A 55812-nucleotide genomic window follows, 5' to 3' on the forward strand; every position below is an offset into this window, starting at 1 on the left:
CGATAGGGCCGTCGTGCTGGGTGTAGATGAAACGGCCCTGGTGGTCGCTCAGGCAGGTCAGCAGCAGGGTGTAGTGGGTGGGGCCGGCCGGGTGGGCTTCGGTCATCTGTATTTCCGCGGTGTGCAGGGCCAGGCGCTGGTAGTGGTAGCTGCCGCCGATGCGGAGGTCGGTGCCGAGGATGTCCAGCACGTACTGGCTGCCGGCAAAGCTGACCTGCACCATGCGTCCGGCATTGGGGTTGTCCGGTGCGTAAAGCGCGTCGCTGAGGTTGGTGAACTGGCGCTGGTCCAGCGTGGTGGGCAGGGTGCAGTTGGCGGCGGTAGCCAAGGCCGGGCAGAGCAGGGCGGCGAGCAGGGTGAGGCGATGCATGGTGGGACCTCCTTGGGATGTCCTTGCAATGCACCGCACTGCGGCCCTGCTGTCTTTAGGAAAACGTGCAAATGCAGTGGGGTCGGATCCCTTTCCTGTGGAAAGGGATCCGACCCCGAGTACTGGAAACACGAACGCCCGGGCAAGCCCAGGCGTTCGTGCCCCCTTCATGCTGGTGACGCGCTTCAGCTGGCCAGTTCGGCCTGTTCACGCTCGATGCCGTACTTGCGCAGCTTTTCCACCAGGGTGGTGCGGCGCAGGCCGAGCAGCTGGGCGGCGTGGGCGACCACGCCCTGGGTGCGTTCCAGTGCTTCGTTGATCAGGCCCAGTTCGATGTTGGCCATGTGGTTGCGCAGGTCCATGCCCTCGTCGGGCAGTGCGACCGGTGCAGCCGGGCGATTGACGGCGATGCCGTGCTCCAGCGCCGGTTGGTTGCCACTGCCCGGGGTGTGGAACGAGAAGCTGCGCAGGTCCAGGCGTTCTTCGCTGGCGATGGGCTGCGCCGGTGTCGGTGCGGCCGCTGCTGCCAGGACGGCATCGCCACGGTAGCGCGCCGGCAGATCCTGCACGCGTACCGAGCCACCCGGATGCAGCACGGCGAGGCGCTCGACCAGATTGGTCAGCTCACGCACGTTGCCCGGCCACTCGTAGCCTGCCAGTGCCTGCAGCGCTTCGGCGGTAAAGCGCACTTCGCCGCGACCGGTGCGGGCCAGCTGCGTGGCGATGGTCTCCACCAGCGCCGGCAGGTCTTCGCGGCGTTCGCGCAGGGCTGGCACATCGATCGGGAACACGTTGAGGCGGTAGAACAGATCCTCGCGGAACTTGCCTTCGGCGATACGGGTTTCCAGGTCGCGGTGGGTGGCAGCGATCACCCGCACATTGCAGCGGATGGTCTGGTTGCCACCCACGCGCTCGAAGCTGCGCTCCTGCAGCACGCGCAGCAGCTTGACCTGCATCGGCAGGCTCATGTCGCCGATTTCGTCGAGCAGCAGAGTGCCGCCCTCGGCCATTTCAAAACGGCCCTTGCGTGCGGTCAGTGCACCGGTGAAGGCGCCCTTTTCGTGACCGAACAGCTCGCTTTCCAGCAGGTCCGGTGGAATGGCACCGCAGTTGATCGCCACGAACGGGCCATCGCGGCGCGGCGAGCGCTGGTGGATCGAGCGCGATACAACTTCCTTGCCGGTACCCGACTCGCCCAGCACCAGCACGGTGGTGTCGAAGGCGGCTACCTGTTCGATCATGGTGCGCAGTTCGGTAACCGCCGGGCCATGGCCGGTCGGGCCCTGTTCCTGCACGGCACCGGCCTGGTGCTCGGCATCCAGGCGCTTGAGGCTGGCGCGACGCAGCAGGGCTTCCATCTGCGTATGCCGCAGCGGGGTTTCCAGCGGCCAGATGTTGGCTTCATGCAAGCCGTGCCGCTGCGCGAACGCGGTGGCTTCGCCATCGGCCAGCAGCACCGGCGGTGGCAGGCTGCTGCCGCCGAGCCAGTTGTACAGCGCGGTGCTGGCGGCGCTGTCGTCCAGGCTGCCGACGATCACTGCCATCCAGTCGTTCTGGCGCTGGCGGCCCAGGTCGAAGTCGGCCGCGTCGGAGACCCAGCGCGGGTTGAAGTCCATGAATTCGAGCAGGGCAACGGTGCGCTCTGCGCGCACGGCGTCGTTGTCCAGCACCAGGATGCGCGATTCGCTCACGACTGATCCTCCCTGAGGCCTTCCAGGATCGGCATGACTTCCTGGATGTAGGACAGCTTGCTGACGAAGTTGTCGGCGCCGGCGCGCAGCGCGTGTTCGCGGTGCTCGACGTCGTCGAAGTGGCTGGCGATCACGATGTACGGGGCATCGTCCTGCGACTTGATCAGGCGGGTGGCCTGCAGGCCGCCCATCTCCGGCATTGCCAGATCCATCAACACCACCTGCGGGCGCAGTGTTTCCGAACGCTCGATCGCTTCCAGGCCGTTGCCGGCACTGCCGACGATCTGCAGCCAGTCGATCTTGCGGAAATGACGCATCGCCGCGTTGATGAAGCCCTCGTGGTCATCGACCAGCAGGACCGTGAGCTTGTTCATGTCCAACATCCTTTTCAGCCCACCCGGGCCAGCTGCGGTTGCCTGGCGCTGAGCCGGCGCCGTTCACGGGCCGGGGCGATATCCAGTTGTTCTCGGTATTTTGCGACGGTTCGGCGGGCAATGTTGACCCCCTGGCGTGACAGCAGGCCGGCAATGGCCTCGTCGGCCAGCGGCCGGCCGGCCGGTTCGGCGTCGATCAGACGGCGGACCATGGCCTTCACGGCCTGGCCGGAGACGCTGGCGCCCTCAAGGCGCACGGCGAAGAAGTGCTTCAGTTCGAAGGTACCGCGCGGGGTCTGCAGGAACTTGCCGGTGGTGATGCGCGAGACCGTGGACTCGTGCATGCCGATCTCTTCGGCCACTTCCTTCAGGGTCAGCGGTGCCATGGCTTCGTCGCCACGCACCAGGAATGCGGCCTGGCGTTCGACGATCACCCGTGCGGTGCGCAGCAGGGTGTCATAGCGCATCGACAGGCCGCGGCTGAACCAGCGCGCCTCCTGCAGCATTTCGCGCAGCGCCGGGGCGGCATCGCTGGTCTCGGCCAGGGCCTGCTCGTACTGGCTGTTGATCGAGACGCGGCGGCTGGTGGCCGGGTTCAGCGCGACTTTCCACTGGCCATCGGCGTGCCAGGCGACGACGTCCGGCACCACCACGGCGTTGCGCTCCGGCAGCAGGCTGTCGCCTGGGCGCGGCTGCAGCGACAGGATCAGGCGCACCGCTTCGCGCACGTCTTCGATTTCTGCGTCGTGCTGGCGGGCGAGGGCGGGGTAGTCGTGCGCAGCCAGTGCATCAAGCGCGCCCTCGAGAATGCGTGCTGCCAGGTGGCGTGCAGGTACCACGCCGTGCAGGCTGCGCAGCTGTGCCTGCAGGCCTTCGCGCAGGTCCTGTGCGGCCATGCCGGCGGGCTCGCCGTGCAGCAGCTGCTGGCGAATGGTTTCCACGCCGTTGGCGGCGATGTCGAACTGGGCGCTGGCCAGCAGCTGCAGCTGGGCCAGCGGCGCCTGCAGGTAGCCGGCCTCGTCGCAATGGTCCAACCAGAACGCAGCTACCGCGAGCTCACGGTCGTCCATGTCCAGCGACAGCCTCTGCAGCACCCGCAGCTGCGGGTCGCTGGATTCGCCTGCAGCGATGCGTGCCATGCGGTCATCGTCGCCATCCTGCCAGCTGCTGCCGGCCACATCCCACATCGAGGATTCGGGCAGCTCGTCGAAGGCAGCCGTTTCCAGGGTGGTGGCGCCGGCATCGGTGGATTCGGCAGTGGGGGCTTCAGCTTCTTCGATTTCCAGCAGCGGGTTGGAATCCAGAAGCCGCTGGATTTCCTGCTCCAGGTGCAGGCCGTCGAGCTGCAGCAGCCGGATCGACTGCAGCAACTGCGGGGTGAGGTGAAGTTGTTGGCCCAGCTGGGTCGAGAGTGCAGCCTTCATCGTGGTTCCCCGGCACCGCTCCCCGGCGCCTTGTGGAACGCATCTTGCTTTTGATCCGGCGGGGGCGGAATCGGGGGGTTCCTGAGGGCCCTGGTGGATATCCCGACAGCGTGTGGGGATATTCCCTACATTGGCGCGGAATGTTGACGATGAGTGTCGCCAAGTTGTTGATTCGTCGTGGGTGACGAAGAGTGGCGGCGGACCTGCGTGTACGGATTCCTGTCGGGGCGTGTCGGGGTGACGGGAAGTCGTCGTCAGTGAAGGGGCTGGGTGTGGGTTGGCTGCGTCGGCTGTTGATAGAGACGATTGCCGGTAGAGTCGACTGTTAGTCGACTGCTCTCTGATCAGACCAAGGAAAAGGCCCGCGCTCCGCGCGAAAGTCGACTCTACCAATTGCCCACTCTACCCAGCCATCGTTTCGCGCCGCCGAGGCTCGCGCTTATTCCAGCTCGTGCTGGTGGCGCGCGGCGAGCAGCAACAGGTCGTTGGCGCGGCGGCAGCCCAGCGACTCCATCATGCGTGCACGGTGGGTTTCCACCGTCTTGACACTGATGCCGAGGTCAGCGGCGATTTCCTTGTTGCTCTCGCCCTTGCCGATGCGGCGCAGGATCTCGCGTTGGCGCGGTGACAATGCGGCAATGCCGGTAGGCTTCTCGCGGCCGAGCATCGGCGCCAGCATCTTGGCCGAGATCTGCGGGCTCAGGAATACCTGGCCGGCGTGCGCGGCACGCAGCGCCAACTCAAGCTCCTGTGGCGCCGCATCCTTGACCACGAAACCGACCGCGCCGCGATCGAGCGCATCGCGTACGTGTGCCGCATCGTCGTGCATGGTCATCATCACCACCCGGGTGCCGGGGGCGCGCAGGCGGATGTCGCTGAGGGCTTCCAGGCCGGTGCGGCCGGGCAGTGACAGGTCCATCAGGATCACGTCCGGGGCGTGCTGCAGGGCCAGCTGCAGTGCCTGCTCGGCATTGCTGGCCTCGGCGACGAGCTGCACGTCGGCAAACCCCTGCAACAGCCGCGCCAGGCCGGCGCGGACAAGGGTGTGATCGTCGACGATGAGAACTCGCACAGGCACGTTGGAGGTCCGTGAGGGGAGTCCACCTTAACTTAGCTGAACGGGCACGCCAAGGGCCGTCCGTACTGCTTCATGCTGACAGCTTTCAGCGTGCGCGACGCGCTTCGGCCACCTGGCGACGATGCAGGCGGAACAGATGCCGCTCCATCGCCATTTCCAGGCCGTCACCGAGGCGCTGGAAGCGCAGCCAGAGATAGTGACCACCGCCGCCATCAGCGGCTTCGGCAATCACCTCCACCGGCAGGTCAATATGGTCGGGCAGCCAGTCGCTGGGCTGCAGGCGAACCACGCCGGCCTGGCCGGGACTGGCGCCGCTGCGCGGACCCAGTTGCAGGCGGATGCCGCGGCGTGACCAGCGCACCGGGCGCAGGGTCAGCTCCTGGCCCTGCTGGCGAACCAGCCGGCCGAGCAGCACCATCGCCAGGTCCAGCTTGGCCTCCAGGCGCTGCAGCTGCAGGCTGGCTTCACTGCGTTCTTCATGTTCGTCGACCCGGCTGTCCTCGACCAGCGCCAGGCTGCGCAGCAGGCCTTCGGCGCTGCTGGTACGGCCAGCGGCGCTGCCCGCTTGAAATTCGGCCGGCAGTGCCAGTTCGCAGCTGAGCGTTTCGTCGAACAGCTCGCTCTCGGCCGGGTGGTGCAGCGACGTGGTCGGCAATTGGGTCATGCCAGCGATTCTGCCTGCAGGTAGGCATGCGCCGCGCGAAGGGAGCGCTGACCGTCGTTCATCAGTGCGGCCACGGCATCACGGCGCTGGCGCAGCAGGCCGAGCAGATTCTGCTGGCGCTCGAACAGGGCCGTCAGCGGAGCGTGGTCGGCGGAGGTCAGCGGCTGGCTGAGCAGGGTATGCAGGGTGCTGTCATGGCCGTCGAGCAGGCTGTCGGCCTGGTCGAGGGATTCTTCGCCCAAGGCCTTCTCGAAGGCATCCAGCTGCGCATGCAGTTCGTGCAGGCTCATGGCGCCACCGCGGCCGGGCGGCGCTGTTCCTGCGGGATCGCATTCCAGGCGCTGTCGATCTCGCCCAGCAGCTGCAGCGACTCGTCCAGCGCGGCACGGTCGTTGTGCAGGTTGGCCTCGGTCAGACGCTGCAGCACGTAGTCGTACAGTGCGGACAGATTTCCGGCGATCTCGCCGCCGGCCTCATGGTCCAGCGAGCCGTTGAGGTGGCCGACGATCGCACAGACCTCGCCGATCGCCTTGCCCTTGCCGGCCTGGTCGCCACGCTCGAGGCTGGCCAGGGCACGCCGCACGCGCTCCAGCGCACCGGCCAGCAGCATCGCCACCAGCTTGTGCGGATCGGCATCGGCGACCGCACTGGTCACTCCCACCTGGCGGTACTGCTCGGCATATTGACGGCTGGAACCGTACATTCGTGATTCTCCTTGCGCGGGGTGCCGCCGGCAGGTCGTGGGGACCGTTGCCGGCGGTGCGGCGTTGATTGCTGTTGCGTCCGTTATCGGTGCGTTACACGCCAAACTTGAGCGTCGAACGCATTCCTTTAGCGGTTCAGCTGTGCCAGCTGTTGCTGCAATGCGGTGTTGCTCTGCTGCAGTTTGCCCATCAGGCTGTCGAGCGCCAGGAACTGCTTCTTGTAGCGTTCCTCGACGCCCTTCATGCGGACGTCCAGGTCCTTGCGTCGCTTGTCGATGTTGTCCAGCGTGGTGTTCAGGCCCTTGGTACGGGCGACGAAGGCGCCTTCCTTGCCCGTGGTCGTACTGACGTAACCGTCGACCATCGTGTAGAGCTTGCCGGCGCCGCCGGTATCACCGGTGATCGCCGAGCGGATCTTCTCCGGCTGGCTGGCAAGCGCTGCTGCGAACTTGGTCGCATCCAGCACCAGGCTGCCGTCGGCATTGGGATAGCCACGGGTCTGCAGGCCGAGCTTCTTCGGATCCAATCCATCTGCGGACAGGTCCTTCAGCACAGCGCCCATCAGCGAGCGCAGCTGACTGGATGCGCCGCGCATCTGCGCATCGCCCGTCAGCGTCGCCGCCTCCTTGGTCTTGGCGTCGTACTTGGTCTCGGTATTGATGGCGGCGATCGCATCGTTGTAGGCCTTGACGAAGTCCTGCATCACCTTGGTGGCTGCAGTGGTGTCGGTACTGATCACGACCGTGCTCTTGCCCCTGACCTTGAGGTTCAGGGTCAGGCCCGGTACGGCGTCGGTCACGGTGTTGCTGTCGCTGATCACCGTAACGCCATCGATGGTCAGCTCGGCATCCGCCGCGGCTGTGTTCTCACGGAGGCTGCCGACAAGCTCGCTCAGTTTTGGATCGCTGCCACCGTATTCAAGCTTGATCGCATTGGCGGCGCCGGTCTTCTCCTGAGCGATCGACAGGTACTGGTTGTCGCCCGAAGCGATCAGGGTCGCCTGCACGCCTTCCTTGCGGCCGGCGGCATCGATCTTATTGCGCACGGTGGTCAGCGTGTCGCCGGCCTCCACCTCGACCTTCATCGTCTTTGCCTTGTCGCCCACGCCAACGGTCAGCGTCAAGGTTCCGGCGCCGAAGGTGTCGGTCTTGGGCACCGAGGCGTTGGCAATCAGCTTGTGTGCCGTTGCGAGGGATTTCACCTCCACCTGGTGCGTGCCGTTGGCCGCTGCCGCCTTGGTCAAACCCTGGTCGTACAGTGCCACCGACGCCGACAGCACGTCGTCGGCATTGTTGGGGCCGGCCTTGCCGGTGGCGGTTACTGTGCGGGTGTCGAAGGCTGTTGTGGCCTTCAGTGCGGTCAATGCAGTCTTCAGCTTGTCAAAGGCCGAGGTGACGGTGCCGATCGACGACAGCTGCATCTTGGCCTTGGACTGCTGCAGGTTCAGCGCGTTGTCGGCGGGCTTGCGGTCGGCCGCCACCAGCTGGCTGACGATGTCCGAAATATTCAGGCCCGAGCCGATGCCGCCGTATCCAAAGCTTGCCATGTGATTCTCCTGGTATCGGGCCTGGCCGCTAGGCGCTGGCCCGTCGTCAACGAAAATAGCGGCCTGCGCCGCTGGGTCTTGAGGACTTCGTTGATGCATGCGCCGTGCCAATGCTCTGGCGCAGGTTCTGGCACGCAGGTTGCAGGAGGGTTGGGGCAGGGTGCGGGGAGATTCACCGCGGGCTGCCGGGAGTCTGCAAAAAACCCTCCCCCAATGCAGGGGAGGGCACAGGCTACTGACAATCGGGGGGAGACGAAGCCGCCCGGTACGTACAGTCAAAGGTACAGCGCTGAAAGAGAGGTCCGCAGGAGCGGGCGATGCCAAGCCGGTTCGGGAGTAATCCCGGGCCGGGCATGGCCCGCGCCTTCGTGCATCGTGGCTTCCCGGTTGCCGCTACCGTCGGGACTAACCGACGGTAGCGGCGCCTTCTTGCCGTGGATCAGCGCAGCAGGCTGAGCACGCCCTGCGGCACCTGGTTGGCCTGGGCCAGCATGGCCGTACCGGCCTGCTGCAGGATCTGGGTGCGGGTCAGCTCGGCGGTTTCCTTGGCGAAATCGGTATCCTTGATGCGGCTACGCGAGGCGGACATGTTCTCCGAGGAGGTCTGCAGATTAGCCACCACCGAGGTGAAGCGGTTCTGGATCGCACCGAGGTCGGCCCGGGTGCTGTTGATCGAGCCCAGTGCGTTGTCGACGACCTGGAGGGCCTGCTGGGCTCCAGCGAAGGTGCTGATGTCCAGGTCACCCACGCGCTTCGGCGAGGATGCCGGAGTGCTGGCAGCATAGGTTGCGCCGGTTGCCATGTTTGCCGTGATTGCTGTGGTGCCTTCCTTCCAGGCGTCCAATACCACGTCACCTGCGCTATCGACGGTTGCAGTTACACCATGATCGCCAGTCTTGGCGTTGATCGATGCTGCCAGCGCATTGCCAACTGCCAGCTTGCCAGCGGCGGCAGCGGCGCCGGTGTCTGCATAGGCATCGGTGGAGCTTGCGGCAACGGTAACGTCGGCAATATCAGTGCCATTGATCTTCAGGCCGGCCATGCTGACCGCGTTGTAGCCGAAGGTCGTGGCAGGCGCGCCGGCACCAGTCGTGGCAACGGCTGCGACCGTGATCTTGCCCGAAGCAAAGTCGGTCGCACCCAGCGCGGTAGAGCGCGCGTCGACAATCTTGTCGATCGCAATGCCCTGGCCGGCGTTGGCACCGACCTGGAACAGCTGGCTGGTGAACGAGCCATCCAGCAGCTTGGTGCCGTTGAACTCGGATTGTTTGGCAACGCGATCGATTTCTGCCTTCAGCTGGGTGACTTCCGACTGCAGTGCCTTGCGATCGCTGGCAGAGTTGGTGGCGTTTGACGACTGCACGGCCAGTTCACGGATACGCTGCAGGTTGTTACCGATCTCGGTCAGTGAGCCTTCGGCGACCTGGGCCAGCGAGATGCCGTCGTTGGCATTGCGGATGGCGACGTCGGTACCGCGGATCTGGGTGCCGAAGCGCTCGGAGATTGCCAAGCCGGCGGCATCGTCCTTGGCGCTGTTGATGCGCGAACCGGAGGACAGGCGCTGGATGGTGGTGGCAAGCGAGCTGCCGCTGGTGCTCAGGTTGCGCTGAGCGTTCAACGACATCGTATTGGTATTGATGACTTGTGCCATGATCATTTTTCCTTTGGCTAAGTACTCAGGTGCAAGGATTGGAGGCCGGTGTTGCCACGCGGCCTCATATCATCGGTTTGGGATCAGCGCAGGAGGCTGAGCACGCCCTGCGGCACCTGATTGGCCTGGGCCAGCATGGCCGTACCGGCCTGCTGCAGGATCTGGGTGCGGGTCAGCTCAGCGGTTTCCTTGGCGAAGTCCGTGTCCTTGATGCGGCTGCGTGAAGCCGACATGTTCTCCGAGGAAGTCTGCAGGTTCGCGACCACCGAGGTGAAGCGGTTCTGGATCGCACCGAGGTCAGCGCGAGTGCTGTTGATCGAACCCAGAGCATTATCGATGGTCGACAGCGCCTTCTGGGCACCGGCGAGAGTCGAAACGTCGACTTCCGAGATGTGTTCGGTCGATGCCGTTCCGGCGGCGAATGCCACTGCGGTCGCACCGATCTTGACATCAATGTCGGCGGCCGCCATCGCGACGCCATCCTTGACCTGAGTCAGATTGATCTTGCCGGCAGCCTTGTCCATGACTGCCAGAACACCGGTTTCACCGATCTTGGCATTGATTGCGGTAATGACGGCCTGATTCTGCTCGTCTGCGGTCGCATCCTTCTTCAGTGCGACGGCATCAAGCTTGATGTCTTTCCCGCCCACCTTGATTGTGCCCGTGAGGTCGCCATCAGCAGCCAGCGGAGCAGCAACGGCGGTAAGTGCTCCACCAGCGTAGCTGGAGGTACCAAGCTTCGAGACAGTCGCGTCGATCACCTTGTCGATGGCGATGGACTGACCAGCGTTGGCGCCAACCTGGAACAGCTGACTGGTGAACGAGCCGTCCAGCAGCTTGGTGCCGTTGAACTCGGACTGTTTGGCGACGCGGTCGATTTCCGACTTCAGTTGGGTCACTTCAGCCTGCAGCGCCTTGCGGTCGCTGGCAGAGTTGGTAGCGTTCGACGACTGCACAGCCAGCTCGCGGATACGCTGCAGATTGTTGCCGATCTCGGTCAGCGAGCCTTCGGCGACCTGAGCCAGCGAGATGCCGTCGTTGGCATTGCGGATGGCGACGTCGGTACCGCGGATCTGGGTGCCGAAGCGCTCGGAGATCGCCAGGCCTGCGGCGTCGTCCTTGGCGCTGTTGATGCGCGAACCGGAGGACAGGCGCTGGATGGTGGTGGCCAGCGAGCTGCCGCTGGTGCTCAGGTTACGCTGAGCATTCAACGACATCGTGTTGGTGTTGATGACTTGTGCCATGAGGAGAGGTCCTTGAGCGGTTGCACGTGAGTTGGGTTAGACGCCCCCGACGTGCCCCGGGGGCGGCTCATGTCAGCGCTGCAACAGGCTGAGCACGTTCTGCGGTACCTGGTTGGCCTGGGCCAGCATGGCCGTACCGGCCTGCTGCAGGATCTGGGTGCGGGTCAGTTCGGCGGTTTCCTTGGCGAAGTCGGTATCGCGGATGCGGCTGCGCGAGGCCGACAGATTCTCCGAGGAGGTCTGCAGGTTGGCCACCACCGAGGTGAAGCGGTTCTGGATCGCGCCGAGGTCGGCGCGCACGCTGTTGACTGATTCCAGAGCCTTGTCGACGATTGAGAGCGCCTGCTGGGCACCCGCGACGGTGTCAATCTTGATGTCGGCGACATGAACCGGGCTGGCTGCGGGGCCAACCGTGTTCATCGCAACCGGGGTCGTGGCCGGAGCCACCGGCGGCTTGGTCACAGTGATGTCAGTCGCGTTTCCATCCGCCTTGACGGCGGTGAGCGCGACCTCGCCCGGAATGACTGCGCCATTGGCTGCAGTGGCTACTGCAGCGTGCAACCCGGTTTCGCCCAGCTTGTTGTTGATGGCTGCGGCGACGGCCTTCGCCGCGCGCTCCATGTTGGCGTTGTCGACGGCCGGCTCCGGGGTACCGGCCACAGCGCGGGGGGTATAGTCGAACTTGATCTCACCCAGGGACACATTGCCGACCTTCAGGCCGCTCAGCGTACCCTTTGCATCTTCCACATCGGTTGCAGTGAAGGCGATCTTGCCGGCATCGAGGAAGCTTGCTGCCCCGAGCGATTCAGCCTTTGCATCCACCACGCTGTTGATGGCGATCGCCTGGCCAGCGTTGGCGCCGACCTGGAACAGCTGGCTGGTGAACGAGCCGTCCAGCAGCTTGGTGCCGTTGAAGTCGCTCTGCTTGGCGACGCGGTCGATTTCGCTGACCAGCTGGGTCACTTCGGCCTGCAGGGCCTTGCGGTCGCTGCTGGAGTTGGTGGCATTGGAGGCCTGCACGGCCAGTTCGCGGATGCGCTGCAGGTTGTTGCCGACTTCGCTCAGCGAGCCCTCGGCGACCTGGGCCAGCGAGATACCGTCGTTGGCATTACGGATGGCCACGTCCAGGCCGCGGATCTGGGTGCTGAAGCGCTCCGAGATCGCCAGGCCGGCGGCGTCGTCCTTCGCGCTGTTGATGCGCAGACCGGACGAGAGGCGCTGGATGGTGGTGGCCAGCGAGTTGCCGCTGGTGCTCAGGTTGCGCTGAGCGTTGAGCGACATCGTATTGGTGTTGATTACCTGTGCCATGGGGTCGTCTCCTCTTATATGGAACCCGTTGGTGAATGAAACGAAGCGCCGCCTGTTTTTTTGTGTGGCTGTGTGCTTCGTTGTTGCCAAATGAATAACGGCGCTTTGTCAACAACCTTTAGCCGTGAATTCCGTTGGAGCCGTAATTCGTTGCCGGAGGCTGTTTTTCCGGGGTTTTCCAGCCCTGGAAGGGCGTGAAGGCGACCCCGGAAGGGGCGGCTGGGCAAGCCCAGCCAGCGCTGATGAAGGTATCGGCGGGGCAGCGGCGGGCTTGATGGGCAATCACGGAAAATCCGCCGGGCCCCGCCCGGCGAGCGCAGCGGGCCATGGCTGCAGAAACGAAAAAGGCCGCGATGCAGGGCATCGCGGCCTTTCAGGGCTGAGGTGGGAGAGCTGTCAGCCGATCTTGTTGAACAACGACATCGACTGCATCTGCGAGAAGATCGTCTGTGCCGCCTGCAGGGCAGTGCTCTGCAGCTGGTACTGGCTCAGCGCATCGGCATAGTCCAGGTCGCGCATCTGCGACAGCGTGGTCTTCAGGGTCACGCTGTTGGCTTCACGCATGTCGGCAGCATTGTCCAGCGCCTTCAGCTGCGCGCCACCGGCCGCGCGTGAATCGATCATCCGTTCCGATGCGCGCGCCACGTCGCGCAGCGCGCTCTGCAGTTCGTTCTGCTGTGCGCTCATCTTCGCGGTCGTGCCTGTGTCGGCGTCCAGCGCGGTGATCAGCTTGTCCATTGTGTCGAAGATGTCGCGGCTGCTAGCCGGATTAACGTTGAAGCTGTCGCCTGCGGCAGGAGCACCGGTGATCTGCAGGCGTACGCCGTTCACTTCCAGATCATCACCGGCCTTGTAGGTGCCGGTGCCGGTCACATTGCCGGCACCATCGAGCACTTCGTACTGGTTGGCGGCGGTGAAGCGGACACTGAAGGATTGCCCGTTCCAGTTGTCGCTGCCGTCGCGGGTGATGTTGGTCAGCACGCCGTTGCCGGTGTTCCCGGCAGCTGCACCACCATCGACCTGGCCATCACCGGTTGGGATGCGCATGAAGATCTCGCTGCCGGGCAGGGAATCACGCACATAGGTATCCGGGCCGACTTCGACCTGGCGCTGGGTCTGATCACCACGGTAGACCACCTTGCCATTGATCTTGGCGAATGGCGGGTCGCCGTCATTGGTGCCGCCGAACACGTAGCGACCGGTACCATCGTCGGCGTTGGCCAGCGACAGCAGGCCGTCGCGGATCTGGTTCAGTTCGGTGATCAGCGTCTTTTTGTCGGCCGCGCTCAATGCGGGATTGCTGGCCTGGATGGTCAGGTCGTTGACCCGGCCCATCAGATCGTTGACCTGTGCCAGGGTGTTTTCCTGGACGCCAAGGCGGTTCTGCACGTTGCCGGCATTGAGCTTCATCCGGTCCAGTGCGGCCAGGCTGCGGTCCAGGCCGACCGCAGCGCCGGCGCCGACCGGATCGTCCTTGGCGCTGACGATCTTGCTGCCGGTGGCGATCTGCTGCTCCAGGTGGCTGAGCTTGGCCTGCTTGGCCATCATCAGCGACACGGACTGGTTGAACATCATGCTGGTGGAGATGCGGCTGCTCATCGGCGGACGGCTCCCAGGATGGTCTGGAACATGCTGTCGGCGGTGGAGATCAGCTGCGAGGCGGCCTGGTAGGCCTGCTGCAGGCGCAACATGTCGGCCGCTTCTTCATCCAGATTGACGCCGGATACCTCGTCGCGCGCTTCCTGCGCCTTGTCATTGATCACCAGCTGGGCATCCAGCGAGTACTCCGCCGAACGGGCCGCGGCGCCCACCTGGGTGGTCAGGCCACCCAGCGCGCCGTTCAGCGTCACCGTGCCGGCGTTGAACGCCTTGGCGCTCTCCACCTTGGCCAGCTTGGAGGCGTTGCTGTTGTCCGACGATCCGGCCGGGGTCGGGGTGATGTTGAAGGTGTCGCCGACCTTGGGTGCGCCGTCCAGTACGAAGCTCCAGCCGTTGGCACTGATGGTCTGGCCTGGGGTGTAGGTCTGTGGCGGGCCGCCATCGATGGTGTAGGTGGTGGCCGAGGTGAACACGATCGCCGCCGGATTGCGCAGGTTGGCGTTGCTCGAATCGGTGACGGTGACGCCGCTCAGCTTGCCGGTGCCGTTGTTGGCGGTGGCTGCTGCGCCCTTGACTGCCGCAGCGGCAGCGATGCGCGAAGGATCGGTGATCGCGATTTCCATGCTGCCGGCCACGCCGGCGGTCGGCTGCAGCAGGAAGCGGTCATTGGCAGCCGGAGTGCCGCCGACAACCATTTTGACGCCGTTGATCACCAGCGGATCGGCGGCGGTGCCGGTGCCGGTCAGCGGAACATTGGCGCCGGTGTCGGCACGGCTGGCCTTCCAGTTGCTGCCATCGAACTGCAGCACCACGTTCTGCGCGTCCAGCTTGCCCAGGTCGCCATAGGTGGCGGTGAGGCTGCCGGTGCCGGTGTTGCCGTTGTTGGCGGTGACGCGCGGGTTGCCGATGTTGAAGAAATCACCGCCGAGCTTGCCGTACAGGTCCACGCCCTGGTGGTGGGCCTGGTTGAAGCTCTCGGCCAGGCCCACGGCCAGCTTGCCCAGTTCGGCCTGGGCCGGGGTCAGCACGGTGTCGCGGAACTCCAGCAGGCCGCCGATCTGGCCACCGACCGCCTTCGCGTCGAGCCGGATCGTATTGCCCTGGGTTTCCAGCGCCAGCTGCAGCCGTTCCGGCTGGTACGGGTCGGCCACGGTAGTGACCTTCGTCGCCGTGGTGCCCACCACCAGCGCGTTGCCGCCGGCGGTGTAGACATTCATGATGCCGCCGTCCTGGATCACCGCCGTGCCGCCGGTGTAACCAATCAGTTGGGTGATCAGCTGGTCGCGGCGGTCGAGCAGGTCGGGGGCGGCGTTGGCGATGTTGGTGCCGATGGCACCATTGATCTGTGCGATCTCCTGCGCCAGGCGATTGACCTCGGTGGCACCGGCCAGCAGGCCGTTGTTGACCTCGCCGTTGAGGTTGTTGAGGTGCGTGTTGAGCTGCACGAAACGGTTCGCCAGGGCCTTGCCGCCATCAAGCATGTTCTGGCGGTCTGCGGTACCGGCGGCATTGGAGGACAGGCCGCTGACCGAGTCGAAGAAGTTCGACCACACACCGGAGACGTTGGTGGCCGGATCGGAGAACAGCGCATTGACCCGGTCGGCCATGCCCGAGAGCTGCTTCAGGCGCGCCAGTTCGCCACTGCTGTCGAGCAGGCGCGATATCGCCAGCTGGTCGGCCGTGCGGCGGATGTCGGTGATGCGGGTGCCGTTGCCGACCGTGCCGTAACCGTAGTTCTGCGGATCGGCGGTGGCGAAGTTGACCTTCTGCCGGCTGTAGCCGGGCGTGTTGAGGTTGGCCACGTTGTGGCTGGTGGTCGCCAACGCACGCTGGAAGGCGAGCAGGGCACCGGTACCGGTGGAAAGTACGCTGGACATGGGGTTCCTCAACGACGAGTGATACCCAGCGCCGCGGTTGCGGTGCTGGCGAAGGTCTGGCCAAGGCGCGTGCCGGCATCAGCCACGGCGCTTACCGCGCGCTCGATGGTCGGGCCGCCGGCGATCGCGGCGATCTTGGCCGCATAACGCGGATCGGTGGCATAGCCGGCGCGCTGCAGCCCGCGGGCGAAGCCCTGCACATCGGTGCCGGCCTGCAGGGCCTGCTGGTAGCGCGGGCTGGTTTTCAGGAGGCGCACATAGTCGGCGAAGCTCTCGGCCGGCGAGCTGTAGGCACGGAAGCTGGCGGTCTCGTTGCGGCGCACGCCATCGACATATTCGTGGGTGCCGGCCACGGCGCGCTGGCCGTTCCAGCCGTTGGCCTTGATGCCGAACAGATTGTGCGAGGTGCTGCCGTCGGCATGCTTGATGTGGCGCTTGCCCCAGCCGGTTTCCAGTGCGGCCTGGGCCACCAGGGCGCGGGCATCCACGCCCAGTTCCTTGGCCGCGCTCTGCGCGTGCTGCCAGATGCTGGCGACGAAGCCCTCCGGCGTGTGCTCGCCGAGCTGGGCCACGGCGGTACGTGTGGCCATCGCGTCGGCTGGGCTGATCGCGGTGCCGCGGTTGCTGGCGGTGGCCGCCCACTGGTCGCTGCTGGCCGCCCAGTCATCGCCCTGCAGGCTGCCGATATACGGATCATCGGTGCCCAACGAGCGGTGCATGCTGCTGCTTTCACGGCCAGCGATCAGGTCCAGCGCCTGTTCCATCGGCGCAACCGCGGCCTGGGCGCCGTGCTGGGCACCGGCAGCCATCTGCTGCAGCAGGCGTACGGCCTGCCCGCCGTCTTCCAGCGGCAGCGACGGTGCTGGCTTGGCCGGTGCAATGAGCTGGTAGGCACGACTGGCCTTGGCCGCATCCACGCGAGTATCCAGTGCCGGGCCGTCGGCGGCCTGCCCGGACAGCTGCCGGCTGATCATGCCCGACAGGCCCAGGCCCTTGCCGCGGGTCATCGCCTCGGCGATCTTCTGGTCATACATGTCGCGGAACATCTTGTTTTCGCCGGGGAACAGCGAATCGCCAAAGCTGGCGTCACGCATGCTCTTGACCAGCATCTGCGCGAACTGGCCTTCCAGCTGGCGCGCGACCTTGTCGATCTTGGCCGGATCGTTCTGTTGCGCCGGGTGCAGATCGAATGCGGGAGTGATGCGCATATCAGATCACCTCGAGCTCGGCACTCAATGCGCCGGCCTGCTTCAGGGCTTCCAGGATCGCGATGAGATCGCCCGGTGCCGCACCGACCGCGTTCACCGCATGCACGATCTCGTCCAGGGTGGTGCCGCCGCTGAACTTGAACATGCGGCTGCCGTCGTTGGTGGCGGTGATGGTCGACTGCGGGCTGGCCACGGTGCGGCCGCCGGACAACGCATTGGGCTGGCTGACGTTGGTGTTCTCCTGGATCGTCACCGTCAGCGAACCGTGCGAGATTGCTGCCGGGCCGACCTTCACCTGCTGGCCGATGACCACGGTGCCGGTACGCGAATTGACCACCACCTTGGCGGGGGCGCTGCCCGGCGTCAGTTCCAGGTTCTCGATGCGGGCCAGCAGGCCGATGCGCGCGCCCGGGTCAGTAGGTGCGGTGACCGCGACGGTCACGCCATCGACTGCGCGTGCCGCGCCTTCGCCGAACGCGTTGTTGAGCGCGGCGACCATGCGCGAGACCGTAGTGAAATCGTTGTTGTGCAGGTTCAGGGTGATGTCGCCGCCATTGGCCAGCGGATCGGGCAGGGCGCGTTCAACGGTGGCGCCATTGGGAATGCGGCCGACGCTCGGCACGTTCACCGAGACGCGGGAGCCGTCCTTGCCCTGTGCGCCGAAGCCGCCGACGATCAGGTTGCCCTGGGCGATGGCGTAGATCTGGCCATCGGCGCCGCGCAACGGCGCCATCAGCAGCGAGCCGCCGCGCAGCGACACCGCGTTGCCGATCGAGGACACGGTGATGTCGATCGGCTGGCCCGGCTTGGCGAACGGCGGCAGTTCGGCATGGATCGCCACGGCGGCCACGTTCTTCAGCTGCGGGTTGACGTTGGCCGGCACGTTGACACCCAGCTCGCCGAGCAGGTTCTTCAGGCTCTGCACGGTGAAGGGCGCCTGGCTGGTGCGGTCGCCGCTGCCATCCAGGCCGACCACAAGGCCGTAGCCGACCAGCGCATTGCCGCGCACGCCGCCGACCTGGGCCAGGTCCTTGATGCGCTCGGCACTGGCGGGGGCTGCCACGATCAGCAGCATCAGCGCGACGATCGACGCCGCGCGGCGCTGCCAGGAAGAAGAGAAGAAGGAATTCATGGCCATACTCAGAACGGCGTCAGGCCGGAGTTGAAGAAGCGGCTCAGCCAGCCCATCGCGTTGGACTGCGCAACCGGGCCGCGACCGCCGTAGACGATGCGGGCTTCGGCCACGCGGCTGGAAGGAATGGTGTTGTCCTGGCTGATGTCGCCGGGACGGACGATGCCCTGCACCTGCACCAGTTCATCGCCCTGGTTCAGGCGCAGGTTCTTCTGTCCCTGCACCACCAGGTTGCCGTTGGGCAGGCGCTGGATCACGGTGACCGTGACGTTGCCCTGCAGGCGGTTGCTCTGCGCGCTGTTGCCCTTGCCGGTGAAGTCACGTGCACCCTTGGCCGAGGCGCTCAGAATGTCCTTGCCGCCCAGGGTGACCGGTGCGCCGAAGATGGACGGTGTGCCCAGGCTCAGGTTCGATTCCTTGTTGGTGGCGGTGTTGGCACTGGTCTGCGCGGTGGTGTTTTCCAGCAGGCTGATCGTCAGCAGGTCACCTACGTCGCGTGCGCGACGGTCCGAGTACAGCTGCAGGGTCGGGCCAGCGGCGTAGATCGCGCCAGCAGTCGGCTGGGCCTGCGGCGGCATGATCGGCTGGATCGGCGCCATCGTCGGGTAGGGGCGCACGTCACCCGCGATCACGCAGCCACCGAGCAGGGCGGCCACGGCGCAGGCGAGGGCGGTACGGGCGAAGTTGGAAAGGGGCGACATGGCGGTTTCCCGGTTGGGCCGGTCAGAGCTTGTTGTTGAGGTAGCCGAGCATCGAATCGGTGGTGGAGATCGCCTTAGCGTTCATTTCGTAGGCGCGCTGGGTTTCGATCATCGACACCAGCTCTTCCACCACATTGACGTTGCTGCCTTCCAGCGCACCCTGCACCACGGTGCCCAGGCCATTGAGGCCGGGATTGCCGTTCTGTGCCGGACCAGAAGCGGTGGTCTCCAGGAACAGGTTCTCGCCGCGGGCCTGCAGGCCGGCCGGATTGACGAAGTCGGTCAGGGTCAGCGCGCCCACTTCCACCGAAGCGGCACCGTCGGCCATCTTCACGCTGATGGTGCCGTCGGTACCGATGGTGACTGACTGCGCGCCTTCGGGAATCTGGATGCCCGGCTGCACCGGATAGCCGCTGTTGGTGACCAGCTCGCTGTCCTGGTTGATCTTGAACGAGCCGTCACGGGTGTAGGCCGAGCTGCCATCGGGCATCTGTACTTCGAAGAAGCCGCGGCCGTTGACCATCACGTCCAGGGCGCGGCCGGTCTGCTGTTGGCCACCCTGCTCGAAGTTCTTGGCGGTGGCGACCACGCGCACGCCGGTGCCGAGCTGCAGGCCGGTCGGCAGCTGGGTCTGCGCCGAGGAGGAACCGCCGGGCTGGCGCACCTGCTGGTACAGCAGATCTTCGAAGCTGGCACGGTCCTGCTTGAAGCCGGTGGTGTTGGTGTTGGCGAGGTTGTTGGAAACCACCGACATGCGCATCTGCTGCGCATCCAGTCCGGTTTTTGCGATCCACAATGCCTGGTTCATCTTCGCTGTCCTGTCTGGTGAAGCCGGCCGCGTGGTGCGGCCCTTGGTATCGGGTGTGCAAGCGGTGTGCCAGCGCCGGCATCAACCGGCGCCGGAATCCCGTCAGCTGCCCAGGCGCAGCAGGCTGTTGGCGCTGCGTGCGTTTTCGTCGCCGTGCTTGATCACCTGCACCTGCATTTCGTACTGGCGCTGCAGCTGGATCATCTGCACCAGTGCACCGGCAGCATCGACGTTGCTGCCTTCCAGCTGGCCGCTGTGCACCGCCGTGCCCTGTGCCGGGGCGAACGGCTGCAGCGGGTCGGTGTTGCGGAACAGGCCATCCAGGCCGCGCTCGAGGCGCTCATCCGGTGCCTGCACCACTTTGATGCGACCGATCTGCGCCATGGTCTGCGGGCCTTCGCCCTGCGGAATGATCGAGATCGTGCCGTCGGCACCGATCTCCATCGCCTGGTAGGGCGGTATGGCGATCGGATTGTTGTTGTCGTCCAGCACCGGGCGGCCGCTGGAGGTCACCAGCTGCCCGTTGGGTGTCACCGACAGCGCCGCGCCGCGCGTGTACGCTTCGCTGCCATCGCTGGACTGCACGGCCAGCCAGGTGCCGGTCTGCAGGGACAGATCCAGCGGCTTGCCGGTGATGTGCTGCGAGCCGGGCGTACGGTTGAACCCGGCGTCGACATGCAGCGCATCCACCCGCGAGGCAAAGCCCGGGCCACGGATCGGGAAGGCTTCGGTATTGGCCAGCGCTTCCTTGAAGCCAGGGGTATCCGAGTTGGCGAGATTGTGGCTGAGCGTACCCTGCGCCTGCAGGGAGGCGCGGGCACCGGTCATCGCCACGTAAAGGGCTTTATCCATGCGGGGAGTTCCGTGGCAGGGTCAGCGCGTCATCAACGGATGTTGATGACGGTCTGGGTGATCTGGTCCTGGGTGGTGATCATCTGCGCGTTGGCCTGGAAGTTGCGCTGCGCGGTGATCATGTTGACCAGCTGCTCGGTGAGGTCGACGGTGGACGCTTCCAGCGAGCCGGCCTGGATCTTGCCGAGGTTGGAGGTGTCCGGCATGCCGGTGCGTGGCGTGCCCGAGCTGAAGGTATCCACCCACAGGTTGTTGCCCTTCGATTCCAGTCCCTGCGGATTGTTGAAGGTGGTCAGCGCGACCTGGCCCAGCGGCTTGTCGGCACCGTTGGAGTAACGGGCGTAGACCACGCCGGTTTCCGACACGGTGATTTCGTTGAGCTTGCCGGCGGCGTAGCCGTCCTGCTGGGTGTTGCGCAGAGCGAACTTCTCGCCGTACTGGGTCGAGCCGCTCACATCCAGCGTCATGTTCAGCACGCCTGCACCGGTGGTCGGGGTGAAGGTGCCCAGGCTGACCTTGCCGTTGGCCGGTGCGGTCAGCTTGCCGCTGTTGTCGAAGGTGACCGGGGTCGGCGCGCCAGCCGGCTGGCCATCGACGTAGTTGCGCACCGTCCATTCGTTCGGGTTGGCGCCCTTCACGAAGTAGGACACCTGGATGTGGCTTACGCCCAGCGAGTCGTACACGGTGATGCCACCGCTGGAGTGGTTGTAGCTGTTGGAATCGGTCGGGTCGAAGGTGGTGACCGTCGGCTGCTTGGCGTTGGCCGGCAGGGTGAAGCCGACCTTGACTTCGCTGGTCTGCTTCGGCGCGCTGTCGGTGGTCAGCAGCTGCAGGTCGACCATGCGGCCGGCGTCGAAGTTGGTGCCATCGGCGTTCGGCGCGAACACCTGCAGGCGTGCGCCCTGCGGGTTGATCACATAGCCGGACGGGTCGGTCTGGAAGTTGCCGGCGCGCGAGTACACGCGGGTGCCGTTCATGTTCATGGTGAAGAAGCCCTCACCGGAAATGGCCATGTCCAGGCTGCGCCCGGTCTGTTCGTTGTGGCCCTGCTTGAACTGCTGGGCGACGTTGGAGACGCGCACACCCGAACCGACCGCGTTCTTCGACAGGCCGTAGCCGGTGGCCGAGAACAGGTCGGCGAATTCCGCGCGCGATTCCTTGAAGCCGGTGGTGTTGACGTTGGCGACGTTGTTGGCGGTGACGCTCAGGTCGGAATTGGCGGCATTGATGCCGGACAGCGAGACATTGAAGCCCATGGGATGCTCCTGGTAAGTGCGGGGTGTGTGGCTCAGCTGACGCGGAGCACGTAGTCGATCGGGGCCGTGCCCAGGCCCTTGAGGTTCAGGTACAGGCCGTCGGACCCGACGGTCACGCTCTCCACCGGTGCCTGCACGAAGGTGGACAGCTTGGTGCTCTTGCCGGCGGTGTCGACGTGGTTGGCGACGATGGAATATTTGCCCGGCTCCATGCGCTTGCCGTTGGCATCCTTGCCATCCCACTTGAAGGCGGTTTCGCCGGCGGCCTTGGCTTCCACGCTCAGCGAAGTGACCTTGGCGCCATTGGCGTCGGTGATGTCCACGGTGACGATGCCAGCCGCCGGTGCTGCAACGGTGCCTTCCACCGTGCCTTCCTTTTCCAGCACCAGTTTTTCCGAAGGCACCAGCACCTGGTGGCCGACCAGCGCGGCGCCACGCAGCACCTGGTCGCTGGCCATCGATTCCTGGAAGCCCTTCACCGTCTTGTTCAGATCGGTGATGCCCTGTACGGTCGACATCTGCGCCATCTGCGCGACCATCTGCGTGTTGTCCATCGGCTTCAGCGGATCCTGGTGCTGCAGCTGCTCGGTCATCAGGCGCAGGAAATCGGCCTGGTCCAGCGTGTTCTTCTTTTTCGTGGCGTTGCTGTTGGGGGCATTCAGGCCGAGCGCGGAGTAGACGTCCTGGTTGGTCTGGTTGTTGACGGCGGTGGTCATGGCGGTATCCGGTGCTGCGGGCCTCAGCGGCCCATGGTCAGGGTGGCCAGGGCCAGTTCCTTGGCGGTGGTCAACATCTCCACGCCGGCCTGGTAATTGCGCGAGGTCGAGATCAGGTTGACCATCTGTGCCACCGGATCGACGTCGGGCTGGTAGATGTAGCCATCGCCGTCGGCCAGCGGATGGCCCGGCTCATAGCGCTTGATCGGCGCCGCCTCGCTCTGGGTGATTTCCTTGACCTTCACCGACGTGATGTTCGGATCGTTCTTGCTGGTCACGGCCTGGAAGATCGGCTCCAGCGGCTTGTACACGGCGTCGGCGGAACCGGCCACGGTGTCGGCGTTGGAGAGGTTGGAGGCGATGGTGCTCATGCGCACCGACTGCGCCTGCAGCGCGGAGCCGGCGATGTCGAAGATCGGCAGGTTGCTCATCGCTTATTGCCCCGTGATCGCGGTCAGCATGGAACGCACCTTGCTCTCGACGAAGCTGAGCGAAGCGCGGTATTCGAGTGCGGCACGGCCATAGGCGGCACGCTCGGCATCGGGATCGACGGTGTTGCCGTCCAGGCTGGGCTGCACGCCTTCGCGCGCGATCTGGAACGGGTTCAGGCCACTACTGATCTCGTAGTGCTGCTCGTTGGTGGTGGTCATCAGGCCGTTGGCATCCTGCCCCTGGGCATGGCGCAGGGCGGCATCGAAGTCCAGGTCCTGGGCCTTGTAGCCGGGAGTGTCGGCATTGCCGAGGTTGCTGGCGATCAGCTTCATCCGCTGTTCGCGCAACGGCATGGCCTGGGCGTGGACGCCCAGGTAGTCGGTAATCAGGTTGCGCACGGTGCACTCCCACGGGAACGTTGCCCGGGAAGCTGCAAGCGGTGTGCCAAAACCTGAGGGGTAGTGCCGGCCGCTGGCCGGCAACCTCAGACACAACGGGTTGCCGGCCAGCGGCCGGCACTACCGTATCGAGGCGGCCCTACGCCGCCAGCGCCACCTTGCGCAGGCGATCCAGCACGAAGTCGGCGAGCTCGTGCGGCGAGTACTTGGCGACGAAGGCATTGGCGCCGACGCGCTCGACCATCGCATTGTTGAATACGCCCGACAGCGAGGTGTGCAGCAGCACGTACAGGCCGGCCAGGCCCGGGTGGCGCCGGATTTCCGTCGTGAGCGTGTAGCCGTCCATGGCCGGCATCTCGATGTCCGAGATGACCATGGCGTAGCGCTCGGCAGGGTTCTCGCCCGAGGCGTGTATCTGCAGCAGGTGGTCGAGCGCCTGCTTGCCATCGGAGAGCAGGGTGGCGCCCACCCCCAGCTGGTCCAGTACGCTGCGGATCTGCTGGCGGGCCACGCGCGAGTCGTCCACCACCAGTACCTGCAACTGTGGGCCATCGGACGGCATCGCCATCGCCGGGTCGAGCACGGCTTCGCCACGCACCTGGGCGATGTCGGCCAGCACGCTTTCGACGTCGATCACCTGGATCAGCTCGCCCTGGAAGCGGGTCACCGCGGTCAGGTAGCTGGATTCGGCGCCCAGTTCCGGCGGCGGGTGGATGTCTTCCACCGCGATGTTGACGATGCGCTCCACGCCGCTGACCAGAAAGCCCTGGATCGAGCGGTTGAATTCGGTGACGACCAGGTAGCCGGGCGCGGTATCGGCATCCGGCTCGCGCTCGGGGTGGCCGATCGCCAGGCCCAGGTCCAGCACCGGCACCGAGCGGCCGCGCACGTCGGCCACGCCAGCGAACTGGCCGGGCAGGCCGGGCACCTGGAACAATTCCGGACGGCGCAGGACTTCCTGCACCTTGAAGACATTGACGCCAAAAAGCTGACGTCCGCCGAGGCGGAACAGCAGCAGCGCCAGGCGATTGTGGCCGGCCAGTCGGGTCCGCTGGTCGATCCGGTTGAGCAGGTCATGGGACATGGCTGCTGTATCGGCGTGGTGGCTGCAGAACTTGAGGGCGCTCTGCCGACCGCGCGCTCCGCACCGTTTTTGTAGAGTCGACTGTTGGTCGACTGCTCTTTGATCCGATCGCGGGAAACCCCGCGCTTCGCGCGAAAGTCGACCAACAGTCGACTCTACCCATCCGGCCCCATTCCCATCCCGGTCCCGATCAATACGCCCCGCCGCTCTGGCACACCCCTTGCACGCACCTGGGCCAGGTCTTACCGATAAGGAGGCGCCATGCGCCGGCTCACATCTCTATTGGCCATCGCGCTGGCGCTGGCCCCGCCGTTGGCGGCCGCTGCCGACTGGCAGCCGGTGGCCAGCATCCGCGCGGCAGCGTTGTCGACGCTGGCGGCCGGCAGCGAGGGTGAGGCCCAGGTGGCCGATGCATTGCGCCTGCCCAGGTGCGGTAGTGCGCTGCAGGTGCAGCCGACCGCCAACACCACGGTCGAGGTCAGCTGCCCCGATGCCGGTGGCTGGCGCCTGTTCGTGCCAGTAAAGGTGCGGCGCAACCAGACCGTGCTGGTGCTCAACCGTGGAATCGGCACTGGAGAAACCCTCACTGCCGCCGATATCACCACTGCCCAGCGTGATGCCGCCCGGATTGCCGGTGCGGTGCTGGCCGATCCCAATGCGGCGATCGGCCGCATTGCCCGTCGTCCGTTGCAGGCCGGGGCCTTGCTGTCGAACAACGATCTGGTGGTGCAGCGTCTCATCAAGCGTGGAGACAATGTGGCCCTGGTTTCGCGTCGCGGCTCGGTCGAGGTCCGCATTGCCGGCCGCGCGATGGGTGATGCCGGTGAGAACGAACGGGTTTCGGTAGAGAACCTGTCCTCGCGGCGGATCGTGCAGGGCACGGTCGATGCCGCAGGTGACGTAATCGTGGCGCGTTGAATTACTGCAGAATATCCCTAAAGATCACGGCCCTGCGGCCGTTATCCCTTGTGTACGGCAACTCCAGGACACCCCATGAGCCAGAAAATCGACGGCAACCTGCAGGTCCCCCAGGCACTGCGCAGCGTGACGACCCCGGCCAACAAGCCCGGCGTCAGCAGCGATGCGCCGACCCGTCCGGTCGAGGCGGCCGATAGCCTGCGCCTGACCGGCGAGGCCACCAATCTGCAGGCCATCGAGCGTGAGCTGACCACCGCACCGGCGATCGACGCCCAGCGCGTGGCGGCCGTGCGCGAATCGCTGCAGAACGGCACCTACAAGATCAATCCGGACGCGATTGCTTCGCGCATGCTCGAGCTGGACCAGCAGCTGCACGGATGACCGCGGCGATGAGCGAGCCGCTGCAGCGCCTTGCCCAGGCCCTGGACGTTGAACGCCAGGCCCTGGTCGAGCACGACGTGCACGCCCTGATCCGGGCTACCGGTGCCAAGCTGGAAGCGCTGCGTGCGCTGGAAGGCGCGCCGCCGGTCGGCGAGGGCGAACAGCTGCAGGAACTGGCCGAGCGCAACCGCGCCAACGGCGTACTGCTGTCGCGGCGACGCCGCGAGGTCAACTGGGCACTGCGCCAGCTGGGCCGCACCGAGGACGCCTCGGCCTACGATGCCAAGGGCCAGTCGCATACGGTCACTGCGCGCCGCCCACTCGCCGTCGCCTGACGCGACGGCGGTCGCACAACCCATTCCGGCGGGCTGAAGCCCGCTGCATGACCGCGTATATTGGGCGCCTGTTCGAACGTCCCGAGTCGCCGTGTCCGCTGCCAACGCCCTGGTTACCGCCCCCCTTCCGCCGCAGCCGGTGCTGCAGGCATTGCTTGAGCGCCTGCGCGAAGGCCTGCTGCTGTTCACCGAAGACGGGCAGGTGGCCCTGGCCAACCCGGCCGCCCAGAACCTGCTCGCCAGTGGTGAGGATGGCGCCTTGCCGCCGCCGCAGCGCCTGCGCGAACTGCTGCCGCCCGATGCGCTGGAGCAGGCGCGCCAGCACGGCCATTGGAATGGCAGCCTGCCGCTGGGCGAGGGCGTGGTCATTGCCCACCTCTACTATCACGGCCCAGTCGGCCAGGGGCATTTCCTGGCCCTGTTCCGCCACATTGAAGGGCAGGAAGACTACGAGCGCGAGCTGCAGCAGCGGCATGCCGAGCTGCGCCAGGCCTATCTGCGCCTGAACGGCACCCAGGAAAAACTGCTTCAGTCGGAGAAGATGGCCTCGATCGGCCAGCTCGCCGCCGGCGTTGCACACGAGATCAACAACCCGATCGGTTACGTGCACTCCAACCTGGGCAGCCTGCAGGAGTACCTGCGCAGCCTGTTCACCGTCATCGAAGCCTATGAGCGCGCATTGCGTGCGCCGGACCCGAAGGCGCTGATCCCGGAAATCGACGATATCCGTGACCGCCTGGACATCGATTTCATCAGCCGCGACCTGCCGCAGCTGATGGCCGAATCACGCGAGGGCATCGAGCGGGTCACCCGCATCGTGCGCGACCTGAAGGACTTCTCGTACTCCGGCCGCGATGAATCGTGGAAGCTGGTCGACCTGCATTCCGGCCTGGAATCGACCATCAACATCATCTGGAACGAACTCAAGTACAAGGTGCACCTGGTGCGCGAGTTCGGCCAGCTGCCGCTGGTGGAGTGCCTGCCGTCGGAGTTGAACCAGGTCTACATGAACCTGCTGCTCAACGCAGGCCATGCCATTGCCGAGCGCGGCACCATCACCGTGCGCACCGGCGTCGATGGCGATCACGTGTGGGTCGAGTTCGAGGACACTGGTGGCGGCATCTCGCCGGAACTGCGCCAGCGCATCTTCGATCCGTTCTTCACCACCAAACCCGTGGGCAGCGGTACCGGACTGGGCCTGTCGATTTCCTACAGCATCATCAACAAGCACCACGGACGCATCGACCTGGACAGTACCCCGGGCGTGGGTTCGCGTTTCCGCGTGGTGCTGCCGATCAAGCAGCCGCGCTGACCGCTTATGGTAGTGCCGGCCGCTGGCCGGCAACCTCATTGAACCCGACATCCAGAGCAGCCGGCCAGCGGCCGGCTCTACCAGAGGGGATCGTTACCGCAACGGGCGGTCCTCGCCACCATCGGCCGGTTCGGCCGGCACCGGCCCGGCATTGCTGCGGCGCTGCTCCTCGTAGGTGCGGAACGCCTGGTGGATGTGCTTGCGCAGCTCGTCGTCGTTCCACGGCTTGGTCAGGAACCGGTAGATCGCGCCGCGGTTGATCGCATCGGTCACGGTGTTCAGATCGGTGTAGCCGGACAGCACCAGGCGGATCGTGTCCGGGTACAGCATCTTCACCCGGCCGAGGAACTCGGTTCCACTCATGTCGCTCATGCGCTGGTCGGACAGGATCACCTGCACGTCGTTGATCGCCAGCAGGTCGAAGGCATCGCGCACGTTGCCGGCCGCCAGAATGCGGTAGCCATCGCGGCGGAACAGGCGCACCAGCGAGCGCAGCACGTTTTCTTCGTCGTCCAGCAGCAACAGCGTGCGGTCCGGCCGCGTTTCAGCGAACGCTTCCGGGCGCAGGTAGCGACGGCGCAGGGTCATGCCGGCGGCATCGGCCGACATCGGCTCGCCGAACAGATAGCCCTGGAACACATCGCAATCGTTGCGCCGCAGGAAGCCCAGCTGCGCCTGCGACTCCACGCCGTTGGCAATCACCGTCATGCCCAGCTGGTGACCCATCGCGATGATCGCGCGGGCGATGGCAGCCTCGCGGTTGCCGGCCGGCGCGCTCTTGATGAAGCTGCGATCGATCTTCAGCTTGTCCACCGGGTAGCGCACCAGCGCGCTCAGGCTGGAGTCGCCGGTGCCGAAGTTGTCCAGGCTCAGGCTGATGCCTTCGTTGCGCAGGTTGGCCAGCGTCTCGTGGACGAAGTTGACGTTGTTGGTCAGTGCGCTCTCGTTGATTTCCAGCGTCAGCATCTGCGCCGGCACGCCCGAGGCCTGGATCACCCCCATCACTTCGGCAAAGAAGTTGGGCCGCAGCAGCTGCAGGGTCGATACGTTCACCGCGATGGTGAAGTCGTCGAAGCCCTGGTCGCGCCACAGACGCGCCTGCTTCAGCGCACCCTCCAGTACCCAGGTGCCGATCTGCACGATGATGCCCAGCCGCTCAGCGGTGCGCATGAAGCGTTCCGGCACCAGCATGCCCAGCGTCGGCGACTGCCAGCGCAGCAGCGCTTCCATGCCCACCACGTGGCCGTCGCGGGCACTGACCAGCGGCTGGTAGCGCAGCTTCAGCTCGCCGTTGGGAATGGCATCGACGATCTGCCGCGCGATGATGCTTTCACTGTGCGCGCTCGGCGGCGTGTCCACGGCGTGGATGCGCACGGCGTTGCCCCCTTCGCGGGCAGCCTGGTACAGGGCGTCCTCGGCGTGGTCGAGCAGGCGCGAGGTGCTGCTGGCATGTTCCGGGCACAGGCTCACCCCCAGCTTGCCGGTCATGAACAGCGTGTACGGCAGTACCGACAGCGGAAGCTCCATCTGTTGGCGGATTTCCTCGGCGAAGTCCTCTGGCAGCGGCACCTCGGCGGTGCGCGGAACGGCGATCAGGAACTCGTCGCTGCCGTGGCGCCACAGCTTGCCGCGACCGCGCAGGTAGGACTGCAGCCGTTGTGCCACCAGCACCAGCGCCTGGTCACCCACCTCGGCGCTCATGTTCTCGTTGACCGATGCGAAGTGGTCGATGTCCACGTGCATCAACATCAGCGGGGTACCGCCGGAGGCCGCTTCGGCGACCATCACCTGCAGTTCGGGGTTGCCGGCGCCGAGGCGGTCGGGGGCATCATCGATGCTGACCGGCGGCTGGTTGGGATTCCACATAGGCTCAGTATTCCGGTGACTCGATGGCGGCCGTGCTGGCCGCCTGGTAGGGGAGGTGGACGTCGATCAGGGTGCCTTCACCGTGCGCGGACTCGATCCGCACATGCCCGCCGACGCTCTGTGCGCGTTCGCGCATCACGATCAGGCCGAGCCCGCGCGGACCGTCCGGGTCGAAACCCTCGCCATCATCGCGGATCTGCAGGTGCAGGCTACGCTGGCCGACGTCGCGCAATTGCAGCAGCACCTGGCTGGCGCGGGCATGGCGCAGGGCATTGGTCAGGCTTTCCTGGGCGATGCGGAAGCAGGCCTGCTCGATGCTGTTGTCGGGACGCTGTGGCAGGGGCTCGATCTCGGCCAGCAATTCCACCGGCGAGGAGCGGAACAGCACCCGTGCCTGCCAGCTCAGCGCGGCCTCCAGGCCCAGTGCGTCCAGCTGTGGCGGCCGCAGCAGGGTGGAAATGTCGCGCAGCTTGGACACGGTGGTGTCGGCGAGGCTGACGATCTGCGCCAGGTCCTCGGCGCGGCGCTGCGGATCATGCTCGTCCTGCGCAGCATGGGCGGACAGCTTGATCGCGGTGATGGCCTGGCCGATGTCATCGTGCAGGTCGCGCGAGATCGCACGGCGCTCATCCTCCTGCAGGGAGAACAGGCGCCCGGCCATCGCCTGCAGCTCGCGGTTGCTGGTTTCCAGCGCGGCGCGGGTGCGCTCCGAATCGCTCAGGTCGCGCACGATCAGCAGCTTGCAGTCGCGGCCGCCATAGCGCACTTCGCCCACCGCCAATCCGGCATGGAAGCGGCGGCCGTCCGCGCGCTGCATTGCCACCACGCTGCTGTGGCCAGGGCCCAGGTGAGGCTGGCCGGCACGCAGCTGGGCGCGCACGCGCACCAGATCGGTGGCGGCAACCAGCGCCGACAGCGGCTCGCCGAGCAGGGTGTGGCTGCCATAACCGAACAGGCCTGCTGCCCAGGCATTGGCATACAGCACATGCTCGTCGGAAAGGATCACCACGCCATCGGGCAGTACCCGCACCAGCTCGCGGAACTGCTCTTCGCGCTCACGCAGCAGGCGGCGTGACTGTTCGCGCTCGGTTACGTCCTGCAGGGTGCCGAGCACACGGTTGCGGCCGGCTTCATCGGTGCCACTGGCGGCGCGCAGGTGCACCATCAGTGCATGACCGTCCATCGCCAGCAGTGGCAGCAGCACGTCCACCTGTACCGGCTCGCCTGAGCACAGCTCGGCCAGCAGCTGCTCGGTCTGTGACGCGGTGGCCGGGTCGGCCGGCACCAGCAGTTCATCGAAACGGTGCCAGCGACGGGCTTCGGGCGGGCGTCGGCCGAGCAGGCGATAGACCTGGTTGGAATAGCGGCCCTGTCCGCTGGACGGGTCCAGCTCCCAGGCACCGATGCGGGCCAGCTCATGCGCTTCCTCGACCCGTGCCAGCGCCTGGTCGCGGCGCAGCTGCGCCAGGTCCTCGGCGGTGCGATCGATGGCGATCAACAGGCGGGCATTGTGTCCGTCGTAGCTGATCGCGTTCGAGCGCAGTTCCATCTGCCGCAGGCTGCCGTCGCGCAGCTGCAGCTGCGTACGCAGGATGCACAGCTCCTCGGGCGCCTCGCGGATCGCCTCCAGCTTGGTCTGCATCGCCTGGTCCTGGCCCGGTGGCCACAGCGCATCGATGGTCTGCTCCAGCAGTTCATCACGTTCCCAGCCGAAGGTGCTGCAGGCGGCCGGGTTGGCATCGAGGATCGCCAGCGTATCCAGGTCGTAGACCAGGATCGGGCCGGGGTTGCCTTCGAACATCTGCCGCAGGCGCAGTTCGGAAGCCTGCTGGCGGGCGTGGGTATGCAGCACGTGCTCGGCCAGCGGGCGCAGCAGCAGGTACAGCAGGCCAGCGCTGGCCAGGGCGAAGAACGAACCCTTCAGCCCTTGCCACAATGCTGCCTGGTGCGGGTCGGGCACCAGTGCCTGTACCGCGCTGTCGGTGGCGATCATCCATGCCAGCGCCATCGCCAGGTAGCTCAGAACCACCCGCCGGCGGTCACGGCTCAACGCCTGCGCCATCCTCGGGTCGGGAACAGGGGCGTTGCCGGTCGGTTCTGCGGGCATGGACGGGGTGGGTGAAAAGGGGCGCCGGTCATCTTACCGCGCAGGTGTGCCCTGGCCACTCAATTATCCGGCGCAGGCGCCGTTAACCACTGCGTGCCCCGCTGACGGGCGTGTCATCCGGAGCAAGATCGCGTGGACCAAGGGATCATCGCCAGCCTGCTGCAGCACCCGCTTGCGTCGGCGCTGGTCATTGTCGACCGCACGGGCCGCCCGCTGGCGGCCAATCCGGCTGCGCGCGAGCATGGCCTGCCGGCGACCGTGGCTGCGTACGCACCGATGCTGGAAGATCTGCGCCTGTTGGCGGCCGATGGCGGCATCGTGGCCTGCACGCTGCCTGGCGGCCCGCGTGGTCACTACGATGGCCACCTGCGCGCCGTGCACGATGGCGCAGGCAACCTGCTGGCCTTCACGCTGAGCATTCCGGAGCCGGTGCCGGTCGATGGTGGCGGGCGCTGGGAACTGGCCTTGGACAGTGCCGGCCACAGCTTGTGGGACTGGGACATTCCCAGCGACCGCGTAGTCCGCACGCCGGCGCTGAGTGATGAAACCGCCACTGAAATACTGACCCGCGTACACAGCGAAGACATCGGCCAGGTACGTGTCGCGCTGGACCAGCACCTGCGCGGCCTGAGCGAGCAGTACAGCGCCCAGTTCCGGTTCCGCCAGGCCGATGGCCAATGGCGCTGGGTACTTGATCGCGGTCGTGTGGTCGCGCGCACCGCCGACGGCCAGCCACTGCGGATGGTCGGCACCCATACCGATATCGAGCAGCAGAAGCAGCTGGAAGGCCTGCTGCAGGAGCAGCAGCTGCACCTGAGCGAGGCCCAGCGCATCGCCAGCATGGGCAGCTGGTCGTTCGACCCCAGCAGCGGCGCGTTCTGGTGGTCGCCGGAGCTGCGTTCACTGCTGGCACTGGAGCAGGGCGGCGTGCCCGGCCAGCGGCGCTGGTTGAAACAGCTGCATCCACGCTCGCGCGGTGCGCTGCGTGCTGCCTGGCGGCGTGTATGGCGCGATGGCCGCGCAGCCAACATCGAGCTGGAACTGACCCGGGGCAACGAGCCCTCGCAGCACCTGCGGCTGTGGATGCAGCCGCTGCTGGACACCGATGGCCAGCCCAAGCGCCTGCTGGGCCAGGTGCAGAACATCACCGAGCAGCACCAGACCGACGCGCTGATCCGCTGGCGTACCGAACTGCTCAACCGTGTCTCCGCACTGGGCCGCATCGGTGGTTGCGAGATCGAGGTGCAGACCCGGCACATGCAGTGGACCGAGGAGTGCTACCGCATCCACGGACTGCGCAAGGAACCGATCACGCTGGACCAGGCACTGGCGCTGTACACCGAAGATTCGCGCAGCGCCTTCGAGACTGCACTGGTCCGGATTGCCGGCGGCGGTCTCCCCGAACAGCTGGATCTGTGCTTCTACCGCCAGTCCGGTTTGCGCGTGTGGGTGCAGGTGCTGATCGAGCTGGATCGCCGCGATGGCCTGCCGCCGCGCTTCGTGGTCCTGTTCCGTGACATCACCCGCGAGCGCGAAGCCAACGAGCGCATCGAGCTGCTGGCCCACTACGATCTGCTGACCGGCCTGCCCAATCGCGTGCTGCTGGGCGAGCAGACCGCTGAAGCCATCGAGGAAGCGCGCGACCGCGGCACCTCGCTGGCGATGCTGTTCATCGATCTGGACGGCTTCAAGACCATCAACGACAGCTTTGGCCACGCTACCGGCGATGCACTGCTGAAGGCGGCGGCCACGCGGCTTCACCAGAATCTGCGCAACAACGATCTGTTCGGCCGCTTCAGTGGCGACGAGTTCATCGTGGTGCTGCGCGACCTGGCCGAGCCGGAAGACGCCGGACACGTGGCACGCAAGTTGATCGCTTCGCTGGCCGAGCCGCTTCGCCGTGGCGAGACCACGCTGAAAGTGGGTGCCAGCGTCGGTATCGCCATGCTCGGTGAGGCACAGACCGATTTCGATTCGCTGCTGCGCGCGGCTGATGCTGCGATGTATGCGGCCAAGGAAGCAGGGCGGAATACCTACCAGTACTACAGCCAGGACGCGCTGGCGCGTATCCAGCGTCGGCTCGAGCTTGAGCACGCGTTGCATGGCGCGATCGAACGCGAAGAGTTCAGCCTGGCCTACCAGCCGCTGCTGCATGCCCATCATGGCGAACCGCCGGCGATCGAGGCACTGTTGCGCTGGCATAGGCCCGGCATCGGCTACTGCAGCCCGGCCGAATTCATTCCGATTGCAGAGAAGTGCGGCGAGATCGTGCGCATCGGCGACTGGGTGCTGAACGAAGCCTGCCGGCAGGCAATCGCCTGGGACCGGGCTGGCCTGTGTTTTGACCGCATCGCAGTCAATGTGTCGGCAGTGCAGCTGCGTGATCGCGGTTTTGCTGAGCGGGTGATCGAGATCTGCCACGCCCACGGCTGGCCGCCGCAGCGGCTGGAGCTCGAGCTGACCGAGTCGGCGTTGATCCGTGACACCGACATTCTGCGCCACTGCTTCGACGTGCTGGAACGGCACGGCGTGCCACTGGCAGTGGATGACTTTGGTACCGGCTTCTCCAATCTGAACTACCTCAACCGTTTCCCGGTGGGGCGCCTGAAGATCGACCGCAGTTTCGTGCAGGGCATGCTGCATGATTCGGGTACGGCCGAGGTGACCCAGGCCATCGTGCACCTGGGCCACGCATTGGGCATGAAGGTGGTGGCCGAAGGCGTGGAAACGCACCAGGAAGAAGACATGCTGCGCCGCCAGGGCTGCGACGAGATCCAGGGCTATCTGTACTCGCGCCCGTTGAGCCCCCGTGACCTGGCGCAGTGGCTGCGGCAGCCACAGCCGGTTTCCTTGCGTACCGATGCCAGTGGGGAAGTGGCGCAGGTGCGCTGAGCGGATGATTCCTCAATTGCGCATCACTTTAGCACCGGATCGAGCAAGGATTTCAGCCTGAAGACGTTCCCTGTTCGTCTCCGGGAATGGATCGACGATCCTTCCCGAACTAGCGACATGCGCATGTTCGAGATATTCGTTGTCATCGCACTCGGCACTTGGGGTGGACTCAGTGAGCTTCAGACGCGGCTGCCGGAGGCACGTTTCATCACGGGCGATGGGAGTTTCGCTAGCGCCATTGCGTCACTGGTGATCAACTTCTGCTTGGTCTTCTACCTCTTCTGCAGAAGAAACGTACATGGCGATCATTCAAAATGTGTGTTTGGAAGCCTCCTGGTGCTCAGTGCAAGCGTGAACTATCTGAGCTTCGAGCTTCTGTCTGATCGGCTGCAAGACATTTCCAATTGGTTGCCTCCCACTGCATGGCAACTGAATTTCGTGCTGCTCGTATCGACCGTCAGAAATGTCATCGCTTTCGGCTTCGGTGCGATCGGTGCGGGAATAGTCTCAGGTGTTCTCAGTCGGCATGGCAAGGGTGCCACAGATACTCCATCGAGCACCGCATAGCGATCATCCACGCATGGCGTGGATCTAGCGTCCTGGGTCAACAAACCGCCTCGGGAACTCCAACCGCACCCGCGCGCGCACCGCTTCGACGACCTCGGCATAGCGTCGCAGCTGGATGCGATGGCCTATATGGAACACCAGCAGAGAGCCCAGCATCGGCCACGCCACCGGGCGCACCAGAATGATCGGTAGCACCAGCAAGGTCAGGGCCAGCGCAAAGCTGCTGCATCGCCCGATCACACGCACTTCGCGGCGTCGTTTGTCGACCACCAGCTGGCCGTGCATCAGCGGAAAGTAGCGGCCACCAAAGCCCGGCGCGAAGCTCTCGCGGAACGCAACGGTGCCGTCGGGCAGCACTCGGAACACGAGGCTCGGCCACTTGTCGGTCGGAAGATCGTATTCCAGTCCGATCAACGACAGCTGGGCCAGGTCGGCGGGGGAAGCGGCGATACGCTGGTTGAACAGGACAATGCCGGTGCGGAAGAAGACCGGTGCCCAGAAGAGCAGCATCAGCAGTTCCATCAGCATCAATGCGATCAGGGCGATGGCCATCTGTCTTCCATGAACGGGAACGGCGCATCATGCCACGTGTGCAGTTGCATCCACGCGGGGCGTGGATCTACTTCAGCGCCTCCCCATCCAACCCCAGGTCCCACGCCAGACCCAGCAGCGCGTCGTCCGCGCGGGACGGGGCAGGGCGGGCATCCGCCAGCTGCTGCAGTTCGCGGATCTCCTCACGTGCCACCTCTTCCAGCTGCTGCAGCTGCTCACGTGCGCTCGCGTTGCGCGGGCGGTCGTTGTTTGCAAGGGAGGGCAGGGCGCGGATAGCGGTCATGGTGCGCGTACAGGATGCATCCAACGGCGGATTACAGGCAAAGGCCCCGGACGAACCGGGGCCTTGCGGGCTGCCGGCAGCGGCAGCGGACATCAGGATCAGAACAGCTCGACGGTGCCAGCGCCCATGCTCTGCTGGGCGACCGGCTTGTGCGGCGGGCGTTCCCATTCGCTGCGCAGTTCACGCAGGCGGCTGCCGGTGCGCTGCAGGGCGGTGGCGATCTCTTCGTCGAACACGCCGCCATTGCGGTGCAGCAGTTCCTGCAGGGCCACTGCTTCGCGGTTGATCGCGGTCAGGCGGTCCAGGTGGGTGTGTACGCCGCCCAGCGCCTGGGTGGCGATGTCTTCGAACTGCAGGGCGCGCACGGCTTCGGCCACGCTGCCATCGATCGAACGGGCGCAGTCGGAGACTTCGCGCATGCCATCGCCCAGCGACGCATTGATCTGCGCCACGTTATCGAGCATCGCCGCCGCTTCCTGGCGCGCTTCACGGGAGCGGTCCATGTCACGCGAGGCCATGTGCGAGACCGTCTCGCGGACCTTGGCGATGGCGTCCTTGGAGCTGTGCGCCAGCTTGCGGATCTGCTCGTTGAACGTGGTCGAGCGCTCGGACAGGTTGCGTACTTCGTCGGCCACCACGGCGAAACCACGACCGGCTTCACCGGCACGCGCGGCTTCGATGGCGGCGTTGAGCGCAAGGAGGTTGGTCTGGTCGGCAATCGACTTGACGTCTTCCAGCAGCGCGAAGATGCCATCCAGGTGCTGCGCCATCTGATCGATGTGCTGCACGGTGGTACTGCTCTGGCCGCTTACCTGTTCCAGCGCTTCCACCAGCTGTTCCATGCGATGGCTGGCGTGCTGGGCGAAACGGGCAACGTCGAGGCCGGCATTGCCTTCATCACCGGCGCGATCGACGATGCGCGACAGGGCCTGGCTCTGCTGGCGCGACTTGCGGTTCATCGCATCGAAGCTGCCGCCCAGGCTGGAAACCGCCTGGCGGATCAGGTCACGGGCGCGTTCCACTTCGCCACGTGAACCGTCGATCTCGTTGCCAACGAAGTTGCGCAGCTCGGTCAACAGCTGGTCCTGCTCGCGCAGGACACGGGCGTGTTCCGGGGAACGGTGCGCCTGGGCGCGGGTGGTCCACCACGCAAAGCCGAGCCAGCTCAGCGTCATCGTGGTCAGGATCGCCCAGCGCAGGGCGGCCGGCCATTCGAAACCGATGGCGAAGGGGAGCAGCAGGGTCAGAGCCAGGGGGGCGGCCAGACGGATGAAAATGCGTGAGTACATGGACGTTCTCGGGAGGTGCACGGAGGATGTATCGGCCGTACCCCCTTTCTCTTTAACGTCGATATGCCTCGAAGTGCATTCTGAATGCGCCGGTTTTCCGGCGCTGCCGGGGTGTTCGGGGTCAGGGCCCTTGCCGAGCCGGAAAGGGATCCGACCCCACACCCTCACGCCAGCTGTCGGTCCACAGCCTCGATCATCGCCTTGCGGCTGAACAGGAAGTCCCAGTAGCTGCCGCCCAGCTGGCGCCAGAGCACCGCAGAGCGCACGGCGGCCAGCAGCAGGGCGCGGATCTCGGCGACCACGCCGGCCTGGCCCAGGTAGTGCGGATTGCCCTGGACCATCACCCGCGGCTTGAGGTGGCTGATGGTGTCGGCGTACAGGCCGCCCAGGTTGGCCAACACGTCCGGATGCGCGCTGTCGCCCAGTTCGGCGGCCTGGCGCTGGGCGCGCTCGATCCCCGAAGCGACCTTGTTCACGGTCTCGCCTTCCTGCACGAAGCGGCGCTCCAGCTGCAGCACCGACAAGGCCAGCTTGGGCAGGATCGGGTCCTGGCCCTGGCTGCGGAAGTAGTTGTGCAGCAGGCGCAGGCCGGCCTTCAGCGCATGACGGTCACCGAACACCTCCTGCGGCGAGGACGCATCGACGCGGAACACGCTCTCCACGGCGGTGCGAACAGCGGCGGCGTCGGAATGGCCGGTATCGGCGATACGGCGTACCTGCTGCAGGGCCTGGGCAATGCCGGCCAAAGCCAGAACGCGGTCGTCGACAGTGAAACTCATGCAGCGATTACCTCAAAAGGAGAAGGGGTGGTGCGCAGGCGCTGCTCAAGCGGCGCATCGGTGGCGGCGATCACTGCGCCACCCAAGCACACGTCGCCGTCATACAGCACCAGCGACTGGCCAGGGGTGACGGCGCGCTGCGGGCGGGCGAAGGTGACCAGCACGCTGCCATCGTCCAGCACCTCGACCGTACACGGCTCGTCGGGCTGGCGGTAGCGGGTCTGCGCGGTGCACTCGAAGCGCCGTGCCGGCGGTGCGCCGGCAATCCAGTGCGCGGCCTCCGAGCGCAGGCGGTTGGACAGCATCCACTTGCTGTCGCGGTCCTGGTCGACGTACAGCACGTTGCTGGCAACATCCTTGCCAACCACGTACCACGGCGCCGCAGGGCGGCCACGCACGCCGCCGATGTTCAGGCCCTCGCGCTGGCCCAGGGTGAAATAGAAGACGCCTGGGTGCTCGGCGATCACACTGCCGTCGGCCGGGTCCAGGATCTGCCCGGGCTTGGCCGGCAGGTAGCGCCCGAGGAACTCGCGGAAGTCGCGCTCGCCGATGAAGCAGATGCCGGTGGAGTCCTTCTTGGCGTGGGTCGGCAGGCTGACGTCACGTGCGATCCGGCGCAGGTCGGTCTTTTCCAGGTCGCCAATCGGGAACAGGGTGGCCGCCAGCTGCTGCTGGCCCAGCTGGTGCAGGAAGTAGCTCTGGTCCTTGGAGCGGTCGGCGCCACGCAGCAGCAGCCACTGGTGGCCGCGCTGGGTCACCCGCGCGTAGTGGCCAGTGGCGATGCGCTCGGCGCCCAGCTCGCGGGCGGCATCCAGGAAGTGCTTGAATTTCACCTCGCGGTTGCACAGCACGTCCGGGTTCGGGGTGCGACCGGCGGCATACTCGGCCAGGAAGTGCTCGAACACGCCCTGCCAGTACTCGTTGGAGAAATCGCGGAAGTGAAATGGGATGCCGAGCAGGCCGCAGACGGCCACCGCATCACGGCGGTCGTCCTCGGCGCGGCAATCGCCGCTGCCGTCGTCGGCCCAGTTCTGCATGAACAGGCCGGCCACCGCCTCACCCTGCTGCACCAGCCGCCAGGCAGCCACCGAGGAATCGACGCCACCGGAGACGCCGACCATTACGCGCGGAGTGCTCATGCGACCTCCCTGACCAACGAAAGCGGATGGCGCTGGCCGCCCAGGTAGTCGGCCACCACCTGCCAGACCAGCGGGCTGCGCAGGCGCTCGCCGGCGGCCTGCAGCTCGCCCGGGCTCAGCCACAGCGCGCGGTCGATGCCGGTGTCCAGTGGCTGCGCCGGGTCGTGCGAGACCGGGCGCGCCGCATAGCAGAAGCGCAGGAAGGTGGTGCCGTCGCCTGCGGTCCACTGGTAGCAGCCGATGAAGTGGGTCAGCTGTACGGTCCAGCCGGTTTCCTCGCGGGTCTCGCGCAGTGCCGCCTCGGCCAGGCTTTCGCCCGGCTCGAGGTGGCCGGCCGGCTGGTTCAGCACCGCGCGGCCGTCGATGGTTTCTTCAACCAGCAGCACGCGGCCGCCGTCGACCACCACGGTGGCGACGGTGGCGTGCGGTGCCCAGCGCGGGTCCGGCGTAGCGTTCAACTCAGAACTCGTCCTTCTTGGTCAGTTCCAGCTCCATCGCATCGGCGGTGCGGATGGCCGCATCGATGGCGTCGCTGAGCTGGTCGGCAGTGGCATCGGCGTCGATCTTGACCACGAACATGGCGGTGGTGTCCTGCTTCACCCAGCCACCCATCTTGGCGTCCTGCGAGTCTTCCAGCAGACGGTTGGCCACGGCCACCGGGAACTGCTTGGTCTTGGCGCTGTAGGCCGGCGACCAGATCTCGCGGATGTTGTGGGTGCCGAAGTCCTCCACCGACGAACGCACGTAGACCATCTGGGTACGATCGCCTTCGACGTCGAACACCATGCGGTAGTCGCCGTCTTCGTCGACCTCATAGGTGTAACCCAGCTTGTCCAGGTTGCGGGCCACGGCCTTGTCGCCCTCCGGCGCGGCGGCGGCAGAGCCGGCGGCAGCCAGGGCGATCAGCAGGGCGGGGAGAAGGGTCCTTTTCATGAAGATCCTGTGAAGCAGTATTGAGAGAGGATGCAATTGTGACGGCGGCCGTGCGTGCCGTCCAATCTGCGGCGGGCCGACGCAGGCCCGCTCGAGCCTCTATAATGAGCAGATGCCCCGCGAGTCTTCCCCCGATTCCCATCACGAGCACGGCGTTGCCGTGGAACCCGCGCGCCCGGAAGTGGCGCCGCCGCCGTTCTACCAGGTGATGCTGCTCAATGACGACTACACCCCGATGGATTTCGTGGTGGACGTGCTGCAGCAGTTCTTCACCATGGACCTGGACAAGGCCACGCAGGTGATGCTGCACGTCCATACCCGCGGCCGCGGCGTGTGCGGGGTGTTCACCCGCGAAGTGGCCGAGACCAAGGTCGCCCAGGTCAACGAGTACTCGCGCATGAACCAGCACCCGCTGCTGTGCACGATGGAAAAGGCCTGACCGGCTGCCGTCTCTGGTCCGGGCGCATCGATTCCGGACCCGGTATGCCCACCAAGGCGGGCACCTGCCAAAGCAGAAACCTGTAGAGCCGGGCCCATGCTCGGCTGCTGTTCGTCCCGGCGCAATGATCCCGGATGGAGTGTGCCCACCAAGGTGGGCACCTACCAGGCGCGGAGGTCACCCCTCCGCCAGCGCCTGCAACGCCATCTGCGCCACCGCTTCGTCGATATCGGCGGGATCGCCGTCATCGCGGAACCACACCGCTGACAGCCCTGCGCTGGATGCGATCCAGCGCAGCAGCCTGCGCCGCTCGATCCCTGTCAGCGCGGTGACCTGTTCCAGCCGCGCCGCAAACCGCTCTGGCTGTGTCGCAACGTGGATGCCCGGCCCGCACAGGTCCGGATTGCTGAACAACGTCGTGTAATCGAACGCACGGTCGCCGATCAATCGCTTCGGATCGATCGCCAACCAGCCGCGCGCACCGAAATCGAGCACGTTGTCGTGGTGCAGGTCGCCGTGCAGTGGCCGGATCTCGTGCTCCTCCTGCAACAATGCCGCCGCCAATGATCTGCACTGTTCCAGCAGTGGTGGCAGCGTCGCCCTTGGCTGCAGCAGGTCCGCGAACCATGTACGCAGGCAGACCAGTTCCGCTGGCGGTGCGCTCCGTGGCCGGTGCAGCCGTTGCAGGACCTGGCACAGGATCGTGGTGCAGGCGTCATCGTCGCCGTCGATCGAGCGTTGCCGCAACGAGTTGCCGCGGGCGCGCTCGATCAGGATTGCCGGGCCCTCGTGGGCCAGCAGCCGGGCGGCGCCGTCGCCGTTCCACCAGCGCAGCAGGCGATGGCTGTTCCGCTCCTCGGTTTCGCTGCTGACCTTGAGCATCGCTGGCTCGCCGGCGGTGGTCAGTACCGGCCAGAGCTGGGCATGGGGCGTCTGGATGGCCGCGCCATCACGCCGCAATCGCCAGCGGCTCAGGTAGGGTTCGCTCATGCTGGGTGGGCTGTCCTGGAGTGAATGAAGATCAAGCGATCCGTACTGCTAACGCCATCTGAACGCAGCAATCCGCTAGGGTGATGGAAATCGCGTAGTCAGGCCGCATATTGTCCCTATCTGCCGCCGGAGTAATCCATGTTCAGCAAAGACCTCGAACACACCATCGGCCAGTGCTACAAGCGCGCCCGTGAGGCCCGGCATGAGTTCATGACGGTCGAACACCTGCTGTTGGCACTGCTCGACAACCCGTCCGCCCAGGCCGTGCTGAAGGCCTGTGGTGCCGACGCCGAACGCCTGCGCCAGGAGCTGGAGCAGGCCATCGAGGCCTCCGTGTCCCGCCTGGCCGAAGATGACGGCCGCGATACCCAGCCGACCCTGGGCTTCCAGCGCGTGCTGCAGCGGGCCGTGTACCACGTGCAGTCTTCAGGCAAGAAGGAGGTCACCGGCGCGAACGTGCTGGTCGCCATCTTCGGCGAAAAGGACTCCCACGCCGTCTATTACCTCAACCAGCAGGACGTTACCCGGCTGGATGTGGTCAATTATTTGTCCCACGGCATCGCCAAGCTGGGCGAGGAGGGCGAGCAGCCGTCCTCTTCCTCGGAGGGCGAAAGCCGCATCGAAGGCGGGGAGGGCGAGCCGAAGGGCGATGCCCTGACCGAGTTCGCCAGCAACCTCAACGAACAGGCCCGCGCCGGTCGCATCGACCCGCTGGTCGGTCGTGCCGATGAGATCGAACGCACCATCCAGGTGCTGTGCCGCCGTCGCAAGAACAACCCGCTGTACGTGGGTGAGGCCGGCGTGGGCAAGACCGCCATCGCCGAGGGCCTGGCACGCCGCATCATCGAAGGTTCGGTGCCGGAGGTGCTGTCCGACGCGGTGATCTATTCGCTCGACCTCGGTGCGCTGGTGGCCGGGACCAAGTACCGCGGTGATTTCGAGAAGCGCCTGAAGAGCGTGCTGACCGCGCTGAAGAAGGTGCCCAACGCGGTGCTGTTCATCGACGAGATCCACACCATCATCGGTGCCGGCTCGGCCTCGGGCGGCACCATGGATGCCTCCAACCTGATCAAGCCGGCACTGGCTTCAGGTGAGCTGCGCTGCATCGGCTCGACCACCTTCCAGGAGTACCGCGGCATCTTCGAGAAGGACCGGGCGCTGGCGCGCCGCTTTCAGAAGATCGACATCGTCGAGCCGACCGTCGGCGAGACCTACGAGATCCTGCAGGGCCTCAAGTCAAAGTACGAGCTGCACCACGGCGTCACCTATTCCGACGAGGCGCTGCAGGCGGCGGTGGACCTGTCGGTCAAGCACATCGGCGACCGCCTGCTGCCTGACAAGGCCATCGACGTGATCGACGAGGCCGGTGCCCGCCAGCGCCTGCTGCCGGAAGGCCAGCGCAAGGAGCTGATCGACGTCGAGGAAGTGGAGGCCATCGTCGCCAAGATGGCGCGCATCCCGGCCAAGCAGGTCAGCGCCACGGACAAGGATGTGCTGCAGCACCTGGAGCGCAACCTGAAGATGGTGATCTTCGGGCAGGATCCGGCCATCGATACGCTGGCTTCGGCGATCAAACTTGCCCGTTCCGGGCTGGGCAATCCGGAAAAGCCGATCGGCAACTTCCTGTTCGCCGGCCCCACCGGCGTGGGCAAGACCGAGGTGACCAAGCAGCTGGCGCTGCAGCTGGGCATCGAGCTGGTCCGTTTCGACATGTCCGAGTACATGGAGCCGCACTCGATCAGCCGCCTGATCGGCGCGCCTCCGGGCTACGTCGGCTTCGACCAGGGCGGCCTGCTGACCGAGAAGATCGTCAAGACCCCGCACTGCGTGCTGTTGCTGGACGAGATAGAGAAGGCGCATCCGGACATCTTCAACATCCTGTTGCAGGTGATGGACCGCGGCGTGCTGACCGATACCAACGGTCGCGAGGCCAACTTCAAGAACGTGGTGCTGGTGATGACCACCAATGCCGGTGCGGCGCAGGCCTCGCGGCGCTCGATCGGCTTCACCAAGCAGGACCATGCCACCGACGCGATGGAAACCATCCGCCGCAGCTTCACCCCGGAATTCCGCAACCGCCTCGATGCGGTAGTGCAGTTCCAGGCGCTGGGCTTCGAGCACATCCTGAGAGTGGTCGACAAGTTCCTGATCGAGCTGGAGATGCTGTTGCAGGACAAGCACGTCAGCCTGTCAGCCACCCCGACCGCGCGCGACTGGCTGGCCCACCACGGTTTCGACCCGCTGATGGGTGCTCGCCCGATGGCCCGCGTGATCCAGGACAAGATCAAGCGTCCGCTGGCCGACGAGCTGTTGTTCGGCAAGCTGGTCAATGGCGGCAGGGTCAGCATCGACGTCCGCGACGACGAGTTGGTGGTCGAGACGCAGGCCGAGCCGGAGCGGTTGTTGCCGGTGACGGTGGAGTGAGCTGACGCCAGGCTTGGCGCGATAGACCTGAAACAACAAGGGCGGCTTCGGCCGCCCTTGTTGTTTTCGGCGGGCTTGTCGCCTGCGGCCTTGCAGGAGGGAATGGAAGTGCCAATGCTGTTTCGTGATCGCGATGGAGTGCCGCCCCTCTTGTATCGCGAAACGATACAGGATACGGTAATGATCATCGATTTCCGCCACAAGGGCCTCGAGCGGCTCTACCGCTCAGGTAGCAGCAGTGGAATCCGGCACAGCCACACCAGCAAGGTGCTGATGATCCTGTCGATCCTGGATGTGGCATCGGGCGCTGGGGATCTCGCTATGCCTGGTTTGCGCCTGCACAAGCTGCGAGGCAGCCTGAAAGGGCATTGGTCCGTTTGGGTCAATGGAAACTGGCGGATTACCTTCCGTTTCACCGGTGGCGACGTGGAGTTGCTGGATTACCTGGACTATCACTGAGACCGCGCATGATTCATCACCATCCACATCCAGGGCAGACGATCAAGGCAATGGTCTTTGATCCGATGGATCTCTCCGTGACCGAGGCGGCCGAACGATTGGCAATGTCGCGCGTAGCGCTTTCGAGGGTACTTAATGGCAAAGCAGGCATCAGTCCTGACCTGGCGATCCGCCTGGAGATGGCAGGGGTGAGTACCGCGGCTTTCTGGATGGGGCTGCAATCCAACTACGATCTCTGGCTGGCGCGGCAGCGCGAGCAGCCGACGGTGTTGCCGCTGGTTGCCGCAGCGCGTTGACATGCATCGCGACAAGGCGACAAGGGCGGCTTCGGCCGCCCTTGTCATGTCCGGCGTCAGCGGCTGCGGTGGCGTGCTTCGCGCTTGAACCGCTCGGCGTCGATCGGCTCGATGCGCGACACTTCGCAGCTGCCGCGGCCGGTATCCAGTTCGCTGCGTCCATCGCTGCACAGTTCCCCAGCCTCCTTGCCGTCGGTCTTGAAGCTCAGGCGGCGGGCCAGCACGGCCGAGGTGCAGCTGTTGCGGAAATGCACGACATAGTGGTCTGCGCCGGAGCGGAACAGGATGTTCTTGTCTGCGCCGGCGCGAACGATCTGCTGCTCGCCAGACAGTGGTGTGCATTGGGCTGGCGGGGTGTCGGCTGCATGTGCAGGCGACGCCAGCAGGGTGGCGGCGGACAGGGTCAGGGGGATGAGCAGCGAGCGAATGTTCATGGGGGAGCATGGGGTGGCGATCCGGACTGGATCGGATCCCACGATGCCGCCGCCGGCACCCGTGCGAATCTGCCGCAAGCAGGGCTGACCTACGCCACGGTGTGGTCGGTCACGATGACCTTTGGCGCCTCACGCAGCGATCGAGCGGAACCCCTTGCTGGCGCGCCTGGTCGCCGCCGTCCTCGATGACGAAGGCGACTGCCTCGTGCGGGATGTGCAGGCGCTGCTTCAGGGTGCTGCCCATGTGCGGGATCTCGCGCTGTACGGCCAGGTACAGCGGATGCGAGGCATCCATGCTGGTGCAGACCAGGCAGGGCTGGCCGAACCAAGTGCCGTCCGGGCCCTTGCTGGCATAGCAGCGGCTGGTGACGGACTGTGGATCCAGGACGATCAGGCAGGTCATGGACGCAACGCCATCTGTGAAGAATGCATTGAGCCTGGATCGCCTGTGCAGCTCTGGATCTCAGACAAGGCCGAAAAGTGAGTGATCTCGAGAATCGCCACTTTGTTACGCGCACGACAAAGGGCCAGCAGCAAGGCCGGCCCTGTCGGAGTGGCGCCAAGCGCCGACCGCTTACTTCATGCGGTAGGTGATACGACCCTTGGTCAGGTCATACGGGGTCATTTCAACCTTGACCCGGTCACCGGTGAGGATGCGGATGTAGTTCTTGCGCATGCGGCCGGAGATGTGGGCGATGATTTCGTGCCCATTTTCCAGACGAACGCGGAAAGTGGTGTTCGGCAGCGTCTCGCTGACGGTGCCCTCGAACTCGATGGAATCGTCTTTCGACATGTAGTCCTGTGCGGTTCAGAAAACGGCCACGCTGGGCCTAAGGCGCGGTATTTTACGCGTGATGGGCCCAGCTTGCAAAGTTTGTGTTAACCCCCGGCCAAACGCCGTGCCGGCAAACGTCCCACCGCCTGGGTCCAGGGGCCTTCACGGCCATCCAGATGGACGGCCTGGCGCACGTGATCGAGGAATTCTGCGCGCGGCAGGTGTTCGGCACCCATCCGCAGCAGGTGCGGATTTTCCACCTGGGCATCAATCAGTTGCCAGCCCCAGCCGCGCAGCGTGGTCGCCAATGCGGCCAGGGCGATCTTGGAGCCGCCACTGGCGCCACTGAACATGCTCTCGCCAAAAAACAGGGCGCCGATCGCGACGCCGTAGATGCCGCCGACCAGCGTCTGCCGGTCCCAGACCTCGAAGGAATGGGCGAAGCCGAGGTCGTGCAGTTGGCTGTAAGCCTCGACCATCGCCGGACTGATCCAGGTGCCGTCCTGGCCGGGGCGTGGCGCTGCGGCGCAGGCGTGCATCACCCGGCTGAAGGCGGTGTCGGCGGTGATCTCCCACGTGCTGCTGCGCAACTGGCGGCGGAAGCGGCTGGACAGATGCACGCCATCGGTACGGAATACCATGCGCGGGTCCGGTGACCACCACAGGATCGGCTCGCCCTCGCTGAACCACGGGAAGATGCCGCCGGCATAGGCATTGAGCAGGCGCATCGGGTGCAGGTCGCCGCCCACCGCCAGCAGGCCGTCGGGCTGGCGCAGTGCGGTCTCGGCCGGAGGGAAGGGGGCGTCCGGCGCATCGGCCAGGCGCCAGGGCAGCTGGCGGGTCATGCCGCCATTGTATTCGTCGTGGTGATCGCTGATGTCTGGCACCATCAGCGTCCAACGGCAAGGAGCCCACGCATGAGCGACGCGATCACCGCCATCCTCGATGTGCACGACACCCCGCGCACGCGCAACGACAGCCAGGGCATGCTGCTGATGCTGGCCACTGAGCAGCCGCGCCAGCTCGGTGCGTTGATGCTGCAGGCACTGGCGCGACGCTCGCCGAGCTCAGCCTTCCTCGACATGGCGCTGGACCTGCTACCGGATGATGCGGTGCCCGCAGTCGTGGCCGAAGCATGGCGTCGCTATCGTGATGGCGAGCGCGGCGAGCTGCTGGCCAGCGTGATGGAGTTCGCCAGCTATCAGGCGCCGCAGCTGCTGCAGGACGACTGGGAGGCATTGCTGGCGATCGTTAGTGAGGATGAGCTGCAGCTGGCTTCGCAGGTATGGCGGGGCCTGCCCTCTGCCACTGCCGCGCAGTGGGCGCAGATCCTGGCTGAAGCCGATGACGATCGCGAAATGGCGCGGGCCCGGGCGCTGCTGCTCGCCGCCCAGCCCGAGACCTACGCCATTGCTCGCGGCTACGTGGTCGACTGGGGGCGGTTGGATGCCGAGGCCTGGGCGCACTGGGCCGGCGTCGCCGACGGACCGCAGCCGCGGCGCCTGCATGGGGAGCGGCCGCTGCACATCCGCTTCGGCCGCGAGCAGCATCGCGCGCAGCAGGCGGACGAGCCGAGCTGGCGCAAGCGCATCTGGCGCCTGCATCCAACCTGGAATGGTGGCCAGGTGCATCACGCCGGGCGCATGGGAGGACCGCTGGAAGCGCTGTGCGGTGGTTGTCACGCGCCGCTGCAGCGGCTGCTGCAGACCGATGCTGCTGCGCTGCAGCCAGGCGCGTCCGGTGAGGTCACGCTCGGCTTGTGCCTGGATTGTTGTGGATGGGAGGAGCCGCCCGTGCGCTTCTATCGCCACGATGCCGCAGGCCAGCCCGGCTGCCACCCCAGCCAGTACCGCGAGGTGCCGAACACCCCCACCGACAGCGGCGACCTGATGCAGGCGGAGGTGGGCCTTGCGGCCCTGGGCAGCGAGCGTTGGCGGCAGCAGGACTGGGGCCAGTCCAACCATCGGCAGAACCTGTCGCGCGTGGGCGGCGCGCCAAGCTGGGTGCAGAGTGCGTGGTACCCGGCGTGCATCGATTGCGGCGAAGAGATGCCGTTCGTCATGCAGCTGGATTCAACGCTGCCAACCACGGGTGAGGGCGCGCTGCTGTGGGGCAGCGGCGGCATGCTCTATACGTTCTGGTGTGCGAAGTGCCGGGTGAGTGGGCACTTCTGGCAGTGCACCTGAGTACAGCGTCCTCGCCACCGCTCTGGCAGGTGCCAGATGGATGCGCGCGGCTCTCGCTATTGCCCTGGTAGGTGCCCACCTTGGTTGGCACGCTTTTTGGCGGAGCCCAGGTCGAGCAAGCGCGACTCTACGTTCCTGCGCGGAACGGCCCGTGCCCCTGCAGCTCCTGCTGGTAGCGCCGCACATCCCGCCGCTCCTGCCGGCACCAGTCCTGCAGTGCTTCTGCGAAATCCGCATCGGCCATCCAGTGCCGGCTGCGCACCAGCGTCGGCAGGAAGCCCCGCGCCAGCTTGTGCTCGCCCTGTGCGCCCGGCTCGAAACGGCTCAGCCCTTCGCGCAGGCAGTATTCGATGCCCTGGTAGTAGCAGGCTTCGAAGTGCAGGCCGGGCAGGGTGGCGCCACCCCAGTAACGGCCATACAGCGTGTCTCCACCCCGCAGGCATAGCGCACCGGCAATCGGCTCGCCGTCCTGTTCGGCCAGGAACAGCACCAGCCCCTGACCCAAAGAAATGGCCAGGTGGCGCAGGAAGGCCTCGGTCAGCGCCGGGGCATTGCCGTACTCGAGGAAGGTCTGCAGATAGAAGCGGTACATCGCCTGCAGATCGGCGCGGCTCGCTTCATCGCCGTGCACCACGCGGAAGGTGATGCCCTGGCGCGTGACCTTGGCCCGTTCCTGACGGATATTCTTGCGGTGCTTGTGGTCCATCGCACCGAGGAACTGCTCGAACGTCGCCCAGTCACCCGGGTTCTGCCACTGGAACTGCACGTCCTCGCGCAGCAGCCAGTCATCGCCGAACAGCGCCTCGTCCACTGCGGTGTGGAAGTTGATATGGGCCGAGGACACGCCCAGCGTCGGCAGTGCCTCGCGCAATGCCGACAGCAACGTGGCGCGCTCCGGATCGTGACGGGCCAGCAGCCGCGGGCCGGTGACCGGCGAGTAAGGCACCGCCCCCAGCCACTTGGGGTAGTAGTCGCGGCCGTGGCGGGCATAGGCGTTGGCCCAGGCGTGGTCGAACACGAACTCGCCGTGGGAGTTGGTCTTCAGGTAGCCCGGAATGGCGCCGACCAGAGTGTCGCCCTCCCACAGCGTGAAATGCCGGGGCTGCCAGCCCCAGTCCTCGCGCAGGCAGCCGTGCTGTTCCAGGCCTGACAGGAAGGCGTGGCTGACGAAGGGGTTGCGGCCGTCGTGCAGGGCATCCCAGTCGGTGGTGGCAATGGACTGCAGGGAGTCGAGGAAGCGGGGGGAGGGCATGGGGGAAGGATAGGGCAGGTGGAGTGCGAAAAGTGTTGCCGCTCTCGACTTGAGGATTATCCGAATTGGTCGAAATCGCGAGTCGGTTCAACGATGTAGCTGGGAGTTGGATGGGACATTCCATCTTCGCGCCCATCTGGCGCATACCCACATCGAAGGATTCGACACATGGAATGCATGCATGCTCTCCGTTGTTCTGCATTTGCGCTGATCATTGCTGGCCTGGGCGCTGGGCCGGCAGCGATTGCCCGGCCAGCACAGGCGATGATCGAGAGTGATCCGGCGCTGGATCTGCTGCTGACTCGAGAGGCGCAGCGGATACTTGACGCACACCAGGTCCGAACGTCGCGGTCACCTCATGTGGTCGTAAATGCTTCCGTAGATCTGGAGCGCCAGCGCCTGATCATTCGCTTCGGCCCCGGCATGTTGCCTGCTGAGGATGATCACTCGCTTGAGGAAATCGAGCAGTACATCCGGAGCTCGCTTGAGACTTATGCAATGAAGTCCGGTGTGGGCGAGGTCCAGTCGGAGGTCCTGTACGAAGGAAAGCCCTACTGGGAGCACTTTCCAATCATGACTTCGGCACGATCTCAGTCATCGGATGCTTCGATGGTGAACTCGGTACTGGTCTCTGCAAGTCACGGTCTGGTTCGTGTACATCCTGGGTTGGAGTGGGAGTTCCAGCGCCCCGCAATGAATGGCGTCCAGGAGGATCTGATCACCCCTGGTTATGCCGAAGAGCTGCAGCAGTTGATGGAAGAGCGCGGAGGACAGTTGGTCCACCGGGCGCGTCGCAATCAGGGCGACCTGCATCCAGAGTCCGGGAGGGCCTGGAGCGAAATGTCATCCAGGTACCATCTCCGCGATCTGCTGCCGGATCGGCCGGATATCTGGAATCACTTTGCCAACAGCACGGCGACAGACAGGGAGGTTTCCGATGATATTCGTGCCCGGCCCTACTATGCGAATCATCTTGGTGCAGCGGGGTTGCTCAGCATTCACACGAAAGCGGATGCCTCGGGTGCGGCTCGGGGAACGCGCGTCACGCAAGCCGGGTGATCAAAGGCTTGCCGACATGGTGCTCTGCTACATGCGCGAACTCATTACGGCACGGGAGGAGTATGCAGACTTTCCTGTGGCTGCGGCTGGTGCAGCTGCCGGCCACGGTGAGAACGGTTTCGCGCAGATGCCATCCGTGGTTGTCGAAGTTGCCTTCCACACAAACCCAACCGATGCCGCAGCCTTGCTGGACCCGGCATTTCGCACCGCCTCAATGAAGGGTGTCGAGAAGGGCTATCGGCTGTTCCGTGAAGGCGAGGGTTGCGTGCCTTTGAAGGTGGAGCCCATCCAGTCCATCGAGCTGTCCGCGGGCAGTTCGCGGCGCGTCGATGTGGTGTTTGAGGGCCACCCCCGATATCCGATTGATCTGGTCAGCACCAATGTGGGCTGTCCGCCCGGATGGAACTGTACCGACGGCAAGGTCTACATCGCTGCACCGGACGAGAAGCCCAGTCAGATCATCATGAAGTGCGAGAACGCTGGCAGCGCCCCCTTGTTCTGGAACACACAGGTGGTCGATGCCGATGGGGTGAAATCGCCGCCGGTCAGGCACAGGGTGCAGTGCATACGGCGACCGGGTGGGTTGAGCGTTACGGCGGCAGGGTTGGTTGGTCACTGAAAGCGAAAAGGCCGGCGCTTTCGCGTCGGCCTTTTGTTTGAGTCGAGCATGGCTCGACGCTACAGAGCGTGGTCAGCGTTTCAGCTGGCCTTGCCCTCGGCATCCAGGAAGCGCTCGGCGTCCAGTGCAGCCATGCAGCCGAAGCCGGCCGAGGTGATCGCCTGGCGGTAGTGCTGGTCGGCCACGTCACCGGCGGCAAACACGCCCTCCACCGAGGTCTGGGTAGCGTTGCCGCCCAGGCCCGAACGGATTTCCAGATAGCCGTTGTTCATCGCCAGCTGGCCGTCGAACAGCTGGGTGTTCGGGTGGTGGCCGATGGCCACGAAGAAGCCGTGGGCGTCGATGTCGCGGGTGGTGCCGTCCAGAGTGGACTTCACGCGCACGCCGGTCACGCCGGCCTCGTTGCCCAGCACCTCCTCTACCTGGTGGTGCCAGACGGTCTCGATCTTGCCGGCGGCCACCTTGGCGAACAGCTTGTCCTGCATGATCTTCTCCGCCTTCAGGGTGTCGCGGCGGTGGACCAGGTACACCTTGCGGGCGATGTTGGACAGGTACAGCGCCTCTTCCACGGCGGTGTTGCCGCCGCCGACCACGACCACGTCCTGGTCGCGGTAGAAGAAGCCGTCGCAGGTGGCACAGGCGGAGACGCCGCGTCCCTTGAACTCGTCTTCTGTCGGGATGCCCAGGTACTTGGCGGTGGCGCCGGTAGCGATGATCAGGGCGTCGCAGGTGTACTCGTGGCTGTCGCCGATCAGCTTGAACGGGCGCTGCGACACATCGGCGGTGTGGATGTGGTCGAAGATGACCTCGGTCTCGAAGCGCTCGGCATGGGCCTGCATGCGCGCCATCAGGTCCGGGCCCATAAGGCCGTGGGCGTCACCCGGCCAGTTGTCCACCTCGGTGGTGGTCATCAGCTGGCCGCCCTGCTGCAGGCCGGTGATGACGACCGGCTTCAGGTTGGCGCGGGCGGCGTAGACGGCGGCGGTCCAGCCGGCCGGGCCGGAACCGAGGATGACGAGGCGCTGGTGACGGGAGGGCAGGCTGGTGCTCATGTAAACTCGCGAAAAGGTAGATGGGACAAGGCGCTGGCGATATTTGCGCAGCATCCGTGGCTGGTCATAGAGTGGCGGCTGGGGCAGGGCGATTCAAGCCGATGAACAGAACGCCGTCATCCAGCGGTGGTTCTGGCGGTCAAATGCCCTGTCCGATGTCGCATAACTGAAAACTGACGCCGTCTCATTTATTATCAATCACTAACAGCGCATTCCAAAGGTATGGTCTAAGGTGGCGAAGCAGGTCCCCGAACGCTCCAAGTCCGACGACAGCAAGGCGTCACGTCGCACGGCCGCGGCGGCGACGACCGACAATCCACGCCGCCAGCGTCTCTGGCGCGACCTTGGCCTGATCGCCATCGCGCCGGCGCTGCTGTACCTGGCGGCCAGTCTTTTCACGTATTCAGCCACTGATCCGGGCTGGTCGCATACCGGCAGCGTGGTCGCGCCGGTACACAACCTCGGCGGCCGCGCCGGTGCATGGATCGCCGACGTGCTGCTGCAGCTGTTCGGCTACATCGCGTTCCTGCTGCCGGTGGTGCTGGGCGCGCTGGCGTGGATCGCCATGTTTGGGCTCAAGCGCGAGAGCAAGGGCGAGAACGACCTGGATCCGGCACTGCGCCTGGTCGGGCTGGTCGGCTTCCTGATTGCCGGCACCGGCTTCCTGCACGTGCGCCTGTTCAGTGGCGACGTGGCCCATGCTGGCGGCATCCTCGGCAAACTGGTCGGCAACTCGCTCACGGTGGGCTTCGGCGCACTGGGTGCGAACCTGTTCGTGCTGGTGCTGCTGCTGGCCTCGATCACCCTGGCCACCGGGCTGTCCTGGTTCGTGGTGATGGAGAAGATCGGCCGCGGCGTGATGTCGCTGGCGCCATTGCTGGAGCGCAAGAAGGAAGAAGTCACCGAATGGCAGCAGACCCGGGTGATGCGCGAGGAGCGCCAGGAAGTGCGCAAGGCTGACGCTGAAGTGCGTGCCAAGCGCGAGCCGGTGAAGATCGAGCCACGCCCGGAACCAGTGATCGAGAAGAGTGACCGGGCCAAGCGCGACACGCAGATCCCGATGTTCCGTGGCGTCAACGGCGACGGCTCGGACCTGCCGCCGCTCGCCCTGCTGGACGACCCCAAGCCGCAGCCGGTGGGCTACGACAAGGAAACCCTGGACGCGCTGTCGCGGCAGATCGAGTTCAAGCTGAAGGATTTCCGCATCGACGCCCAGGTGGTTGGCGCCAACCCCGGCCCGGTCATCACCCGCTTCGAGATCGAGCCCGCGCCGGGCATCAAGGTCAGCCAGATCAGTTCGCTGGACAAGGACATCGCGCGCGGCCTGTCGGTGAAGTCGGTGCGCGTAGTCGACGTGATTCCGGGCAAGTCGGTGATCGGCCTGGAAATTCCCAACGTCACCCGCGAGATGATCTACCTGTCCGAGCTGCTGCGCTCGAAGGAATACGACAAGTCGGCCAGCGTGCTGACCCTGGCGCTGGGCAAGGACATCGCCGGCCGCTCGACCGTGGCCGATCTGGCGCGCATGCCGCACCTGCTGGTGGCCGGTACCACCGGTTCGGGCAAGTCGGTGGCGGTCAACGCGATGGTGCTGAGCCTGCTGTTCAAGGCCTCGCCGAAAGACCTGCGGATGCTGATGATCGACCCGAAGATGCTCGAACTGAGCGTCTACCAGGGCATCCCGCACCTGCTGGCGCCGGTGGTCACCGACATGAAGGAGGCCGCCAACGGCCTGCGCTGGTGCGTGGCCGAGATGGAGCGCCGCTACAAGCTGATGAGCGCGGTGGGCGTGCGCAACCTGGCCGGCTTCAACAAGAAGGTGAAGGAAGCCCAGGACGCCGGCCAGCCGCTGATGGACCCGCTGTTCAAGCCGAACCCGGAGCTGGGCGAGGCGCCGCGACCGTTGGAGACGCTGCCGTTCGTCGTCATCTTCATCGACGAATTCGCCGACATGATGATGATCGTCGGCAAGAAGGTGGAAGAGCTGATTGCGCGCTTGGCACAGAAGGCGCGTGCGGCCGGCATCCACCTGATCCTGGCCACGCAGCGCCCGTCGGTGGACGTGATCACCGGCCTGATCAAGGCCAACATCCCGACCCGTATCGCGTTCCAGGTCAGTTCCAAGATCGACTCGCGCACCATCCTCGACCAGTCCGGCGCGGAAACCCTGCTGGGCCACGGCGACATGCTGTACCTGCCGCCGGGTACCGCCATGCCCGAGCGCGTGCATGGCGCCTTCGTCTCCGACGAGGAAGTACATCGCGTGGTCGAACACCTCAAGGCGATGGGCCCGGCCGACTATGTCGACGGCGTGCTGGACGAAGTGCAGACGATGGGTGACGGCGTGGTCGTCGGCGCTACCGGCTTGCCCGAGAACAGTTCTTCCGGCGACGAGTCCGACCCGTTGTATGACGAGGCGCTGCGCGTGGTCACCGAGACCCGTCGAGCATCGATTTCCGGTGTGCAGCGCCGGTTGAAGATCGGCTACAACCGTGCAGCGAGGCTGATCGAGGCCATGGAAGCGGCCGGCGTGGTCAGTTCGCCCGAGCACAATGGCGACCGCACGGTGCTGGCACCGCCGCCGCCGAAGTAAGACCCGACGTATCCCCACGACGTCCAAGGAACCGACGCATGCTTCAACCCGTACCAAGCGCGCTGGCACTGGCGCTGGCAGCCCTGATGGCTGCCGGCCCGGCACTGGCAGACACCGCCACCTCCGCGCCCGCCACGGCGCCGCCCTCCACCAGCGGCGATACCGAAGCCAGCAATAATTTCAGCATTGTCCGTTACCGCGCCGACTACCAGGTGTGGTCGGATGCGGGCAATGTGCAGACCGAAACCTACGAGGTCCTGCTCAAGACCAAGGCCTCCGTCGAGCAGTTCAGCCAGGTGCGGCTGAGCTACAGCGAGAAGATGGAGACGCTGGACGTGCTCGGCGCCTACACCATCACCGCAGACGGCCAGCGCCGCGACGTGCCCGCCGACCGCATCTATACCCAGGAAAGCTATTCCAGTGCCTCGGCGGCAATGTACGCCGACCGCAAGGTGCGGGTGATCGTGTTCCCGAACCTGGCCCCCGGTACGCGGTTGTACTACCAGGTGCGCCGTACCCAGGCCACGCCATACTTCCCGGGCTACTTCGGCCTGTGGGAGACCTTCAATGTCTTCACCGAGTACGAGGACGCCGAGGTCACCCTCAGTGCGCCGGCCAACCTGCCGATGTTCGTCGACAGCCGCGGCGTGCAGGGCAGCGATCGCCCAACGGTGAAGAACGGCCAGGCACAGTGGCGCTGGCGCTACCAGCGCCGCGAAGCCATGCCGGCACAGAACTGGTCGGCGGCGGGCTGGGAGTTCGGCCCGAACATCATGGCCAGCACCTATCGTGAATGGTCGCAGATGGGCCGTGCCTACCAGCTCAAGGCTGGTCCGGCGGCGCAGGTCACGCCGGAACTGCAGGCGCTGGCCGACCAGATCACCACCGGCATCAGCGATCGCCGCGAGCAGGCCGACGCGCTGTACCGCTGGGTCGCGCAGAACATCCGCTATGTGGCGGTGTATCTGGGCAACGGCGGCCTGGAGCCGAACAGCGCGCAGAGCATCCTGGACAACCACTACGGTGACTGCAAGGACCATGTGACGATCCTGGAGGCACTGCTGGCCGCCAAGGGAATCGCCAGTTCGCCGGTGCTGATCGGTGCCGGTGGTGGGCCGACGCTGCCGAAGATCCCGGTACTGGGCCGCTTCAACCACGCCATCACCTACATCCCCGAGTTCGATCTGTACCTGGACTCGACCACCGCCTGGGCGCGCTTCGGTCAGTTGCCGGAAGGCGACCTGGGGGCGCCGGTGATGCGTACCCGCGATGCGAGCCTGGCGCGTACCCCGGCCAATACGCCGCAGCGTAATGCCACTTCGATGGAAGTGCGTTTCACCTTCGACGCCAACGGCAACCTGCGCGGCGAGACGATTCCCAAGCTCGGCGAGAACGCCGAGATCGGAATGCGCGCCCAGTTCTCCCAGCTCAACGCGCAGAACCGTGCGCGCGCTGAAGAGCAGATCATGGCCGCGTCCGGTTTCGACGGGCGAGGGCAGCTACAGATCCAGGGTGTGCCGGTCGACCTGACCCGGCCGTTCGGCTACCGCATGGCATTCCAGGCAGAGGACTACGCCGACTTCAGCGTGGCCGGTGGCATGGCTGTGCCGGATCCGCCGGGTGGCGAGTCGGTGCGCGGGCTGTACGCCACCGCCTCGGCGCCGGCCAACGAGACGCCGTTCTACTGCAACGCCAGCCTGCGCGAGGAAACCTATCGCCTGCAGTTCCCGGCCACTGCACCGATCATCGCCATCCCGGCCAGCC

At 65.6% G+C, this 55812-nt stretch carries 55 protein-coding genes (1 of these 55 only partly in view); 15 read left to right on the forward strand and 40 right to left on the reverse strand.

Features of this window, described 5'->3' with window-relative positions:
- The 24 genes from DI041_RS13025 to DI041_RS13140 all read right to left on the reverse strand — a co-directional run.
- Window positions 1-370, reverse strand: a 370-nt coding sequence (locus DI041_RS13025; protein WP_136640139.1) for a hypothetical protein, incomplete at its 3' end; no start/stop codon positions are given.
- A 185-nt stretch (window positions 371-555) separates the two neighbouring features.
- Window positions 556-2061 (reverse strand): sigma-54 dependent transcriptional regulator, encoded by a 1506-nt coding sequence (locus tag DI041_RS13030; RefSeq protein ID WP_136638985.1) that lies wholly within the window; start codon window positions 2059-2061, stop codon window positions 556-558.
- Window positions 2058-2435, reverse strand: coding sequence for a response regulator (locus DI041_RS13035; RefSeq protein ID WP_012510975.1), 378 nt, complete (start codon window positions 2433-2435; stop codon window positions 2058-2060). The genes DI041_RS13030 and DI041_RS13035 overlap by 4 nt, the downstream gene beginning before the upstream one ends.
- 14 nt (window positions 2436-2449) lie before the next feature.
- Entirely contained in the window at window positions 2450-3859 is a 1410-nt protein-coding gene (rpoN, locus tag DI041_RS13040; protein WP_136638986.1) for an RNA polymerase factor sigma-54, read from the reverse strand.
- A 439-nt stretch (window positions 3860-4298) separates the two neighbouring features.
- Window positions 4299-4931 carry a response regulator gene (locus DI041_RS13045; RefSeq protein ID WP_071229198.1) on the reverse strand — a complete coding sequence of 211 codons (633 nt, stop codon included), beginning with the start codon at window positions 4929-4931 and terminating at the stop codon, window positions 4299-4301.
- Window positions 4932-5022: 91 nt separating this feature from the next.
- Window positions 5023-5601, reverse strand: a complete 579-nt coding sequence (locus DI041_RS13050; RefSeq protein ID WP_006365893.1) for a PilZ domain-containing protein — start codon at window positions 5599-5601, stop codon at window positions 5023-5025.
- Complete coding sequence (locus DI041_RS13055) at window positions 5598-5891, reverse strand: hypothetical protein (protein ID WP_100468383.1); 294 nt, start codon at window positions 5889-5891, stop codon at window positions 5598-5600. The genes DI041_RS13050 and DI041_RS13055 overlap by 4 nt, the downstream gene beginning before the upstream one ends.
- Complete coding sequence (fliS, locus tag DI041_RS13060) at window positions 5888-6304, reverse strand: flagellar export chaperone FliS (RefSeq protein WP_005409561.1); 417 nt, start codon at window positions 6302-6304, stop codon at window positions 5888-5890. The genes DI041_RS13055 and fliS overlap by 4 nt, the downstream gene beginning before the upstream one ends.
- Before the next feature lie 128 nt (window positions 6305-6432).
- The gene (fliD, locus tag DI041_RS13065; protein WP_100468384.1) at window positions 6433-7851 is read right to left on the reverse strand and encodes a flagellar filament capping protein FliD; all 1419 of its coding nucleotides are present in this window, start codon (window positions 7849-7851) and stop codon (window positions 6433-6435) included.
- A 439-nt stretch (window positions 7852-8290) separates the two neighbouring features.
- Window positions 8291-9502 carry a flagellin gene (locus DI041_RS13070; protein WP_100469147.1) on the reverse strand — a complete coding sequence of 404 codons (1212 nt, stop codon included), beginning with the start codon at window positions 9500-9502 and terminating at the stop codon, window positions 8291-8293.
- Between the two features lie 83 nt (window positions 9503-9585).
- Complete coding sequence (locus tag DI041_RS13075; RefSeq protein ID WP_100468385.1) at window positions 9586-10746, reverse strand: flagellin; 1161 nt, start codon at window positions 10744-10746, stop codon at window positions 9586-9588.
- A gap of 72 nt (window positions 10747-10818) precedes the next feature.
- Window positions 10819-12054: a flagellin gene (locus tag DI041_RS13080; RefSeq protein ID WP_054171707.1), complete on the reverse strand. Its 1236-nt coding sequence runs from the start codon at window positions 12052-12054 to the stop codon at window positions 10819-10821.
- A gap of 396 nt (window positions 12055-12450) precedes the next feature.
- Window positions 12451-13653 (reverse strand): flagellar hook-associated protein FlgL, encoded by a 1203-nt coding sequence (flgL, locus tag DI041_RS13085; protein WP_136638987.1) that lies wholly within the window; start codon window positions 13651-13653, stop codon window positions 12451-12453.
- Window positions 13650-15530: a flagellar hook-associated protein FlgK gene (flgK, locus tag DI041_RS13090; RefSeq protein WP_136638988.1), complete on the reverse strand. Its 1881-nt coding sequence runs from the start codon at window positions 15528-15530 to the stop codon at window positions 13650-13652. The genes flgL and flgK overlap by 4 nt, the downstream gene beginning before the upstream one ends.
- Window positions 15531-15538: 8 nt before the next feature.
- Complete coding sequence (flgJ, locus tag DI041_RS13095; RefSeq protein ID WP_136638989.1) at window positions 15539-16738, reverse strand: flagellar assembly peptidoglycan hydrolase FlgJ; 1200 nt, start codon at window positions 16736-16738, stop codon at window positions 15539-15541.
- Window position 16739: 1 nt separating this feature from the next.
- Window positions 16740-17876 (reverse strand): flagellar basal body P-ring protein FlgI, encoded by a 1137-nt coding sequence (locus DI041_RS13100; protein ID WP_006366094.1) that lies wholly within the window; start codon window positions 17874-17876, stop codon window positions 16740-16742.
- 2 nt (window positions 17877-17878) lie between these two features.
- Window positions 17879-18571: a flagellar basal body L-ring protein FlgH gene (gene flgH, locus DI041_RS13105; protein ID WP_012510987.1), complete on the reverse strand. Its 693-nt coding sequence runs from the start codon at window positions 18569-18571 to the stop codon at window positions 17879-17881.
- A 22-nt stretch (window positions 18572-18593) separates the two neighbouring features.
- Window positions 18594-19379, reverse strand: coding sequence for a flagellar basal-body rod protein FlgG (flgG, locus tag DI041_RS13110; protein WP_005409571.1), 786 nt, complete (start codon window positions 19377-19379; stop codon window positions 18594-18596).
- Window positions 19380-19481: 102 nt separating this feature from the next.
- Window positions 19482-20231, reverse strand: coding sequence for a flagellar basal body rod protein FlgF (locus tag DI041_RS13115; RefSeq protein WP_136638990.1), 750 nt, complete (start codon window positions 20229-20231; stop codon window positions 19482-19484).
- A 32-nt stretch (window positions 20232-20263) separates the two neighbouring features.
- Window positions 20264-21487, reverse strand: coding sequence for a flagellar hook protein FlgE (gene flgE, locus DI041_RS13120; RefSeq protein ID WP_006366152.1), 1224 nt, complete (start codon window positions 21485-21487; stop codon window positions 20264-20266).
- A gap of 32 nt (window positions 21488-21519) precedes the next feature.
- The gene (locus tag DI041_RS13125; RefSeq protein ID WP_006366154.1) at window positions 21520-22203 is read right to left on the reverse strand and encodes a flagellar hook assembly protein FlgD; all 684 of its coding nucleotides are present in this window, start codon (window positions 22201-22203) and stop codon (window positions 21520-21522) included.
- Window positions 22204-22226: 23 nt separating this feature from the next.
- Window positions 22227-22634 (reverse strand): flagellar basal body rod protein FlgC, encoded by a 408-nt coding sequence (flgC, locus tag DI041_RS13130; RefSeq protein WP_010485892.1) that lies wholly within the window; start codon window positions 22632-22634, stop codon window positions 22227-22229.
- Between the two features lie 3 nt (window positions 22635-22637).
- A complete protein-coding gene (gene flgB, locus DI041_RS13135) occupies window positions 22638-23033 on the reverse strand; it encodes a flagellar basal body rod protein FlgB (protein ID WP_006366156.1) in 396 nt (131 codons plus the stop codon).
- Between the two features lie 139 nt (window positions 23034-23172).
- Entirely contained in the window at window positions 23173-24117 is a 945-nt protein-coding gene (locus DI041_RS13140) for a chemotaxis protein (protein ID WP_136638991.1), read from the reverse strand.
- 261 nt (window positions 24118-24378) lie between these two features.
- Between DI041_RS13140 and flgA the strand changes: the two genes are divergently transcribed.
- The 4 genes from flgA (at window position 24379) to DI041_RS13160 (ending at window position 27063) form a co-directional block, all read left to right on the forward strand.
- Entirely contained in the window at window positions 24379-25035 is a 657-nt protein-coding gene (flgA, locus tag DI041_RS13145) for a flagellar basal body P-ring formation chaperone FlgA (RefSeq protein WP_136638992.1), read from the forward strand.
- 75 nt (window positions 25036-25110) lie between these two features.
- Entirely contained in the window at window positions 25111-25416 is a 306-nt protein-coding gene (flgM, locus tag DI041_RS13150; protein ID WP_006366323.1) for a flagellar biosynthesis anti-sigma factor FlgM, read from the forward strand.
- On the forward strand, window positions 25413-25751 hold the full coding sequence (locus tag DI041_RS13155; protein ID WP_006366325.1) for a flagellar protein FlgN: 339 nt from the start codon (window positions 25413-25415) through the stop codon (window positions 25749-25751). The genes flgM and DI041_RS13155 overlap by 4 nt, the downstream gene beginning before the upstream one ends.
- 91 nt (window positions 25752-25842) lie before the next feature.
- Complete coding sequence (locus DI041_RS13160; RefSeq protein WP_046982899.1) at window positions 25843-27063, forward strand: ATP-binding protein; 1221 nt, start codon at window positions 25843-25845, stop codon at window positions 27061-27063.
- A gap of 93 nt (window positions 27064-27156) precedes the next feature.
- Here DI041_RS13160 and DI041_RS13165 read toward each other — a convergent pair whose 3' ends face one another.
- Together DI041_RS13165 and DI041_RS13170 are read right to left on the reverse strand one after the other, a co-directional pair.
- Window positions 27157-28929, reverse strand: a complete 1773-nt coding sequence (locus DI041_RS13165; protein ID WP_136638993.1) for an EAL domain-containing protein — start codon at window positions 28927-28929, stop codon at window positions 27157-27159.
- Between the two features lie 4 nt (window positions 28930-28933).
- A complete protein-coding gene (locus tag DI041_RS13170) occupies window positions 28934-31036 on the reverse strand; it encodes a sensor histidine kinase (RefSeq protein WP_136638994.1) in 2103 nt (700 codons plus the stop codon).
- Between the two features lie 132 nt (window positions 31037-31168).
- On the opposite strand from DI041_RS13170, the gene DI041_RS13175 reads away from it, so the two are divergent.
- Window positions 31169-33928 carry a bifunctional diguanylate cyclase/phosphodiesterase gene (locus DI041_RS13175; RefSeq protein WP_136638995.1) on the forward strand — a complete coding sequence of 920 codons (2760 nt, stop codon included), beginning with the start codon at window positions 31169-31171 and terminating at the stop codon, window positions 33926-33928.
- A 117-nt stretch (window positions 33929-34045) separates the two neighbouring features.
- Window positions 34046-34495, forward strand: coding sequence for a hypothetical protein (locus DI041_RS13180; protein ID WP_046982903.1), 450 nt, complete (start codon window positions 34046-34048; stop codon window positions 34493-34495).
- Window positions 34496-34519: 24 nt separating this feature from the next.
- On the opposite strand, the gene DI041_RS13185 is transcribed toward DI041_RS13180, so the two are convergent.
- From DI041_RS13185 to DI041_RS13215, 7 genes are all read right to left on the reverse strand, one after another.
- A complete protein-coding gene (locus DI041_RS13185; protein ID WP_046982904.1) occupies window positions 34520-35047 on the reverse strand; it encodes a hypothetical protein in 528 nt (175 codons plus the stop codon).
- 67 nt (window positions 35048-35114) lie between these two features.
- Window positions 35115-35330 (reverse strand): hypothetical protein, encoded by a 216-nt coding sequence (locus DI041_RS13190; protein ID WP_046982905.1) that lies wholly within the window; start codon window positions 35328-35330, stop codon window positions 35115-35117.
- 98 nt (window positions 35331-35428) lie between these two features.
- The gene (locus tag DI041_RS13195) at window positions 35429-36619 is read right to left on the reverse strand and encodes a methyl-accepting chemotaxis protein (RefSeq protein WP_032127364.1); all 1191 of its coding nucleotides are present in this window, start codon (window positions 36617-36619) and stop codon (window positions 35429-35431) included.
- A gap of 164 nt (window positions 36620-36783) precedes the next feature.
- Complete coding sequence (gene hflD / locus DI041_RS13200; protein WP_046982906.1) at window positions 36784-37398, reverse strand: high frequency lysogenization protein HflD; 615 nt, start codon at window positions 37396-37398, stop codon at window positions 36784-36786.
- Window positions 37395-38537, reverse strand: coding sequence for a tRNA 2-thiouridine(34) synthase MnmA (gene mnmA / locus DI041_RS13205; RefSeq protein ID WP_046982907.1), 1143 nt, complete (start codon window positions 38535-38537; stop codon window positions 37395-37397). The genes hflD and mnmA overlap by 4 nt, the downstream gene beginning before the upstream one ends.
- The gene (locus DI041_RS13210) at window positions 38534-38995 is read right to left on the reverse strand and encodes an NUDIX hydrolase (protein ID WP_046982908.1); all 462 of its coding nucleotides are present in this window, start codon (window positions 38993-38995) and stop codon (window positions 38534-38536) included. The genes mnmA and DI041_RS13210 overlap by 4 nt, the downstream gene beginning before the upstream one ends.
- A gap of 1 nt (window position 38996) precedes the next feature.
- Window positions 38997-39470, reverse strand: coding sequence for a hypothetical protein (locus DI041_RS13215; protein ID WP_136638996.1), 474 nt, complete (start codon window positions 39468-39470; stop codon window positions 38997-38999).
- A gap of 112 nt (window positions 39471-39582) precedes the next feature.
- Between DI041_RS13215 and clpS the strand changes: the two genes are divergently transcribed.
- Window positions 39583-39909, forward strand: a complete 327-nt coding sequence (gene clpS, locus DI041_RS13220) for an ATP-dependent Clp protease adapter ClpS (protein WP_006366596.1) — start codon at window positions 39583-39585, stop codon at window positions 39907-39909.
- A gap of 177 nt (window positions 39910-40086) precedes the next feature.
- Here the strand turns inward: clpS and DI041_RS13225 are convergent, their stop codons facing one another.
- Window positions 40087-40899: an APH(6) family putative aminoglycoside O-phosphotransferase gene (locus DI041_RS13225; RefSeq protein ID WP_136638997.1), complete on the reverse strand. Its 813-nt coding sequence runs from the start codon at window positions 40897-40899 to the stop codon at window positions 40087-40089.
- Window positions 40900-41037: 138 nt separating this feature from the next.
- On the opposite strand from DI041_RS13225, the gene clpA reads away from it, so the two are divergent.
- From clpA to DI041_RS13240, 3 genes are all read left to right on the forward strand, one after another.
- Complete coding sequence (gene clpA / locus DI041_RS13230; protein WP_046982911.1) at window positions 41038-43323, forward strand: ATP-dependent Clp protease ATP-binding subunit ClpA; 2286 nt, start codon at window positions 41038-41040, stop codon at window positions 43321-43323.
- A 180-nt stretch (window positions 43324-43503) separates the two neighbouring features.
- Window positions 43504-43782 carry a type II toxin-antitoxin system RelE/ParE family toxin gene (locus tag DI041_RS13235; RefSeq protein ID WP_136638998.1) on the forward strand — a complete coding sequence of 93 codons (279 nt, stop codon included), beginning with the start codon at window positions 43504-43506 and terminating at the stop codon, window positions 43780-43782.
- A gap of 8 nt (window positions 43783-43790) precedes the next feature.
- A complete protein-coding gene (locus tag DI041_RS13240) occupies window positions 43791-44078 on the forward strand; it encodes a HigA family addiction module antitoxin (RefSeq protein ID WP_046982912.1) in 288 nt (95 codons plus the stop codon).
- A gap of 56 nt (window positions 44079-44134) precedes the next feature.
- Here the strand turns inward: DI041_RS13240 and DI041_RS13245 are convergent, their stop codons facing one another.
- The 4 genes from DI041_RS13245 to aat form a co-directional block, all read right to left on the reverse strand.
- A complete protein-coding gene (locus tag DI041_RS13245; RefSeq protein WP_046982970.1) occupies window positions 44135-44512 on the reverse strand; it encodes a hypothetical protein in 378 nt (125 codons plus the stop codon).
- A gap of 109 nt (window positions 44513-44621) precedes the next feature.
- A complete protein-coding gene (locus tag DI041_RS13250; RefSeq protein ID WP_248298481.1) occupies window positions 44622-44915 on the reverse strand; it encodes a hypothetical protein in 294 nt (97 codons plus the stop codon).
- A gap of 171 nt (window positions 44916-45086) precedes the next feature.
- Window positions 45087-45305 (reverse strand): translation initiation factor IF-1, encoded by a 219-nt coding sequence (gene infA / locus DI041_RS13255; protein WP_005409596.1) that lies wholly within the window; start codon window positions 45303-45305, stop codon window positions 45087-45089.
- 86 nt (window positions 45306-45391) lie between these two features.
- The gene (aat, locus tag DI041_RS13260) at window positions 45392-46132 is read right to left on the reverse strand and encodes a leucyl/phenylalanyl-tRNA--protein transferase (protein WP_136639023.1); all 741 of its coding nucleotides are present in this window, start codon (window positions 46130-46132) and stop codon (window positions 45392-45394) included.
- Between the two features lie 72 nt (window positions 46133-46204).
- Between aat and DI041_RS13265 the strand changes: the two genes are divergently transcribed.
- Window positions 46205-47473, forward strand: coding sequence for a hypothetical protein (locus DI041_RS13265; RefSeq protein ID WP_136638999.1), 1269 nt, complete (start codon window positions 46205-46207; stop codon window positions 47471-47473).
- 127 nt (window positions 47474-47600) lie between these two features.
- Here the strand turns inward: DI041_RS13265 and DI041_RS13270 are convergent, their stop codons facing one another.
- A complete protein-coding gene (locus tag DI041_RS13270; protein ID WP_136639000.1) occupies window positions 47601-48725 on the reverse strand; it encodes a GNAT family N-acetyltransferase in 1125 nt (374 codons plus the stop codon).
- Window positions 48726-48893: 168 nt separating this feature from the next.
- On the opposite strand from DI041_RS13270, the gene DI041_RS21465 reads away from it, so the two are divergent.
- Both DI041_RS21465 and DI041_RS21470 read left to right on the forward strand, forming a co-directional pair.
- Entirely contained in the window at window positions 48894-49784 is an 891-nt protein-coding gene (locus DI041_RS21465) for a hypothetical protein (protein ID WP_248298482.1), read from the forward strand.
- Between the two features lie 31 nt (window positions 49785-49815).
- Window positions 49816-50403: a hypothetical protein gene (locus DI041_RS21470; RefSeq protein ID WP_248298483.1), complete on the forward strand. Its 588-nt coding sequence runs from the start codon at window positions 49816-49818 to the stop codon at window positions 50401-50403.
- An 80-nt stretch (window positions 50404-50483) separates the two neighbouring features.
- Here the strand turns inward: DI041_RS21470 and trxB are convergent, their stop codons facing one another.
- A complete protein-coding gene (gene trxB, locus DI041_RS13280) occupies window positions 50484-51455 on the reverse strand; it encodes a thioredoxin-disulfide reductase (RefSeq protein ID WP_046982915.1) in 972 nt (323 codons plus the stop codon).
- Between the two features lie 232 nt (window positions 51456-51687).
- Here trxB and DI041_RS13285 point away from each other — a divergent pair, with 232 nt between their 5' ends.
- Complete coding sequence (locus DI041_RS13285; protein ID WP_046982916.1) at window positions 51688-54048, forward strand: DNA translocase FtsK; 2361 nt, start codon at window positions 51688-51690, stop codon at window positions 54046-54048.
- Between the two features lie 38 nt (window positions 54049-54086).
- Window positions 54087-55812, forward strand: the 5' portion of a protein-coding gene (locus DI041_RS13290; protein WP_136639001.1) for a DUF3857 domain-containing protein. 218 nt of this gene lie beyond the right edge of the window; 1726 of the gene's 1944 nt are visible here — the first part of the coding sequence; it begins with the start codon at window positions 54087-54089; its stop codon lies beyond the right edge, outside the window.

The organism is Stenotrophomonas maltophilia (assembly GCF_004920835.1).
GTDB classification, from domain to species: domain Bacteria; phylum Pseudomonadota; class Gammaproteobacteria; order Xanthomonadales; family Xanthomonadaceae; genus Stenotrophomonas; species Stenotrophomonas maltophilia_AQ.

Excerpts from the sequence above, each read along its gene's own strand:
- flgL (WP_136638987.1), bottom strand. The coding sequence starts at position 13,653 with ATGAGCAGCCGCATCTCCACCAGCATGATGTTCAACCAGTCCGTGTCG.
- flgM (WP_006366323.1), top strand. The coding sequence starts at position 25,111 with ATGAGCCAGAAAATCGACGGCAACCTGCAGGTCCCCCAGGCACTGCGC.
- flgC (WP_010485892.1), bottom strand. The coding sequence starts at position 22,634 with ATGAGCAACCTGCCGATCTTCGACATCGCCGGCTCCGCGCTGCAGGCG.
- flgH (WP_012510987.1), bottom strand. The coding sequence starts at position 18,571 with ATGTCGCCCCTTTCCAACTTCGCCCGTACCGCCCTCGCCTGCGCCGTG.
- DI041_RS13225 (WP_136638997.1), bottom strand. The coding sequence starts at position 40,899 with ATGAGCGAACCCTACCTGAGCCGCTGGCGATTGCGGCGTGATGGCGCG.
- aat (WP_136639023.1), bottom strand. The coding sequence starts at position 46,132 with ATGACCCGCCAGCTGCCCTGGCGCCTGGCCGATGCGCCGGACGCCCCC.
- DI041_RS13140 (WP_136638991.1), bottom strand. The coding sequence starts at position 24,117 with ATGTCCCATGACCTGCTCAACCGGATCGACCAGCGGACCCGACTGGCC.
- DI041_RS13265 (WP_136638999.1), top strand. The coding sequence starts at position 46,205 with ATGAGCGACGCGATCACCGCCATCCTCGATGTGCACGACACCCCGCGC.
- flgK (WP_136638988.1), bottom strand. The coding sequence starts at position 15,530 with ATGTCCAGCGTACTTTCCACCGGTACCGGTGCCCTGCTCGCCTTCCAG.
- DI041_RS21465 (WP_248298482.1), top strand. The coding sequence starts at position 48,894 with ATGGAATGCATGCATGCTCTCCGTTGTTCTGCATTTGCGCTGATCATT.
- DI041_RS21470 (WP_248298483.1), top strand. The coding sequence starts at position 49,816 with ATGCGCGAACTCATTACGGCACGGGAGGAGTATGCAGACTTTCCTGTG.
- infA (WP_005409596.1), bottom strand. The coding sequence starts at position 45,305 with ATGTCGAAAGACGATTCCATCGAGTTCGAGGGCACCGTCAGCGAGACG.
- flgA (WP_136638992.1), top strand. The coding sequence starts at position 24,379 with ATGCGCCGGCTCACATCTCTATTGGCCATCGCGCTGGCGCTGGCCCCG.
- DI041_RS13185 (WP_046982904.1), bottom strand. The coding sequence starts at position 35,047 with ATGGCCATCGCCCTGATCGCATTGATGCTGATGGAACTGCTGATGCTG.
- DI041_RS13180 (WP_046982903.1), top strand. The coding sequence starts at position 34,046 with ATGCGCATGTTCGAGATATTCGTTGTCATCGCACTCGGCACTTGGGGT.
- mnmA (WP_046982907.1), bottom strand. The coding sequence starts at position 38,537 with ATGAGCACTCCGCGCGTAATGGTCGGCGTCTCCGGTGGCGTCGATTCC.
- hflD (WP_046982906.1), bottom strand. The coding sequence starts at position 37,398 with ATGAGTTTCACTGTCGACGACCGCGTTCTGGCTTTGGCCGGCATTGCC.
- clpS (WP_006366596.1), top strand. The coding sequence starts at position 39,583 with ATGCCCCGCGAGTCTTCCCCCGATTCCCATCACGAGCACGGCGTTGCC.
- trxB (WP_046982915.1), bottom strand. The coding sequence starts at position 51,455 with ATGAGCACCAGCCTGCCCTCCCGTCACCAGCGCCTCGTCATCCTCGGT.
- DI041_RS13240 (WP_046982912.1), top strand. The coding sequence starts at position 43,791 with ATGATTCATCACCATCCACATCCAGGGCAGACGATCAAGGCAATGGTC.
- DI041_RS13235 (WP_136638998.1), top strand. The coding sequence starts at position 43,504 with ATGATCATCGATTTCCGCCACAAGGGCCTCGAGCGGCTCTACCGCTCA.
- DI041_RS13215 (WP_136638996.1), bottom strand. The coding sequence starts at position 39,470 with ATGAAAAGGACCCTTCTCCCCGCCCTGCTGATCGCCCTGGCTGCCGCC.
- DI041_RS13170 (WP_136638994.1), bottom strand. The coding sequence starts at position 31,036 with ATGCCCGCAGAACCGACCGGCAACGCCCCTGTTCCCGACCCGAGGATG.
- DI041_RS13070 (WP_100469147.1), bottom strand. The coding sequence starts at position 9,502 with ATGGCACAAGTCATCAATACCAATACGATGTCGTTGAACGCTCAGCGC.
- DI041_RS13115 (WP_136638990.1), bottom strand. The coding sequence starts at position 20,231 with ATGGATAAAGCCCTTTACGTGGCGATGACCGGTGCCCGCGCCTCCCTG.
- flgJ (WP_136638989.1), bottom strand. The coding sequence starts at position 16,738 with ATGCGCATCACTCCCGCATTCGATCTGCACCCGGCGCAACAGAACGAT.
- DI041_RS13190 (WP_046982905.1), bottom strand. The coding sequence starts at position 35,330 with ATGACCGCTATCCGCGCCCTGCCCTCCCTTGCAAACAACGACCGCCCG.
- DI041_RS13080 (WP_054171707.1), bottom strand. The coding sequence starts at position 12,054 with ATGGCACAGGTAATCAACACCAATACGATGTCGCTCAACGCTCAGCGC.
- DI041_RS13055 (WP_100468383.1), bottom strand. The coding sequence starts at position 5,891 with ATGAGCCTGCACGAACTGCATGCGCAGCTGGATGCCTTCGAGAAGGCC.
- DI041_RS13035 (WP_012510975.1), bottom strand. The coding sequence starts at position 2,435 with ATGAACAAGCTCACGGTCCTGCTGGTCGATGACCACGAGGGCTTCATC.
- DI041_RS13245 (WP_046982970.1), bottom strand. The coding sequence starts at position 44,512 with ATGAACATTCGCTCGCTGCTCATCCCCCTGACCCTGTCCGCCGCCACC.
- DI041_RS13270 (WP_136639000.1), bottom strand. The coding sequence starts at position 48,725 with ATGCCCTCCCCCCGCTTCCTCGACTCCCTGCAGTCCATTGCCACCACC.
- fliD (WP_100468384.1), bottom strand. The coding sequence starts at position 7,851 with ATGGCAAGCTTTGGATACGGCGGCATCGGCTCGGGCCTGAATATTTCG.
- DI041_RS13075 (WP_100468385.1), bottom strand. The coding sequence starts at position 10,746 with ATGGCACAAGTCATCAACACCAACACGATGTCGTTGAATGCTCAGCGT.
- DI041_RS13155 (WP_006366325.1), top strand. The coding sequence starts at position 25,413 with ATGACCGCGGCGATGAGCGAGCCGCTGCAGCGCCTTGCCCAGGCCCTG.
- DI041_RS13100 (WP_006366094.1), bottom strand. The coding sequence starts at position 17,876 with ATGGCCATGAATTCCTTCTTCTCTTCTTCCTGGCAGCGCCGCGCGGCG.
- flgE (WP_006366152.1), bottom strand. The coding sequence starts at position 21,487 with ATGGGCTTCAATGTCTCGCTGTCCGGCATCAATGCCGCCAATTCCGAC.
- DI041_RS13195 (WP_032127364.1), bottom strand. The coding sequence starts at position 36,619 with ATGTACTCACGCATTTTCATCCGTCTGGCCGCCCCCCTGGCTCTGACC.
- flgG (WP_005409571.1), bottom strand. The coding sequence starts at position 19,379 with ATGAACCAGGCATTGTGGATCGCAAAAACCGGACTGGATGCGCAGCAG.
- fliS (WP_005409561.1), bottom strand. The coding sequence starts at position 6,304 with ATGTACGGTTCCAGCCGTCAATATGCCGAGCAGTACCGCCAGGTGGGA.
- DI041_RS13250 (WP_248298481.1), bottom strand. The coding sequence starts at position 44,915 with ATGACCTGCCTGATCGTCCTGGATCCACAGTCCGTCACCAGCCGCTGC.
- DI041_RS13165 (WP_136638993.1), bottom strand. The coding sequence starts at position 28,929 with ATGTGGAATCCCAACCAGCCGCCGGTCAGCATCGATGATGCCCCCGAC.
- clpA (WP_046982911.1), top strand. The coding sequence starts at position 41,038 with ATGTTCAGCAAAGACCTCGAACACACCATCGGCCAGTGCTACAAGCGC.
- DI041_RS13050 (WP_006365893.1), bottom strand. The coding sequence starts at position 5,601 with ATGACCCAATTGCCGACCACGTCGCTGCACCACCCGGCCGAGAGCGAG.
- DI041_RS13125 (WP_006366154.1), bottom strand. The coding sequence starts at position 22,203 with ATGACCACCGCCGTCAACAACCAGACCAACCAGGACGTCTACTCCGCG.
- rpoN (WP_136638986.1), bottom strand. The coding sequence starts at position 3,859 with ATGAAGGCTGCACTCTCGACCCAGCTGGGCCAACAACTTCACCTCACC.